Annotated in this window: 40 protein-coding genes and 1 tRNA gene (1 of these 41 running past the window's edge); 26 read left to right on the top strand and 15 right to left on the bottom strand. The window is 32.1% G+C overall.

Annotation, left to right across the window (positions count from 1 at the left end; translation table 11 throughout):
- Positions 1-37 precede the first annotated feature (37 nt).
- The 9 genes from V5J73_RS07020 (at position 38) to V5J73_RS06980 (ending at position 18,999) form a co-directional block, all read left to right on the top strand.
- Positions 38-565, top strand: a complete 528-nt coding sequence (locus V5J73_RS07020) for a GNAT family N-acetyltransferase (RefSeq protein ID WP_338648542.1) — start codon at positions 38-40, stop codon at positions 563-565.
- Complete coding sequence (locus V5J73_RS07015; RefSeq protein WP_338648539.1) at positions 565-1,416, top strand: substrate-binding domain-containing protein; 852 nt, start codon at positions 565-567, stop codon at positions 1,414-1,416. Before V5J73_RS07020 ends, V5J73_RS07015 begins: the two co-directional genes overlap by 1 nt.
- Before the next feature lie 21 nt (positions 1,417-1,437).
- Positions 1,438-2,370, top strand: a complete 933-nt coding sequence (locus V5J73_RS07010) for a transglutaminase (protein WP_338648537.1) — start codon at positions 1,438-1,440, stop codon at positions 2,368-2,370.
- Positions 2,371-2,775: 405 nt separating this feature from the next.
- Positions 2,776-3,669, top strand: coding sequence for a sugar phosphate isomerase/epimerase family protein (locus tag V5J73_RS07005; RefSeq protein ID WP_338648536.1), 894 nt, complete (start codon positions 2,776-2,778; stop codon positions 3,667-3,669).
- Positions 3,670-5,153: 1,484 nt separating this feature from the next.
- Positions 5,154-7,907 carry a hypothetical protein gene (locus V5J73_RS07000; RefSeq protein WP_338648534.1) on the top strand — a complete coding sequence of 918 codons (2,754 nt, stop codon included), beginning with the start codon at positions 5,154-5,156 and terminating at the stop codon, positions 7,905-7,907.
- Positions 7,908-8,592: 685 nt separating this feature from the next.
- On the top strand, positions 8,593-11,883 hold the full coding sequence (locus V5J73_RS06995) for an SMEK domain-containing protein (protein ID WP_338648533.1): 3,291 nt from the start codon (positions 8,593-8,595) through the stop codon (positions 11,881-11,883).
- 227 nt (positions 11,884-12,110) lie between these two features.
- Positions 12,111-12,899: a RusA family crossover junction endodeoxyribonuclease gene (locus V5J73_RS06990; protein ID WP_338648532.1), complete on the top strand. Its 789-nt coding sequence runs from the start codon at positions 12,111-12,113 to the stop codon at positions 12,897-12,899.
- A gap of 161 nt (positions 12,900-13,060) precedes the next feature.
- Positions 13,061-17,812: a hypothetical protein gene (locus tag V5J73_RS06985; RefSeq protein WP_338648529.1), complete on the top strand. Its 4,752-nt coding sequence runs from the start codon at positions 13,061-13,063 to the stop codon at positions 17,810-17,812.
- The gene (locus tag V5J73_RS06980) at positions 17,809-18,999 is read left to right on the top strand and encodes a 5'-methylthioadenosine/S-adenosylhomocysteine nucleosidase family protein (protein WP_338648527.1); all 1,191 of its coding nucleotides are present in this window, start codon (positions 17,809-17,811) and stop codon (positions 18,997-18,999) included. Before V5J73_RS06985 ends, V5J73_RS06980 begins: the two co-directional genes overlap by 4 nt.
- 587 nt (positions 19,000-19,586) lie before the next feature.
- Here V5J73_RS06980 and istB read toward each other — a convergent pair.
- The 8 genes from istB to V5J73_RS06940 form a co-directional block, all read right to left on the bottom strand.
- Positions 19,587-20,351 carry an IS21-like element helper ATPase IstB gene (gene istB, locus V5J73_RS06975; RefSeq protein ID WP_338648526.1) on the bottom strand — a complete coding sequence of 255 codons (765 nt, stop codon included), beginning with the start codon at positions 20,349-20,351 and terminating at the stop codon, positions 19,587-19,589.
- A 17-nt stretch (positions 20,352-20,368) separates the two neighbouring features.
- Positions 20,369-21,916, bottom strand: a complete 1,548-nt coding sequence (gene istA / locus V5J73_RS06970) for an IS21 family transposase (protein ID WP_338648524.1) — start codon at positions 21,914-21,916, stop codon at positions 20,369-20,371.
- A gap of 81 nt (positions 21,917-21,997) precedes the next feature.
- A complete protein-coding gene (locus V5J73_RS06965; RefSeq protein ID WP_338648522.1) occupies positions 21,998-22,291 on the bottom strand; it encodes a hypothetical protein in 294 nt (97 codons plus the stop codon).
- Positions 22,292-22,594: 303 nt separating this feature from the next.
- Positions 22,595-22,726 carry a hypothetical protein gene (locus V5J73_RS06960; protein WP_338648520.1) on the bottom strand — a complete coding sequence of 44 codons (132 nt, stop codon included), beginning with the start codon at positions 22,724-22,726 and terminating at the stop codon, positions 22,595-22,597.
- Positions 22,727-22,777: 51 nt separating this feature from the next.
- Positions 22,778-22,951 (bottom strand): hypothetical protein, encoded by a 174-nt coding sequence (locus V5J73_RS06955; protein ID WP_338648518.1) that lies wholly within the window; start codon positions 22,949-22,951, stop codon positions 22,778-22,780.
- 503 nt (positions 22,952-23,454) lie between these two features.
- On the bottom strand, positions 23,455-24,354 hold the full coding sequence (locus tag V5J73_RS06950) for a thiopeptide-type bacteriocin biosynthesis protein (protein ID WP_338648517.1): 900 nt from the start codon (positions 24,352-24,354) through the stop codon (positions 23,455-23,457).
- The gene (locus V5J73_RS06945) at positions 24,347-26,590 is read right to left on the bottom strand and encodes a lantibiotic dehydratase family protein (protein WP_338648515.1); all 2,244 of its coding nucleotides are present in this window, start codon (positions 26,588-26,590) and stop codon (positions 24,347-24,349) included. The genes V5J73_RS06950 and V5J73_RS06945 overlap by 8 nt, the downstream gene beginning before the upstream one ends.
- Before the next feature lie 183 nt (positions 26,591-26,773).
- Positions 26,774-27,676: an LLM class flavin-dependent oxidoreductase gene (locus V5J73_RS06940; RefSeq protein WP_338648514.1), complete on the bottom strand. Its 903-nt coding sequence runs from the start codon at positions 27,674-27,676 to the stop codon at positions 26,774-26,776.
- 79 nt (positions 27,677-27,755) lie between these two features.
- Between V5J73_RS06940 and V5J73_RS06935 the strand changes: the two genes are divergently transcribed.
- From V5J73_RS06935 to V5J73_RS06905, 7 genes are all read left to right on the top strand, one after another.
- Positions 27,756-29,396 carry a S41 family peptidase gene (locus tag V5J73_RS06935; protein ID WP_338648512.1) on the top strand — a complete coding sequence of 547 codons (1,641 nt, stop codon included), beginning with the start codon at positions 27,756-27,758 and terminating at the stop codon, positions 29,394-29,396.
- 73 nt (positions 29,397-29,469) lie between these two features.
- On the top strand, positions 29,470-29,688 hold the full coding sequence (locus V5J73_RS06930; protein WP_338648510.1) for a class I lanthipeptide: 219 nt from the start codon (positions 29,470-29,472) through the stop codon (positions 29,686-29,688).
- A gap of 61 nt (positions 29,689-29,749) precedes the next feature.
- Positions 29,750-30,961, top strand: a complete 1,212-nt coding sequence (locus V5J73_RS06925; RefSeq protein ID WP_338648508.1) for a lanthionine synthetase LanC family protein — start codon at positions 29,750-29,752, stop codon at positions 30,959-30,961.
- A gap of 36 nt (positions 30,962-30,997) precedes the next feature.
- Complete coding sequence (locus V5J73_RS06920; protein WP_338648507.1) at positions 30,998-32,209, top strand: lanthionine synthetase LanC family protein; 1,212 nt, start codon at positions 30,998-31,000, stop codon at positions 32,207-32,209.
- A 29-nt stretch (positions 32,210-32,238) separates the two neighbouring features.
- Positions 32,239-34,428: a peptidase domain-containing ABC transporter gene (locus V5J73_RS06915; RefSeq protein WP_338648505.1), complete on the top strand. Its 2,190-nt coding sequence runs from the start codon at positions 32,239-32,241 to the stop codon at positions 34,426-34,428.
- A 54-nt stretch (positions 34,429-34,482) separates the two neighbouring features.
- The gene (locus V5J73_RS06910) at positions 34,483-35,775 is read left to right on the top strand and encodes an HlyD family secretion protein (protein WP_338648503.1); all 1,293 of its coding nucleotides are present in this window, start codon (positions 34,483-34,485) and stop codon (positions 35,773-35,775) included.
- A gap of 768 nt (positions 35,776-36,543) precedes the next feature.
- Positions 36,544-38,115, top strand: a complete 1,572-nt coding sequence (locus V5J73_RS06905) for an alpha/beta hydrolase (protein WP_338648499.1) — start codon at positions 36,544-36,546, stop codon at positions 38,113-38,115.
- A 24-nt stretch (positions 38,116-38,139) separates the two neighbouring features.
- On the opposite strand, the gene V5J73_RS06900 is transcribed toward V5J73_RS06905, so the two are convergent.
- From V5J73_RS06900 to V5J73_RS06880, 5 genes are all read right to left on the bottom strand, one after another.
- The gene (locus tag V5J73_RS06900; RefSeq protein WP_338648498.1) at positions 38,140-39,327 is read right to left on the bottom strand and encodes a HEPN-associated N-terminal domain-containing protein; all 1,188 of its coding nucleotides are present in this window, start codon (positions 39,325-39,327) and stop codon (positions 38,140-38,142) included.
- Between the two features lie 38 nt (positions 39,328-39,365).
- The gene (locus tag V5J73_RS06895; RefSeq protein WP_338648497.1) at positions 39,366-40,934 is read right to left on the bottom strand and encodes a UvrD-helicase domain-containing protein; all 1,569 of its coding nucleotides are present in this window, start codon (positions 40,932-40,934) and stop codon (positions 39,366-39,368) included.
- Positions 40,934-42,817, bottom strand: a complete 1,884-nt coding sequence (locus V5J73_RS06890) for an ATP-dependent nuclease (protein WP_338648496.1) — start codon at positions 42,815-42,817, stop codon at positions 40,934-40,936. The genes V5J73_RS06895 and V5J73_RS06890 overlap by 1 nt, the downstream gene beginning before the upstream one ends.
- Positions 42,818-44,043: 1,226 nt before the next feature.
- On the bottom strand, positions 44,044-44,289 hold the full coding sequence (locus V5J73_RS06885; protein WP_338648495.1) for a hypothetical protein: 246 nt from the start codon (positions 44,287-44,289) through the stop codon (positions 44,044-44,046).
- Positions 44,290-44,428: 139 nt separating this feature from the next.
- Positions 44,429-44,836, bottom strand: coding sequence for a helix-turn-helix domain-containing protein (locus V5J73_RS06880; RefSeq protein WP_338648493.1), 408 nt, complete (start codon positions 44,834-44,836; stop codon positions 44,429-44,431).
- Between the two features lie 173 nt (positions 44,837-45,009).
- Between V5J73_RS06880 and V5J73_RS06875 the strand changes: the two genes are divergently transcribed.
- The 4 genes from V5J73_RS06875 to V5J73_RS06860 all read left to right on the top strand — a co-directional run bounded on the left by V5J73_RS06875 (position 45,010) and on the right by V5J73_RS06860 (position 48,884).
- A complete protein-coding gene (locus tag V5J73_RS06875; protein WP_338648492.1) occupies positions 45,010-46,629 on the top strand; it encodes a hypothetical protein in 1,620 nt (539 codons plus the stop codon).
- A gap of 45 nt (positions 46,630-46,674) precedes the next feature.
- Positions 46,675-47,031 (top strand): hypothetical protein, encoded by a 357-nt coding sequence (locus V5J73_RS06870; RefSeq protein ID WP_338648491.1) that lies wholly within the window; start codon positions 46,675-46,677, stop codon positions 47,029-47,031.
- 130 nt (positions 47,032-47,161) lie between these two features.
- Positions 47,162-47,440 (top strand): hypothetical protein, encoded by a 279-nt coding sequence (locus V5J73_RS06865; protein WP_338648490.1) that lies wholly within the window; start codon positions 47,162-47,164, stop codon positions 47,438-47,440.
- Entirely contained in the window at positions 47,328-48,884 is a 1,557-nt protein-coding gene (locus V5J73_RS06860) for a recombinase family protein (RefSeq protein ID WP_338648601.1), read from the top strand. The genes V5J73_RS06865 and V5J73_RS06860 overlap by 113 nt, the downstream gene beginning before the upstream one ends.
- Here the strand turns inward: V5J73_RS06860 and V5J73_RS06855 are convergent.
- Positions 48,841-48,918: transfer RNA gene (locus V5J73_RS06855), tRNA-Val, on the bottom strand. The two genes, V5J73_RS06860 and V5J73_RS06855, sit on opposite strands and share 44 nt — an antisense overlap.
- A gap of 211 nt (positions 48,919-49,129) precedes the next feature.
- On the opposite strand from V5J73_RS06855, the gene V5J73_RS06850 reads away from it, so the two are divergent.
- On the top strand, positions 49,130-50,917 hold the full coding sequence (locus tag V5J73_RS06850; protein ID WP_338648489.1) for an ABC transporter ATP-binding protein: 1,788 nt from the start codon (positions 49,130-49,132) through the stop codon (positions 50,915-50,917).
- A 108-nt stretch (positions 50,918-51,025) separates the two neighbouring features.
- Here the strand turns inward: V5J73_RS06850 and V5J73_RS06845 are convergent, their stop codons facing one another.
- Positions 51,026-52,195: a proline dehydrogenase family protein gene (locus V5J73_RS06845; RefSeq protein ID WP_338648488.1), complete on the bottom strand. Its 1,170-nt coding sequence runs from the start codon at positions 52,193-52,195 to the stop codon at positions 51,026-51,028.
- 92 nt (positions 52,196-52,287) lie between these two features.
- On the opposite strand from V5J73_RS06845, the gene aroB reads away from it, so the two are divergent.
- The 5 genes from aroB to recQ all read left to right on the top strand — a co-directional run.
- Complete coding sequence (gene aroB, locus V5J73_RS06840) at positions 52,288-53,355, top strand: 3-dehydroquinate synthase (protein ID WP_338648486.1); 1,068 nt, start codon at positions 52,288-52,290, stop codon at positions 53,353-53,355.
- Between the two features lie 287 nt (positions 53,356-53,642).
- Positions 53,643-55,046 (top strand): arginine decarboxylase, encoded by a 1,404-nt coding sequence (locus V5J73_RS06835; RefSeq protein ID WP_338648484.1) that lies wholly within the window; start codon positions 53,643-53,645, stop codon positions 55,044-55,046.
- Positions 55,047-55,140: 94 nt separating this feature from the next.
- Positions 55,141-56,112 (top strand): deoxyhypusine synthase family protein, encoded by a 972-nt coding sequence (locus V5J73_RS06830; RefSeq protein ID WP_338648483.1) that lies wholly within the window; start codon positions 55,141-55,143, stop codon positions 56,110-56,112.
- A 7-nt stretch (positions 56,113-56,119) separates the two neighbouring features.
- Positions 56,120-56,524, top strand: a complete 405-nt coding sequence (locus V5J73_RS06825) for a DNA primase (protein ID WP_338648481.1) — start codon at positions 56,120-56,122, stop codon at positions 56,522-56,524.
- Between the two features lie 87 nt (positions 56,525-56,611).
- Positions 56,612-57,671: the 5' portion of a DNA helicase RecQ gene (gene recQ / locus V5J73_RS06820; protein WP_338648480.1), read on the top strand. The gene runs 1,052 nt beyond the window's last position; 1,060 of the gene's 2,112 nt are visible here — the first part of the coding sequence; it begins with the start codon at positions 56,612-56,614; its stop codon lies off the right edge, out of view.

Below are 57,671 nucleotides of genomic sequence, written 5' to 3'. Positions count from 1 at the left end.
CAGGGCTAAATCGGGAACCATTAAATTTTAGTAAAACATGAATCTTATTTTAGAAACCGACCGATTAATTTTAAGAGAAATGCTCGCTTCAGATGCAGAAGCATTATTTGAAATGGACAGTAATCCTAAGGTACATCAATATCTTTGGAACAAACCATTAACGGATATCAGCGAAGTACATTCGTATATAGAATATGTTAGAGCGCAGTATGTTCAAAATAATATTGGGCGATTTGTGGTTGTTTTGAAAGAAACCGAAGAATTAATTGGTTGGGCCGGATTAAAATACAACACCGAAATGGTCAATAATAAAATTCATTTCTACGATATTGGCTATCGATTAAATGAAAAATTCTGGGGAAAAGGATATGCAAGTGAAGCCAGTTTTGCATGGCTGGATTATGGTTTTAATGTATTGAAAATCAAAATCATGGAAGCTGCAGCACACACAGATAATATCGCATCAAACAGAATATTGCAAAAAATTGGACTGAAAATGACCGAACGATATCTTGAAGACGGCGTTTCTTGGAATTGGTACGAATTAAAAAATCCTAACTTATAATGAAAACAATAAAAATAGCTGGAGTTCCAGAACATTTCAATCTTCCTTGGAATTTAGCCATAGAAAACGGAGATTTCGAAAAAGAAAATATCGATTTACAATGGACCGATGTGCCTGAAGGAACTGGGAAAATGTGCCAAATGCTTCGTGATGGTGAAACTGATATTGCGGTAATCCTAACCGAAGGAATCGTAAAAGATATCGTTGCAGGAAATCCAAGCAAAATAGTTCAGGTGTATGTGGAAAGCCCATTAATTTGGGGAATTCACGTAGCGGCAAACTCTAATTATAAGACATTAGCTGATTTAGAAAACAAAAAAGTTGCCATTTCCAGATTGGGTTCTGGTTCTCAATTAATGGCGTATGTCAATGCTGACAATCAAGGATGGAAAACTGATAATCTGGAATTTGAAATTGTAAATACTATCGACGGCGCTGTTGAAGCGTTGACAAATGGAACGGCTGATTATTTCATGTGGGAACGCTTCATGACCAAACCATTAGTCGATAAAGGTATTTTCAGAAGAATTGCTGATTGCCCTACACCTTGGCCTTGTTTTGTAATAGCAGTTCGAGAAGAAGTTTTGGAAATCAATCCAGTTCTTATTTCAAAAATTCTTGCAATCATTAATCAAACTACAGAAGATTTTAAAGATATTCCGAGTATTGATAAAACTTTGGCTTTAAAGTATCATCAAAAAATAGAAGATATTCAAGAATGGCTTTCATTAACACAATGGTCTCAAAAGCCATTATACGCAGAAATGTTAAACAAAGTTCAAAATCAACTTTTTCAACTTAAAATTATCGATAAAAAAGGTACTTTTGAGGATATTGTAAAAACAGTCTAGATTACTGTTTTTATTTTTACTATGATAAAAATAAAAGAAATTAATTTTCAGGGTATAAAACAGCGATTCCAGGTTAAAAAACCTTGGGACGACGTTATTATTTTTGTTCTGAACATATTAATTGCCATTCCGGTTTTTATCATCTTGCATCAAAACTTAATCAACCCAAATTGGCCTCTTAATATTGACAGGGTAGTGCTGTTTTTGGTGATGATTGTAATAATTCAAATCATCCTTCGATTCTTGCGAACGATTATCCTCTTTTGTATTATTCTCTATTTATTGGTTTTAGTGTACGGTTCTACCATTGGAAACTATGGATTTAACAGCGTTTTTGAAGATTATAATTCGATAATGTACACGATGTCTGACAATCCATATCCACAAGATATTATTATTGCAAAGTTGCTTCCGTTTCCCAATAAATCAAAAATTATCAATGCCATAGAATATCAAAATCCTAAAATCCGGAATTTTGCAGTTATGGCTACTACAAAACATTTTAAAGACATAAAAGGCTATTCTGATTACAGAACCATCATACAATGCTTTGCCGTTTTCAAAGAAATAAATAGCCGATGGAACTACGTAAGCGATCCAAAAGCACGAGATTATATTGCTACGGCGACGGAATCGCTGCTTTATTTTTCTGGAGATTGTGATGATCATTCGATACTAATGGCTGCCGCTATTAAGTCTATTGGAGGAACTCCCAGATTGATACATACTACTGGACATATTTATCCAGAAATACTGATAGGCACTCTGACTGATTTAGAAAAAGTTAACTTTCTGATTAAAAATGTTTTATTTGTAAATGAAAGCAAAGAAAACAAACTTCATTATCATGTAGATGAGCGCGGACAAATCTGGATGAATTTGGATTATACGGCCAAATATCCCGGTGGACCTTTCATGTCTGAAGAAATTCTTGGAGCTTTGACATTAGACTAATTGGCTTTGGATAATAATTGCTTTTCAGGCTAATTATCAATACTATCTAAAAAAAGGAAAGATATACAACTAAAAAAAAAATGCTGTTATCTTTGGACTAAACTCAAAATATGTATTTATTTTTTTCTAATTTTCACAAATTATATAAGTTATAGCTAAACAAAAGAAAACACCTAAATTAAATAACTTTAGAGGTTTTTAAATTAGTAAACGATTAGGGATTGTGGTTGAACACCTTTTAGCTGTTTTGAAATCATAGGTTACTATTTATGTGTATTATACTGAAATAGATGTGTTTATAAAAAAATATGTGATTTTATGTGTAATATTGTATTTAGGATATATTACAATAATAGTCAGTAATCAAAAAATGTATTATTCAAAATTCAATTAATCATAAATATAATGAATCGAAGAAAATTTATTGAGAATTCAGGAATGCTAGCAATTGCTACAATTTTACCATTATCTAACTTTTGTTTGATTAACAAACCAAAATATAAGATGGGATATCAACTTTATTCTATAAGAGATGAAATGGCTAAAGATCCTATAAATACTTTAAAATATTTAAAAAATGCAGGTTATGAAGATTTTGAAATATATGGTTTTGATAACGTTAAAGGAATGTATTACGGATATAAATCTACAGAATTTAAGCAAATTTTAGATGATTTGAATCTGTCCGTTAGTAGTGGTCATTATGGTTTTTCATCATACTTAGAAAAATCTGATGACGAATTAAAACGTTTTGTAGATCAGTGTATTATTGGAGCAAAAGCATTAAACAGCAAGTATATTACATGGCCATGGATAGCTCCTGAACAGCGAACTATTGATAATTTTAAATTGATGTCTAAAAAGCTTAATGTCATAGGTGAACAAGTAAATAGCGCAGGTCTTGGATTTGCATATCATAATCATGGTTTTGAGTTCCAAAATCAAAATGGACAAAATGCATTCGACATTATAATTAGTGAAACAGACTCTTCTTTAGTCAAATTACAGATGGATATGTATTGGGTAGTTCATTCATCAAATTATACTCCTAAAGAATTGATTGATGCGCAACCTGGAAGATATGTAATGTGGCACATTAAAGATATCGATAAAATCACAAGAGATTATACAGAACTTGGTAATGGTACCATCAATTATAATGAAATACTTCCTGACCCAATACAATCAGGTCTCGAATTTTATTACATTGAACAAGGAGGGAACTTTGCAATTAACTCTATGCAAAGTGCTGTGGATAGTGCTCAATATTTTAAAAGAAACCTTCAAAAATATCTATGAGAAGAAAAATAAATATTTCCTAAGAAATATGTTTTTACAAATTTTAAGCTTGTCTTTATTGACTTAACGAGCTTCTAATCAAAATTCGCTGAAAACAAAGATACTTTTAAAAGTAAGGTGTTTTTATCCGTTTTTATCGATAAAAAAAACTCCAAAATCAAATGACTTTGGAGTTTTAAATTTTTGTGGTCCTTACGAACCTGTTTACGAACCATTTTGTACAAGACTTGAAGAAGCTTTCTTCTAAAAATATTTAATATTTAAATAGATTAAACTAAAATTGGTTAGAGTCATGTTCCCGCTACTAAAAAATTAGCAAGCCAACTTTCTAAAATAATCTTCCATAAACTGTTTAGAATTTGTTCGAAGCATTAGATATTAGCGAGTAATCTTGAAAAATCTAACGATTTTTTGGAGGATTATTACAAAATTGTTAGTGTAAATGATGATCTTTAAAGTAAATAAATTTTTAAATTCTTTTTCTTTATCGGGCCACCATTTTATTAGTGATTTTCGTGGTCTTCGCAGGACAGTTTTCGAGCCATTTTATGGATGATTTAAAGAAATTGAATATCGCTTTATTTAACAGTCGAATTTAGTTAATTTTAGTTAATTGATTTTTACAGAGAAATATTTAATTTTTTTATTTGAAGATTTAAGATAAAGAGACTCCTATGGCTTTATAATTTTATCAATAAATACAGGACTTGCCATATACTATTTAAGACGGTGTCAACAATAGGATCACTTAACTTTTAGAGCGATAAATCATTGTAATGTAAAGATAATAAATTGCATTTATATTTGAAATAATCTGTTTTATAAGTAGCCTGTTTCCATTATCCATAAACAAATAGTGTTACTGTATATTTCACAATTCCCTAAAGGACTTTAGAGATGCGAGTTAAGGAAGGTATCAAATAGTTTTTTCTACTTTACAATTGTTCTTTAAAATATTAAGAGAGGCAATAAGATTTTTTCTCACTTATCCGCCCTGTATAGACAATTTTAGAACCATTTTTCAAATGATTTAAAAAAATTAGCAATGTCAAATTCAATATAAATTTTAAAACAAACCAGAATTTTAGAATAGGGATACGGAAATTAAGAGAAAATATATTAAATTTCCAATATATACCTCGCCAATATGATCTAACTGTTACTATCTCAATGAAGCTACAAAACGAAATGTTGGATTATTAGTTAAGAAAATAGAACTTGAGACCTCTTTAAATGAAAAAAAAAGTCTTAGGAAACAAAAAAAGAAATTAAAGAAAGGAAATAGATTAGGTTCTGTCGCATCTAAAATAAGTTTTTTACCTTTAACTTTCCAAAATTGACTGGCATACCAAAGGAAGAAAGCTTTATGATGACCTTGGAAAAGACTTTCCGAAGCCATAGGCATTCTAATTAAATAAGCAATTATATAACAATAAAATTCAGCAGCTACAAGGCTACTGATTTAGTTAAATTAATTTATAATCATGCACGCAAGGACAAGAAGTAAGTTATTAGGACTAGGATTTGACACATTACTGATAAATAAAATTGACGTACGACATCTAACTGTTTCCGGCCTTTCTAATCAAAATAAAAAAGCATTATTGGTGGCAGGGTTTACTGATGTCGAGGCTGACCTTATTACTTTAAAGGTGAATCGGGCAATTATTGACCCAGTTGTCATTCAAAGCATAATAGATAAGAGCGGTAGTGCTTGTTGTTTTTGTGAAGATGGAATTGTTGATAAACCATTTCAAATTCACCATATTGAAGAGTATCACGTAAATCAGAACCACAGCGAAGAAAATCTACTATTGGTCTGTCCAACTCATCATGTCCAGATCCACCAACATAAATATAAAAGATCGGATCAAATACACATTAAAAGGAAATGGGAAAATTTATGGCAAGTTGCCAAATTATTTTTGGATAAAGGCCTGAGCTTTCCATTTAAGACAATAGAATTTGTAGACTACACAAGTGAAGGCTCAATAACCGAAATTTTCAACTATGGTGCACCTAGGCCATCTGTATGTGTAGTGCTTTCAAAAGGATCGCTTTCAGAAAACGCTCTCCAAGTACTAAATGCCGAAAACAAACTTGTTATTACAGGTGATTCAGGAAGTGGAAAAACTACTATGGTATTTGGAATTGCAGGTGCGCAGATTGCAAAAAATGTTTATAAATACACAATCGCTGATAATTCGGATACCAAATCAAGTGCGGAAATACTCCAATTTTTATCTTTAGTAAAGAATGTTATTTTAATAGTCGACGATGCAAATGCTAAATTGCATGGAGAGCATATCGAAAGGATTCTAAGCGCTGCCGATGTAAGTAGACAAATTATTGTTGTTAATACAAGAAATGATTTTAAAAACAATAATGATATAGAAGAACATTTCCTTAACTCTGTGAAATACATTTCCTGGAGTGAAATCAAACATTCGGTAAAATCATCATTGCTATCAAATGAAATCGAAATTGTCGATTTTCTGAAAGCAAAGAAATTAGACGATATAAATCATTTTCCATTAGGTTACAGTGAATTAAGCACATCCCTAAATTATTTAATTGACAGTTACTTAAATTCTTCTGAGACCGTCTGGCAATTTATTTTTTTAATAGGCGGGGGACTGGAAAAGGTAGGTGATATCAAGCTTGAACTTCAACAGCGCGATCGATTTGACATCATATTTCTGTATTTATCAATTAAACAGATATCTCAATTTGAAAAAGGATGTTCTGTTGAAGAAATTATGCAGTTGTTTAAAACCAATAGTATACTAAAAGTCAAGTCACAACCGGAAAGGGAGTGGCTTCAAGAGAGATTAGACACATTATGCGCACGTAGGTTTTTAAAGAATGAGCGAGGACGATATAAAACCATTCACAGACAGTTTGCAAGGAAATTTATTGAACATTTTTATAAAATTTCGCCTGTTGAATGTAGCGAGTTGCTTGATGTTGTTTTTAAAAATTATTCCAATGTAAAGGAAATTACAATTTTATGGTCTTGGTTGAGCAACTCCGATGCTTCAAGATATTTAGCCAATTGGTGTAATCCTGCCAATACAGACTGGAATAGCTTGGTAGAAACAACTTGCTATGAAAGTGTAGAAACTTTAGGTTTACTAGCTAGGTTGATGCGGTATACAGCGAACCAGTGTAACGACAAAACTGTAAATTCCGCATTTAAGGACAGAGCAGAAGAAATAGCAATGTTAATCAATACAGAAAAATTGAACTACTTCTATGCTATTTCAGAAATCTTTACAACGCTAAGTAATCACGCGAAAGAAGTAATTGTTCCTATGTGCGACTTATTGGATAAGAAGAGTCTCACTAAACTTATAAAAGAAGCGAGACCTGAAGATTTTAAATATATTTATTCGATTTTTCAGAATATATGGGAAGTCCACCCTGCCTGGATATTCGATGTAACCAAAGGATTAAACGTGAAAGATTTTGAAAAAGCTCTTAATCAAGTTAAAAAAGGAGATGTTGAAAGTATTGATCGAGTAATGCAATTTTTTTCGGCTTTTATTTTTGACTTACACAGAAGCCATATCAAGACGGCCACAACAGCGGTTTGCAATGCGCTTAAAGGTTGTCCTATAAAGGAGATGGATTACCCTGTGTTTCTTGCTGGTTTATTTCCTGTGGCAATGTATGAAAATGATATAGAAAAAATACTTTCCGTCTTAGATAGTGAAAAACTTGCGGATGAACTTGCAAATGCTACTCCAAGATATTGGAAGCCATTATTAAATCTATCGATTTTTTCAATGCAAAAGCACATGAAAAAACTTGAAGAAATCATTGAGAAAGTTGATCTAGAAATTTTAATGGGTAACGTTGAGAAATATTACCAAGACAGCCATTACGAATTCAGAATATTAATTTATTTGTTTTGTAATGGTTCGAAACAAAAGAAAGCTGCTTTCGCATTGAAAATCCACCCTCTTGTAAAAAATATTTATAGTAAAGTGAGCATAGATGGACACAATCACAATGATATTATTGAGGCATTTAATATCCTTTCACCAAGCGATGCAGCAGCAATAGTGCAAGAGTATAGCATTATCTTTAAAAATGAGAAAAAGGAAAGATCTAAAGCTTATAAACTGGATAAAGTTTTAAAACAAGCTGAAGCTTCAGGTTCGGATTATATTTTATTCAAGCGAACAATCGATGTAAAGCAGTTCGATGTTGATAAAATTAAAAATGCAAATTAAAAGTGGGAAAGTGTGGGAACTATACGAATGTTAATTGAAGAACTTGAGAAACTTATAAAATTACCTGTATTTTTCATCAAATTTATCTTGATATCAGTTTTTGCTTCAGTAATTTATGTAGAGATCTTTGGCAAATTTGACTTGCTTGATTTCAAGAGTTAAGAACTGGAGTGATATAAACAATTTTTTCATTACCAGTAAAATAATTGTAGTTGTCTTGTTTTAGATACAGAAATCAATAGTCCAGTGTTTACTGGGGTTTCAGATTTTGAGGTACAAATGAGGTTCTGATCTGAAAAAAATAACACGAAATAAAACAAACAAACTTTTATACCTTTTACGGATACTACTACAATAATTATCAGAAATTTACGGTGATTATAGTAATATAATCCGAATGAAAAGGAATACTAAAATATAATGTCAGGTATTCTTTATTTTAAGCCACAGGTATCCGAAAATTTTCCTAATATTTAGTGAAACTTTCGGATAGCTGTGTTCTGGTCTGATGATTTTGTTTTTGTATTGCCACGGTAAAAAGCTGAACACTTTGGAAAGGATAGCTGCTACACTGCAAGGTAAGATATGAGACAAAGCAGTCAGCAGCAGCTGACGGTAAAATAATATCAGATTGCTGTATCTGCTGAATTGTAAATATGCTATTTTTACATTTAAAATTCTTGAAATGCCAAAACAGCAGGAAGAAATTAGAGAAATTAACAGTTATATAATGGCATGGATCCTGGAGATCGATGTTTCCACCGCACTGAACTATACAGACATCAATAAGGTATCTGAAGGCATCTGTTTGAAACTTCTCAATCTGGTATACGGTTATGAGCTTAAGAATCTGGGCAAGGAGCAAAATAATTTTCCGGCAGTTGATCTAGGTGAGAGCGGTTCATCAAAAATTGCATTTCAAATAACCTCCGATACTACAATAACAAAGATTAGGGAATCACTTGAGAAATTTAAGCAGCATGGTCTTGATAAGCGATTTACAGGCGGTATAAAATTTTTAATTCTTCGTGGCAGAAAAAAAAGAAAGACTGTCATATCAGGGCATGAAGATATTTTTGAAATGGAAAGGGACGTACTTTACCTGTCAGATCTTATAAAGGAAATTGCTTTTGTTTACCTAGAGGACCCAAGTCGTTTTTTTGAAATAAAAGAGTTTCTAAAATTTGAGTTTGGAAAATCTAACGTGAGGGAAACATCAATTATTTTTACTGAAGACCATAATAAAGTTAAAAATTATTTAGAAGTCATTGAGAAATTTTACGCTACAGAAGTAAATAAACTTGTTCATTTTGACCTAGATAAACAGAATTCCCAGATTTGTACCAATGTGCTGTTCGAGGAGCTTTTTGATGAGAAAGGCGCAGTAATTATTGGAGAATCGGGCTGCGGAAAGTCTTTTATGGCAATAGCTTGGGCTATGTCTTTATGTAGTAAAGGAGTGCTGCCGGTAGTACTAAAGTTAAATTATTCAGATTTGAGTCTTTCTTGCTTAATTGAGCAGGAGGTTTGGAAATACGGGTTTGTCTGTGTATTGTCCTTTATAAAAGCCTGCCAGTCGACCAATAAAAAAATCCTTTTGGTACTTGATGGTCTTAATGAATGTCCTTTAGAGGTATCGGAAAGGCTTATATCGGAGCTTAAAGAATTTTCTTCCAAATATAAAATACTTTTCATTGTAACCACCCAGCAGCTCACAGAGAGTCTGGTAGCGCTTGGAAGCGTAACAATAAAAGTTTATAGGCCTGATTCCGAACTGAAGGCTGCCATTGCTAGTAAATATTCAAATTCGGCAAACAAGCTTAAACCCATTTTAGATATGGTATCGACCTCTATGGAAGCCAAAATGGTCGGTGAGATTGGCATATTTGGGGTTGATAGAATCAGCAGATACAGCTTATTTGAATTGTATGTCAGAAGAAAACTCATGGATATGGATAAAGATGGTATTTATTTACTTTCTGCAATTGCCAGAAAAATGTCCCAAGAGATTTCATTCAGCATTTCTTTGAGACAGGTTGACACCATTTTAATGGATAGTAAAATGGAAACGTATGTTCTTGAACGCTGTTTAAGCACCAAAATATTAGTTAAGGATTTTGCTAGGATAAGTTTCGGTCACGAAATGCTTTTGAATTTTTTTACGGCAGAGGGCATCGCAAGATTTAATGAAGACTCTTTTGCCGTAATCGAAGAGTTTAATGCTCCCAAGAATGATGAGAAGAGATTGCTAGTATTAGGATCTATAGAAGACAATGTACTTAAGGAAAAAATACTTGAAAGTATTGGAGATACGGATCTGCTTCTTTTACTGTTGGAGGGCGAAGCAGGCGAGTTCTGTCGGTTCTGGGCAGCTGAAAAACTAAAAGAAATTCTTCTGAAGATGCGTAAGGAAATAGATAGTATAGAATTTGTAATAGAAGCAGAACAGCATCCCCAAGTTATGATCAAAAAAGGTTCCATACCTGAGTGGAGAAACGATGAACTTGCCTTTGTTGAGATAATAATTTATCAAATATTCAGTGGAAAGCTACTGGAGGAAATGTTTTCAATTGCCTGGGAGATGGATACCTGTCTGGAGCGGATATTTACTATAATGAAAAGCGAAGCAAGAGATAAGAAAATTAGTTTGAGAAACGGTTTATTTCAGTCGATTTACAGTCCATTGAATGGAAAATCAATTACTGTATCGGGTATGTCCTATTTTTTTTCATGCCTGGAGTCGGGATTTATGTCATTTAAAAGTGAAAACAAAATTGCCTCTGATGCTATAGCGCAATTGGCCCAACGCAGTAATGTAAAAACAGGACAGTTTTACCTGTTGCTGCATCTATGTCGTTTTAACGAACGGGCACAAGCTTTATTTAACATAATTTCCCATTGCTTATCAAACCAATGGGAGTACTTACCCCGGACACTCAAATTTGAAATTTTGGAAGTTGTTCCGCACTGTCATAGTACTGACCGCCAGCGGGAGGAGCTAATTGAAGCAATTGTGAAAGTTAGATCAAAAGCAACATTAATAGATCCATGGCTGTCTACCAATCTTTTTGAAACACTTACTGCTTTAGGGGCACTTAAATCTGATGCTGAAAGTTATGAGCAAACGGTGTTGTCAGAAATGCATGAAATATTAGCAGATCCGGACTGCGAAAAATCCTGGAAGCAGGCTTCTTTTATGTTTAATGCACAGTTTGACCATCCATATAGTTCCGCCTTTTATAATGTTATTGACAGCCTTGATCAAACTGATCAGAAAGCCTTTTATGCAATGGCAATCAAAAATGAAGAAGAATTTGATCTTTTTTTATCCCTGTTAATTTTATCGGCTGAAAAATTACTTGGTGCGCAGTGCTGTCCTGATCTGCTTAAAATTTTAAATAAACCTATTCTAGAGGCGACAATGTCACAGGAGAGGATGAAAAATCATATTGTAGTGTGCATAATATTAGTAAAGTACAAATATGACTTTGTCAGCTTAATTGAAACCAGAAAAGATGAAGGTGAAAAGCTTTTGGTTTCTCTTGCAGAGGTTTTGTATTGGATCAATCGAAAGGATTTAGAAAAAAAATACATAATGGAGAAATGTGCCCCTGCATTAAGTATACTTTTCGACAGGTCATCACCTTACCTTATAGACAGTATGAAAGTGTTTAATAATGCATTAAGTCAGGTGTCTTTGCGGGAATATTTCAATGAAGATACAATTACGGTAGAATCCGTTTTTGGTGACCGTATTTTGTCAGCCTGCCGCTCCTGTTTAAAATCAAAGGATGTATTGTCAATATTTAAATATGAGCATGATTCTACTAATATTTACAGGTATGCTATTGATCAAATAGGATCATATGGTAATATTAATGACCTTATTGCACTTAAGGTGATGGCTGATGATATTTTACTGGGGAGAAACGCTATAAAGGCTATTAAAAATATCGAGGAGAAATCTGCGCGATAGTTTTTTTTAAACTTATCAGTATTATCTGAATGTGCTAATTCTCCTTACAAAACAAAATTGCATACTTCCATAAAAAAAAAGAAGTTTGCTGAAGTTTTGATGATATATTCTTATCTACCAATATATTTGTTTGCGGCTTACATTCTTTTAACCGATAGCTCACTCCGCTTTTATTAGAAACTTCTATGTGCTAGAAAAATACAGCTGTTAAATAAAAAAATAATCGTATGAAAATTCAAGTTGAAACAGAAAATTGCAATCTTCAGAAATACTATAATATTGAGGAATTTGCAGATAGTCAGATCAAAATAACGCTAAGATTTGATAAAATAATAAGTAGACAATCTAGAAAAACTAGTATAGATAAATTATCTGGGCTAATTCAATCTGAACTTTCGAAATTCAAGTGGATAATTGTTGGCAGCATATTAGTTGATTTAACTTGGTACTTAAATGCGGTTGAGCGCCAGGAAACAGATAAAATTGGAGATATAGATAATATAACGAAACCTATTATTGATTCACTTTCTGGAGAAAACGGTGTTTTCGTTGACGATTCGCAAATAGGGGGGCTTTACTCCTATTGGATTACTAGAAATGACATATATGAAGACAATGTTCTTGTAATTCAAATAAAATTCAATAATGATTACGTTTTATATAAAGAAAACTTAAAGTTTATTCAGTACAGTAACGCTACATGTATGCCTCTTAATATTGACTTAAATAGCAAAAAGGATTTGTTTGTTGCAAAAATTCTAATAGCTTCAAGAAATAAATTAAGGAAAGCCGCGTCCATAATTAAATCAAAAGGGACAAATGTTGACAAGTATTTTGTTTGTTCCGAATATGAATTCCACCGGACACGTCTTTCTGGATTTAATTCAAAATCTATCCTAACAACTGATCAAGTAAATAAGGCAATTAAGAATGTTAATATCAAATTTAGTGACGTGAGGAAAATTCTAATAAATAATAAAGCAAATAAAAGCAATGATATTCAATCAGAAATATGATAATTTTCAAAAGCATGAATTATAATGTTTTTAAGAAAAAGTAGGAAATTTTTTTATTTAAGAGAATGGAATCGCAATAAATCGCATTATATTTGATTTTTTGATTACCAGCTTTTATTAGTTGTATTTCTTAGTTTTTAAAAATGTAATTAACAATTTAAATGGTTTATAAATTCCCCATAAAGTTTACTGAAATACATATAGATGAGTTCATAAACTATATATACCAGTCAATTGATAAAAAAGAAAAAGAGTTTGTCTTTGATCTTAGTCAAGTACAATGGATATCAAATCAAAATCTTCTTCTTTTTACTGCTGTACTAAAATATCTTTACGCGAGTAATCTTTCCTTTAAGGTTAAATTCTTAGAGCCTGGCGTACCAACTGGTGAAGTTAATGATAGGGTTAAAATTCAAATTGTCCAATTGTGGGAAATATGGAAAATATACTCTGTTATTAGTGATGGAAATTTTGGTCCATATTTTGACATAGACTATGGCTCAGTCAAAATTTTTATTTCAGAGCTTAAATCTAAAGGGAAGTATAATGAATCAGATAAAGAAATTTACGATAGATTTGGTATTACTCCTTTCGTTTCTTTAGACAGAATCGAAAATTACAAAGATGAAAAATTACTTGACAATGAAATAGAACCCATATATGCTCTTAATGAGCTTGTAAGAGAAAAATTGATAAGGGCTAATTGCGATCATCCGTTTGTCAATAAAACTTTAAGCAGCATAATAACCAAGGAATTGTATGAGAATTTTCTAGACCATACCAATTTTGCTTTTTTGCAAAATGAAAGAAATTGGGCTTTTATGAGTCTTGCGCTTAAACAAGGAAATTCGAGGCATTCTCAAAGTATTCTTGAAAAGAATTTTTATGAAGAAGAACTTGCTGAAAGTGTGACATTTTTCAAACATAACGGAGCATTTAAAAGTGAACCACTGCTTCAATTTTCTTTTGTAGATTTTGGAGAAGGGATCGCAATGACTTTACTTAATCAATACAGAATAGATAAAAAAATTTCTGCAAATACTCCAGTTGATGATATAGAGCATAATAACGTACTTAAACATGCTTTTGAATATAATAGCTCCAGACTTCCAATTAAGGAGATCGATGATACGTTTTTTATTCCGAGAGGATTATTTGATTTATTAACTATAGTACGTAGGTATAGAGGGTTATTAATATTAAGAAGTAATGAAGGGAAGATTATGTATGATTTTTCGAATACATCGAATCTTCAATCTGCATTCAAAACATTTGGAGATAATTCAAAATACTTTCCTGGAACTTTTATTACGATTTATCTGCCTGCCCTCTTAAACATAGATTTGTTTAATAATTCGGTTATAAAGCCAGAATATAATTTTCAGAATAATAAGATTGATGATACTAGACACATTAATTTATATACAATATTCCAAAATTTAAACTCGCAGAAAGAATTCATCTACACAGAATTAATTGAAAATTTAAGGACAAGGCTGGAGAATAAAACATCAAAATGCTTTTTGAATTACATAAGTTTTCTGGGATGCCGAGATGAAAGACTTATAAAGAAATCTATTTTTTACTTTCTAACAAGTTATGAAGTTAATAATTACAACAATATAGTAGTTTTTCATCCTCCTGAAAAACATATTTTACAGTCAATTAACGAAGAGTTGTGTAATCTTAGTGAACTGATAAAAAATTTCAAAATTCATCCAATACCATTTATTTATTCCTCAAATTCAGAGGAATTGGATGTTTTATGGCTTGGACTTTACAATGAGGATGATAAAAAAAATCTTAATAAATATGTTTATGAAGGACATTTAAGTCCTAAAAGTGATTTTAAGGATTTTAATAACATTTTAGGGCATTTGCAGTTTTATGACGATCACAACAATGTATATTCGCATTTGCCTCATATTAATTTTATAGATAGCTATTATAAAAAGTTCCGCGATATCGATGATGTTTTAGTGGAAGAACTACTTGAAATGAATAAATGCCTGAGGAATGAAGGTTTATATTTATGCAATGGTAATTACTATCAAAATACATTTTTGCAACTCACAGATTTGTTGAATAATGATGAAGACTGCTTCCAATTAACAAAGATGTTGCATGAACGTATAATAATGAGTAATGAAGATGAGTATGCAATAAATTATATAGCTGTCACAGCTGCAAGTCATAAAATTGTTAAGTCAATGATTAAGGAAAGACTCATTATAGAAGAAAACTGTATCTTCTTGGATAATTATTTTTCTTTTGAAAGGGATAAAAAAATTGCAAATTTAAAAGCAGGAGTAAAATACGTCTTAGTAGGTGATGCAATTTCTACCGGAGGGATGACCAAAAGACTTAACAAACTTGTAACAAAGGCCGGATCTGAATTAGTAAATATAGCTGTAATTGCAAATACACTTGATAAAGAATTTGAAAACAGTAAAGATTTTATTAATGAATATGGATCCAAAATTTTAGCTCTATACACTTACCCAATCAAAAAGTATCTAAGGACTGAGATTTCTGACAAGCAGGGGCTAAAGGAAGTAATTCGCATTAATCCCTATACTAACATACCGATAACTTTTTCTGACAATAATACTTTAAAAGAAACAATTATTTATGATACAGAGGAGTTTTCTCAATATCTTGAAGATGATGACATAACGATAAATTTTAAGGTGTTTAATAACCTTATTCATCCCTATTTTTTTAATTTAAAAAACATCTTAAAGAGAGAAAATGCTAATTTAAAGGGAAAATTACCTTCATTGTTTACCAAGATTTTTGACGCAGCCTCATTAACTAGGGTTAATGATTTGAAGATATTTTTTCCTAAAAATTCAGATATATCATTTTTAGATTTTGAGCTTTTAAAATCTAAAATTTTTCAAAATCATTCTATAGAGTTTTTCGAGTTAGAACGCTTCAACACTGAGGAAGGATGGAAGTTTCCTCATACGACCGACTTTTATTCCAGTATTGTAGAAGATAGTAAAATTCTTATTTTAGATGATGGCAGCTGTTCAGGTGATTCTTTATTGCAGATGATTAATGAGCTATCATTTTTCAACCCTTCCAAAATTGATCTTTTATGCCTGATTGGACGAGTGGATGATCACAAGAGAGAGTTCTTTTCGCGAATTAATATGCTAAGCACCAGAACTGGAAATGAAGTAAAAGTTAATATTTACTTTGGGAGTCATTGGCATATATCAACATTTTATCTTAATAATTCACCTTATTCTAAGGAAATTGATTGGCTGACTGAATTACTTAAAATTCAAAATACTCCGCTGAGTTTGAGAAATATTGCCCAGGTAATTCTAAGGGATATTAGTCCACAAAAGGACAGTGTTGATGATTATAAATATCTCGCAAAAAATAAAGTAACAGGTTTTTTGCCTAAAAAAGACATTATCTTAGTTAGAAATGAAATAGGAAAAATAGCGGGCTACCGATTTTATAAAGAGAGCTTTAATTGGTTCAATTCTTTTATCACAAAATATGAAGGTAAAGATAAATCGGAAGACAGGACAAAAGAAATAGAACTTTTATGTATGTGTTTGCTTTATGAGCCGTACTTGTATGATAGAATAGCAAATTTACTGCCCGATATCAAAGAAAAACTGCAAGAATTTGTAGATACGTTAATAATTGGACATCCTGTCAATGGATTAAAAATTGACTTAGACAAACACCTATACTATAACTGGAATGACAATAAGAGAGATATTCTTCATTTATTTTTCATAGTTTATAAAAATGAAAATTTAATTAATAAAATTTCTGAAGAGAACCTTTTAAAACTCTTAGAGTTTGCTAGTGGGGCATTTATTAAATCAAATGGTTTTAATTATATATTATATAAACTACTTGTGTATTTTCCATTAAATAAAAGTGAAGTGTTTCTAAAACCTCACGCATTTGATCTGTCGTTATTTATAATGAAAATGCTGGATTCTGATAAGCTAGATTTAAAATCAAAGTCTGATTTAAGTAGGTTTTGTTCATTTATAAATACATTACCTACAGGCAATGACTTTAAGTCGCAGTTGAATGAAATTAGGAACTTGTACTGGGAGCAGGATCAGCCAAGATTGCATGATGACAGGAACTCCATTAATCATAATATCTCTATGATTATTGTTACGTTGAGGGAAATGAAGAATAGCAGTGAGAAAAAAGAGGTTTTGCCTGAAAATAAAATAGTGATCATTAAAGATCGCTGGGGCACGATTAAGTTTAACTTTCTAGATAAAATAATTACATTTTATAGGTCATTTGATGATTTTTTTAAACCGTATCCTTATTTCTTGATTCTTGATAAAATGGAGAAAAAAAGTAATTCACTACTTCAAATGTATGTTTCAATTGATGAATTTGTTTTTAATATAAGTCAGAGAGGAAATGATCCTAAAAATTATGATATCGCATGTGAATTTTTAGAAGCAATTCAGATTGGCTTCGGAATTGAATCAGAGTTTAGGAAGATTTTTGACACTCCTACTGTAGATTCTGCTAGTTTTACCAGTAAATTTATTGATAAATTGAAACAATTAGAAACAAAAATTGAGGTAGAAAATAAGCTGGGTGATGAATCCTATATTATTAATATCCCAGAGGTCTATGTCGATAAACTAATTGTTGAGGAGATTTATAATAATTTAAAGTATTATAGCAATAAAGCTGTACCAGTTAAAATTTGTATCCATAAAGATAATGAGCATCTTTTTTTTGAGATCGAAAATTATTACATAGAAAGTGTGAAAGAATTTAGCAGTAAGGAGGGATTGAATAGCCTCAATTATTTATCCGATGGATCAATTTTCGACTTTTTATATAGCCATCAAGTAAATACAAATGATAAAATTTTTAATCAAATATTAAAATTTAAAATATGAATGCATCCGAGGTAGTATTATTAGTTTACGACGAGAAAGAACACTATGATAAAAATCTGCAATTTCTTGGAACGTCACAATTTAAAGACATTCAATTAGTAGAAAATCTTCAACAGCTAAATGAAGTGATTTCAAAGCTGGATGACAATACTTATGTTTTTTTGGCTGTACATGCGTTCTTTACCTTAGAACAGAAAGGAATAAGAACATTTTTAACTTCTGGAATTAAGGATAGGTATCCTTTGCTTGATGAAATATACATATCGGAAGGAAACGGTGTGGTCATAAAAAAAGAGCTTTTAGATCATGAAATTTCACTTAATAAAGATATCTGTAGATATCATCAGGTTAAAACTTCTATAGAAAAAGACCAAGTAAAACTCTATACAAAAAAAGAAATCTTGGAAAATAAACCGAAATTAATAAATGATATAAAAGAAGAATTGCATATTAAGTACGTAATTATAACAGCCCTGGAAGAAGATGAAATGGCGCAAGTCCTTCCACTTATTAAAAATGAAGGCAGAATTGAAAATACCGTGCATAATATAGAATATGGCAGTTTTATAGATAAGCCAGAAAAAAAAGTAGCATATGTCTCTCAACTTTCTACAGGAATGGTAGATGCATCCATTCTGGCTACAGAAATGATATTGCGATTTAAGCCTAAATTTTTAATAATGACTGGAGTTATGGGAGGGAAACCAGAAGATACCAATATTGGAGATGTTATTGTATCGACTAAGGTGTTTACTATTGATAAGGGCAAATTAACTGCTTCGGAATTTAAAAGAGAATTGGAAACAAGCAATACTGATAGTGCTACTATTTCTGTATTTAAAAGGAACAAGACCCAAATTGAAAGATTTATACAGGATGAAAATAAGACCAGAAAGGATAAAACTTCAGTACACTTTGAACCGGTAGCCTGTGTTAGACAAGTAATAGATAAAGAAGGTTATTTTGCTGAAGAGATATCAGTTAATGATAGAAAAACAATTGGACTGGAAATGGAAAGCTACGGTATTGCTAGAGCTTGTGAACTTGTTAATGATAAAAAAACAATTCCTTTAATAATTAAATCAGTTATGGATAATACAATGGAGAAGACCGATGATGCCAAAAAATATGCAGCATGGACCAGTGCAATGTTTTTAAAGTATGTAATATTAAATGATTTAATCTAAGAATTTTTGAGCATAAAATTCATTTATGCAGATTAGTGAAAAGTTGGAATTACTTTCGATTTATAAATTAATTCAATTTTTTTAACTATGTAAATGTTGGTAACAACAAAAGTACGCTATTTCAAAATTTTTTCGTTATAACAACATATAACGTTTCTGTCACATCTGACAATAACTTTTATCTTTAGGCCTTTTAAATCATCCTGTCCATGAATATCATAGGTCAATGTTATTCAAAATCTATTGTTCTTCAAGCTGTATATTTCAAACTTAGGTTTACGTTAAATTATCAAGATGTTGAGGAGATAATGAAAATGAGGGGAGTTCAGGTTGACTATGCGACACATAGATTGGAATTCATTTAGATAAAGAAAATTAAATCAAGGCCAATTTATAATTTGTAACGACCATGAGGCTACTCCTTCACTGCAAATTCCAGTGATATTGACCACCCAATTCCAATTTAAAGTGAGCACCTGATTCCAATTCAAAATGAGCACCCAATTCCGGAGCAAAATGAGCACCCCATTTTTCATTAAAAACTACTCTTTTTCATCTGTTAATTAGTATTCAAATATACTTAAATATTACCCTTTGTTTATCCCTCTTTTTTTTCTCATAGATTCTCCATGTAATTCGAGTCGATGAGATTGATGTATCAGCCTATCCAAAATAGCATCAGCTATGGTTTTTTCTCCAATGATGTCAAACCAGCCTTGCACTGGGATTTGTGAGGTGACAATAATAGAACCGTTATTATGGCTGTCTTCAATGATCTCTAAAAGGGTAATTCTGTTACTACTATCCAAAGCTTGGAGTCCAAAATCGTCTAATATAATAACATCTTGCCGTTCAATTTTGGCCAATTCTCGCAGGTAAGAACCATCTGCTTTGGCCATTTTTAATTTAGCAAACAGCTTCGAAGTATTAAAATAACTTACTTTAAAACCTTGGATACAGGCTTGATAACCTAATGCAGTGCCTAAATAACTTTTACCTACACCGGTGCTTCCCGTGATTAAAATGTTTTCATTTTTTTCTACAAATTCACATTCTCCCAGACGCAGTATGGTGTTTCGATCCAGATTACGGGTTTGGTCAAAATTGATATTTTCAATATTTGACTTGTAATGGAATCGGGCGTTGGTGATACTGCGGGCAATACGCCGATTGTGCCTTTCATCCCATTCGGCATCAATGAGCATCGATACAAACTGATCGAGCGTGTAATGGTCTGTTTTTCCGCTTTCAATGGCTGTTTTAAATGCATTGTGCATGCCGTAAAGCTTCATTTGTTTCATTTTTGTTACTGTGGATTGCTTCGCCCGTTCGCTTACGCTCGGGTCATTCATGATTACTGTGTTTTAATTTAATTATAATACTGTTTTCCTCTTATGTTAGCATGAATTGGAAGTTCCTGCTCAGGTTCTTGTTCAAATTCAGTATGATCTAAGTTGTTTTCTAAAATATTTTGGATGGTCTTAAAATTGTAAATTTTAAAACCAAGTGCCCGCTTACAGGTATTTAGTAATCGCTCTTTCCCTACCTTTTTCTCGAAGTTTAATATTCCCAAACAACTTTTATAAGCCTGTTCAGGATGGTTTCTACTTTCAATTATTTGCATAATATATTCTGCTACTGACTCGTCAATACTACTGGCCCAATCAATGAAGCGGGCAGCACTCCACTGAGCTACAAATTGATGCGTGCTAGCCATATGTTCCGGGATTGTGGTATAGATATAAGGTTTGTAATTCCTTGGATGGATGGCTATTCGATTGTATTTGTGATAGATCTCTACCGTTGATTTGGTATACAATAGTTTCGCTTTTTTCTTGACATATTGATACGGAACGCTATAGTAATTTTTGTCCTGACTTAATTGAACATGCCCATTTTGCATTACTGTTGCAAAGGATTTGTATTTGATTTCAAAACGTTCTTGTGGTAATGGACTTAGTTTTTGTTGCTCATCTTCTAAAAATAATTCTATCCGAGAGTACGGACGTCCTGTGAGTTTTCGACTGTTATGAGCATCCAATAAATCCCATATTTGCTGGTTTAATTCTTCCAGAGAAAAGAATTTAGTTTCTTTTAGATTTACATAAATCCTTCGATACAAGATCTTAACAGCTCCTTCAACCAATGATTTGTCTCGGGGTTTATAAGCCCTAGCAGGCAAGATTGTAGTTTGGTAATGTTCGGCTAAATCAGCCAAGGTTTCATTAATGGTGGGTTCAAAACGACTGCTTTTTATCACTGCAGATTTTAAATTATCCGGAACAATTGCCGCAGGAGTACCTTCAAAAAAACGCATAGCATTTTCTACCGATGTAACAAAATCTTCCTTTTGTTGGCTCATGGAAGCTTCGGCATAGGTGTATTGACTGGCTCCTAATATGGCTACAAAAAATTGTACTTCTTTAATTTCTCCCGTGTCTTTATCAATGATGGAGAGTGTTTTTCCAGCATAATCCACATACATTTTATCACCCGCTTTGTGATTCATGTGCATCACTGGATTGACTCGTTTGCTCCATGTTTTATAATGATGTCCAAATTGCGAGCTTCGGTAACCATTAGGATTTACGGCAATATATTGCTCCCACATGTGCTGTATGGTAACGCCAACTTTTTTTAGTTCGCGTTCCATTTTAGGAAAAAAATCATAAAGAATCTGCAGTTTGGGACTGATTGATTCCACGGTAGTGTGTGAGAACAAAAGTTCTAACTCAGCATCAGTTTTTTCACTAATTACTTCAAAACTTAATCCTAGCACTTCAAATAAAGAAATATACTTCTTTACCGTATTTCTAGAAAGAGATAAGTACTTACTTATGAATAACTTACTTTTTCCGTTACAGTAGAACTTAATTGCTTTTCTAATTTTACTCATGTCTGTTATTTTGTTTGCCATAATCCGTCTTTTTTTAACGAATGTATGGTGCTAACAACATGAAAAAGTTAGTAGTTTTTGATGATCAATTGTACCCCAAAATTAGGTGGTCAATTTGAACTGGAAAGTGGTGGTCAGTTTGCTCCGAAACTGGTGGTCAATTTGCACTGGAATAGCATGGTCAATTTGACTGGTTTTTCCAGTACAGTCTTTACATTCGCTATATATGTAATAACTTTTATATTTACTATCTACAATTTCTACTAGATTGTCATATCCATCTTGAGAGCCTGAATTCTGAATTCTTTTTCTAGTAACCGTATATGATAATTCTACAAATATTTTTTCTAGAAAATCAATCGCCAGTATTTCAAAATCTCCACCTTTCTTTGTCATCCGTTTTTATTTCAAATATGAGTTTTTTTTAAAGACATTTTCCTTTGCTAAATAAATACATCCAAAATATGATTTCATTTTAGTATTACTATTAGCTGAATATTTCCCAGAAAACGCCAGTAATTGTTGATATTCTCATAATCAAAGCTATAATTATATTAGCTTTTGACCAACTCGATTCTTTCTGTTCAGTTCCACATTTTTACTGTTTGTTTTTTTATTTTCGATTTTTTGTTTTTTATGAGATTACCGCTAGATAATTGTTTCTTTAGGACCTTTTTTTACTTTAATAACTTATTCTTTTTAATAATCCATAAAATTGTTTCCTGCATTTTCAAACCATTTCAGAAATTCGGGTATATTGTCCTTACCAAAATCAGGAACAGTTTGAAAGTCTCCATCTTCAATAGCAAAGTTCCTATCTTTAATTTGCAAATCAAAATCTTGAGATTCTTTGAACCACTTTTTGAAATACTTCCTTACGGTTTATTCGTTAATTACTTTAAAACTTAATCCTAGCACTTCAAATAAAGAAATATAATTGTTTACCGTATTTCTAGAAAGAGATAAGTATTTACTTATAAATAACTTACTTTTTCCGTTACAGTAGAATTTAATTGCTTTTCTAATTTTACTCATGTCTGTTATTTTGTTTGCCATAATCCGTGTTTTTTTAACGAATGTATGGTGCTAACAACATGAAAAAGTTAGTAGTTTTTAAGGATCAATTGTACCCTAAAATCAGGAGGTCAATTTGACCGGTTTTTCCACTTACGGACACGATTACTGAATTTTAAATATGTTGGCTTCAAAATAGTCAAATACTTTTAATGAGAAGTCTTCAATGTATGAGAGGTTACCTATGATTCTTTTCTATTTTCATAAACTATGATCAGTGTGCGAATATCTTCATCAGTGAATTTTTTGCCACAATCCGGGCTTGTGCATACAAGATTAAGAAAATCAAAACAGTATTAAAAAACAGCCAGAAAATGATCTTCATAATATTTCTCGTAAACATCCTGTTCTATCAATATGTTATTATTGTATTTCTTATGAGCGATAAAATCTGTTTGCGTCATTAAATAAGTATTAAGAGCTAATTTTTAAATTTAAAGAAACCAATCTCTTTTGCGAGATTGGTTTAATTGTAGCGTCGCAGCTTAAATTAATTGACCCTGCCTTTCTCGCGCAATTTTTGACATATAATGTCGATTTAAAAAGTCATAACATACCATCTCATGTAGACGATTTTTTGATTTAAATAATCTATTCATGAACATATGAATATAACTTGCATTCAGATTGTTAAAGTCAACCAAAAGTTCATTATTTAGTTTAAGTTTCAAAATTTCTATAACTGTTTGCTCAATGTTTAGGCTTTTTTTAAGTAAAACATCAAGAAAAGGTGAACTATCTGCTCCATTATCATTAATATTCATAAATTCATCTATTTTATTGCGAAAATCCCTGTATTTGTCGTTTAGTTGTTTTCCTAAAAATTTTGATTCATCATATTCCTTCCGGTAACTATTTTTTAATTGATTAATTAAGTTTTGCTTCTCTTGCAAAGTATAGTTGAAACTCTCCAAATGTGAATCTATCGCTTTTAATGAAAACAACCACCTAAATTCTTCACCATTATCATACTTAGACATTAATTTAAGAAAATCAACTACCATTTTGCTGTCGTAATAAAATAATGTTTCTGATAGGTCAATAGAATTTAATCCATATCGTTCTATTTCTCTTTGATATGTATCTATTTGTATTTTTGAAATTAGATCTTGATTGAAGAAATGTTTTAATTTAGAATGGAATGCATTAATTATTGATCCCACATTGTTTTGATTTGAATAATGCAGCCTAATCCTCAAATGGTGATCGGGATCTCTATATCTTATAAAAAACCATTTTTCAATAATTCCTTCATCTATCAGGTGTTTTACTAATGGTCCAATAATTTCTTTTAAAATAACATCTGAAGACTGTGGTCCCGAATAAATTTTGTAATAAAGCCAGCTATCACCAACAATAAAATTTCTTTGTATTCTCTTATCCATTTGATTTACTTAATTTTTTTTCGTTATAAAATGAAATAATTAATTGATTTGTGAAATAATTATCATTTTGCTTTACTATACCTTTCTCAGAAAATAAAAATTCAGAAATTGAAAAATTATAAAGTTTTTTTACAGAATCTAAAAACATTCTTACAGAATTTAAGTTTTCAAAATTTATTATTAATTCATTATCACTTTGAATCAACATCACAAACCTCGGTATATTAAGTTTATTTCTAAACTCATTAATTGCATTTTCTAATAACTCATCATCATTTTTAAAATCTAGTAATGCTTTTATATCTTTCTTTTTGATATGCCAAATTGCATCTTGAATAATTATATTTTTATACTCAATTCGAGGTATATAATCATAATTATTAATCAATGCTCCTAATTGTAATCCAATTCCTTGTCTTAATCCTTGTGTCTGCATGTCACATAAAAAGTGATATATAGGTAGTGAATTATTGGTATGATTATGTGCATTTGCCATCATTGGTTTTACCTCTTTGTTTAGTTTGTTCGACCTCAAGATTATTTTTCCGCTATTATCAACAGAAACTCTCAAATCGTTAATAGTTAATTGCCTTGCCTCAGGCTTTATTGATCTTGCTAAGTATGGAATTTCATAATCACGTAGCTCAGGCCTAGTTATTACATTACCACTCCTTGATTTTGGAAGATGAATAATTTCAGCAAGTAATTTATTTTCATTATTAATTTTGTTTTCTAAATTAATAATCTGTTTAACATGCTCATCAATTTGAATATTGGAATGTGAAAATCTACCTAGCAGCATAGTTGCAGTTGCTCCCGCCATTCCACTAAACCTAATTTTTTCCTCATTGTCTACGTAAACTATTTCAGCAATACTTGACATTGTATCAGGAAGATCATCCCAAGAAATATTAATATCAGAAAAATCCTCATCAATAAGATTAATAACAGATTTATTTTCGTGGAGTTTTCTTTGAAATATTGAGTTTACAGGACTCCACTTTATATCATAATATTCATTCTCTTTATTCTTATTGACGATTATTAGATCATCTATCAAAGGGTTTAAATCTCCAAACTTATTATTTTGTTTATATCCAACTCCCATTTCAATATCTAAAGCTTTTGACAAGGGCACCTCCCTAGTTTCATATCTTTTAAGAAATGCCTCTTTAAACTCCGTAAGGTGGGTGTCTGATTGAAAAAATGTCATTTTGTTTAATAAATCTGAAACTTCTAGCAAATTGTTAAATAAATTCTTACTAATAGTATTCTTTTTGTTTACTATAGTCGTATCAGTTTGGAATAAAAAGTTCAATTCAAATTTAGTGCCTAATTTTTTCAAATGTTCACTTATTTCTAGATATGCATTTGGATCATTACCAATAGTTGAATCTAGAATTTTTATTTTTTGATTTGCAATGATTAAACAATTATAAATTTCTTGTACAGATTCATTTTTAATTTTTTTTAAAACTGAGCAAATTTGATCTAAAAATTCTGGGCCAGAAACAGAAGGTTCTAATTCGCTGATTAGTAATTGATTTTCTACTAGTGCTTCAATAAATTCTATCGCATCAGATAAAGTAATATCTTCTGCTACTAACTCTTTTGCTAGATCAATTAATAAACAACCTTCCTTTGCTTTATCTAATATTCTATCTAAATATTCCGAACTGTCTACTGCCATCATATCGTGTTTTCGAATACCATTTACGTATGAATATTCTACATATCTTAATTTATCCCCTGCCTCATAAGCACTTGTATTGGGATAAAAGAGAATTTCACTTTTAATTTTTACATTTTTAATCAGATCTTGGGAGAGTGCAACCAAATAATGCATATCCAAACGAGTATGTCGTTTATAATTGACCACATTATCTAATTCAATATGTGTACTTTCATCAAACTCACCAACTGAGCAGCCTGAAAATAACCCAAAAGGAGTACAACGAGAAGACATTCTTGAATAGTATTTTAAGATTGTTGATTTAATTTTACTAGAGGAGTCGCTGTCTTCAATTTCACCCTCTACCCATTTATCCATTTCTTTAAAAAAACTTGGAGACGCTAAAAAAAGAGCCTCCCTGAAAATTTTATTTTGACAGAGAATTTTGAAATTTCGGTCTGATATTGTTTTTTGTGAAGTAAACTTCTTGTATTCACTAAAGGAAAACAAAGGGCTTCTTAATACATAATTATTAAAAATTTTGTAAGGGTTTTTAGCATCCATATTGACGAATTTTAAAAAAGTAAATTTATATTATAGTGGTTAAAAATGATTTAAATACTTATCCTCATTTATTATAAAATTGTTAAATAATCAAATAAATAATGGCTTAAGTCCATGTCTAGCTCTCTGGTAAAAGTTTTTTTATTGTTAATTCTTTTGTAAGTAATCTAATTGGTAAAGTGATTAAGGAGCTTGACGAAGTTTAAAAACTTCACTTAAATTCTCAACATTTTCAATTCTTTGAGTCATTTCATATGATAAGTCCAAAAAGGTAAAATCATCAATATCATACTTATCGCGATATTCCATTATTTTATCTTGAAATAGTTGTGAGGTACCAATAAGATTTGGTTTTATAAATCTAAACCTAGATAAATCATTTATTTTTTCTTTCATTTTTTTTGTTTCTCTACTATTTTGTGTTAAGATACCTGAAAAAGCAAGATTAATAATTGGTAATTTATTGTGTTTTTTATAAAACCTCTCTTTATAAATTTTTAACTCCTCAAGAAGAAAGTCATTATTTGCACCAGAATGAAACATAGATTTTGAGTAATTTAAGCCATACATAATTGATTCTTCATATCGATTAAAGCCCGTAGATAATAACCATAATCTAGGGTTAAGTTTATAATTGGGATTTAAAAGTATACCATCATTATTTTCTGCTTCTTTTGTGTAAAAAGAATCAATTTCCTGTATCAGTTCAAAAAAGTCCTTAGGTTCCTTCAAAGAACTATTTTGACCCAAAAGTGAGTCAATGATTTCTCTACTTGCATAACCTGCAGCAAATCCTAAATCAACCCTGTCTGGGAAAATTGTATTTAATAATTTAAAAGAGGATGCCACTCTAAAAGGAGAATGTAATTTTAACAAGATTCCAGCTGCTCCTACATTTATTCTTTCTGTTAATCCTAGAATAATTGGAATTAAGGGTTCTGGATTGTTCCATAGATTTTTCTGTTCGTAGTGTTCCCCAATCCAGAACCTTTCAAAACCGCATCTATCGGCCATTTCTGCCATAGTGAATAAATCCAATAAGTTATTACTTTGAGCTGAATCAAAAATAAGAGAAGATAATTTCATTTTCTTTAATAAAATTTTTGAGAAGTTTATTCATATATTCGTAAATAATTTCCAATTTATAAATCTAAATCAATTTTTTATGAAATTAAGATATTTATGTGTAATTCTTTTATTTTTTTTCTTTAAAATAAGTTTTGCGCAGAACTTTTATCCAGAAATACAAAAACTTGAAACTACAGCAAAAATATGGGGTTTTTTAAAATATTACCATCCAGAAGTGGCTACTGGAAAATTTAATTGGGATGAAGAATTAATTAAGATCTTACCCAAGATTAAAGCAGCTACTGATACAGAGTCTTTATCACAGATTTACATTGACTGGATTGGTAATTTAGGTGTAGTTAAAAATTGTAAGAATTGCACATATGAAAGATACGATCTTTTTGATAGAAATTTTGATTTATCTTGGATGTCTGATGATAAAAAAATATCTCAAGAATTATATGCGGTTTTGAAAAATATAGAGAAAAATAGGTTTCAAGGGACTAATTTTTACGCTAGTCCTAGTCCAGCAAAAAATATTTTGATAACTAATGAGATTAACTATGAAGAGCTTGATTATCCAAATGAATCGTATCGATTATTAGGATTGTTTAGATATTGGAGTATTATTGAGTATTTTTATCCTTATAAATACTTAATGGATAAGAAATGGAGCGATGTTCTTACGCAAATGATTCCCAAATATATCAATGCGAGTAGTAAGATAAATTATCATATGGCGATCAAAGAATTAGTCGCCAATCTTGATGATTCGCATGCTTGGATCAGTTTAAAGGATTCTAAAAGCACAAAATTTTTTCCTTATAAATTAAAGAATATTGACGATAGTTGTGTTATTTCAGGTTCTTACAATAATAATATTACACAAAATGAAAGTTTAATGTTCGGAGATGTAATTCTTAAGATAAATGGAAAGAGTGTCTATGATGAAGTGCAAAAGAGGATGAAATACACCGCTGCATCAAATTTAAATCGAAAGATTAACTTTATTTATGAGGATATGGTAAATCTTGAATCAAGTTCTGTAAACCTAACCATCAAAAGAGGAGAGGAAATACTTGATAAGGTAGTTAATCTTTATAATTTTAACAATTTCAAGTACTATGACAGTGAAACAAATATAAAATGGAAGCTACTTGAAGAAGGAAATATTGGTTATGTCAATATGAGAATCGTTGATAAAAAGGACGTTTCCGCAATGATGAAAGAGATTGTTAATTGTAGAGGGATCATTTTTGATTTGCGCGGGTATCCCAAGAATACATTTTATCAGATATCGGAGTATATAAACTCTGAAAAAAAAGTCTTTGCCAAAATTGTTAATCCTGATCCATCATATATAGGAAAATTTGTTTGGGGTAATACTCTAACTACTGGACATAAAAATAAAAATTTTTATAAAGGAAAAGTATTAATTTTAGTGGACGAGCAGTCGTTAAGTTTATCTGAATTTGCAATTATGTGTTTTCAAACTGCAGATAACGCAATTACAGTAGGGAGTCAGTCTGCTGGGGCAGATGGAAATGTTAGTTCTTTTAATTATTTAGGTGGTTTTAAGACCGCAATGTCAGGAAAAGGAGTGTATTATCCCGACGAAAGGGAAACTCAGAGATTAGGCGTAAAAATAGATTATATAGTAAAGCCAACTATCTTGGGTTTAAAAGAAGGTAAAGATGAAATTTTAGATAAAGCAATTGACATAATAATAAAAAAATAATTTTTTTTTTTGAAAATTTTTTTTTTATAAAAAATTACTTACTTTAGTGCTTTTAATTTAAAAAATATAAACTATGAAAAAATTACGATTAAACAAAGAAAAAATTGCACAATTAAGCGATCAAGAGGCGTCTAGCATTCAAGGTGGAGGAACAGCAAATAGCACTAATGCGGGATTCACTTGTTGTTGGTGCTCTTCTGAGACAGGTAGCGAAGAGCCAAGATGTGATTCTTATCAATGCTCAACAAGTGAAACAACAAGACAGCAGCTTTGCCCTGTAAACGGACAGTAAAATAATTTATTTAAAATATTCTTAAAGGTGTTGTTCTTGCGACACCTTTTTAATTTAAAAAATGAGTAAAATAATATTTAAAAGAATAATAGAAATTGAGAAAGAATTAGATGAAAATTACAAAACTTATCCAAACATTTCTTTGTTTTCGGGTATTGGTGCTTTGCCAATTTTTTATTTTTTACTTTATAGATTGACAAACAATAGTGATCATTTAGAAAAGCTTCACAACGCTCTTGATGAAATTTTTATCCAACTTAACGAACATGAAATTAATGTTAGTTATTGCACTGGAATTGCTGGAATTTCATATATGTTAAATTTTTTAGTTAATTATGGAGTTCTTGAAAGTGAGCAAATAAATGATAGTTTAGATGTTATGGACGAAGCTATTATAAGCTATTCTTTAAAGCATTTAAACTCTATTGAGGACACAGATTTTCTACATGGAGGCTTAGGAGTAGCACATTATCTCATTGAAAGGATAAAAAACAACTCAGCTTTAATAAATAAAACAGTTTACATATTTGAGAAATTAGCTCATATCGCTCAAGAAGATTTGATAAAATTTGAAGAAGTTTGCTCTGTAAAAGAGTTTTCAGATACAAATCATAAGACAAACTGTGGCTTAGCTCATGGTTACATTGCTTACGTAATTATTTTTTCAAAATTTCTCGAGCAATTTCCTAATAACATGTTGATATTAAGTGTTTTAAATAAAATTATTAATTGTGTATTGTCGTTTGAATCCTTTGACACTGAGACTGTTTCGAGGTTTCCAGGTATTGCTGTTAATAAAAATTTGGCTGATTACAATGTTCCGCTAGCGTGGTGCTATGGAGATCAAAGTATCGCTTACGGATTTTTTAAAGCCTCTCAGGTCCTGCGTAATAAGGAATTATTAACTAAGTCTAAAGAAATAATTTATAAAACTCTAAAAAGAGATTCCCTGCAAAAATCGGTTTCTAATGTTGACCTTTGTGATTCAAGTTTTTGTCATGGGATTACTAGTATCGCTTATCTTCACAAAAAAGGATTTCAAATAACTAATGATCAAAAATGTTTAGATCTTTACGAATATTTCACAAATGAACTTTTGGTAAAAGGAAGTGGTGATTTTGGACTAGAAGGCTACCAAAGTTTTTATAAACTTAAGGGATTTAAAAAGGATTTTACATTTTTAAATGGGTTGATAGGTGTAGGTATTTTTTTTATTGATTATATGCTAGATAATGATGAAATTAAATGGGAAGCTATCCTACTATTAGATTAAACTTACGTCGTAAGTTGCTTAACTAAATTTATTATGATGACAAAATCTAATGTTTTAGAAAAAATATTTTCAATAGAAAAAGTGTTAAGCACGAATTGGAAATCAAATGAGAATTTTTCTCTATTTACAGGAATTGGGGGACTTCCTTTATTTTATGTAATGCTATTTAAGTTAACTAAAGAAAAAAAATATTTAAGAAAAAATCAAGAAATAGTAGAAGAACTTTTTGAAAGATTGAATAATGAAAATTACAATATGACTTATACCTCTGGTATTACTGGATTAGCATATTTGTTTCATTTTTTAAATGATAAAGGTTTCCTTGAGGAAGATATTAGTGAGACATTGTACTTTTTGGATGATGTCATACTAAAATTCACTAAAAAACAGCTTAAATCATATGCAGATATTGATTTTTTGCACGGAGGATTAGGTGCTGCAAATTATCTCTTATTAAGGACGAACTTCAATTCAGCTATAGAGAGTGAGACTATCGTAATTTTTGAAAAAATAGCTAGGTTAGTTGAGGAGGATATTTCTAAAACGATGCTGGTTAAAAATGTGAGTACCTATGATGAGGACAGTCATCGAACTAATTGTGGTCTGGCACATGGCCATATTTCGAATATAATTATTTTCTCAAAATTTCTAAGCAAATATAAGGATAATACATTAATTAAGAGAATACTTGAAAAATCAGTAGAGTGTGTATTGTCATTTAAATCTGTTGACGACACAACTTTAGCAGCTTTTCCATCAATAGCAGTAAGTAAAACAACTGCAAGTTATAGGATTCCTTTGGGCTGGTGCTATGGAGACCAAACTATATCATTGGGCCTGTATCGAGCAGCAAAAGTTTTAAGTAGTGAAAATTTGTATAGAGAAGCTTTAAGTAATGCGAGAAGAACATTAAGAAGAGATGATTTTATAAAAGCGTTTATGTCACCCCTTAGTGATGCTGGCTTTTGCCATGGCGCAAGTAGCCTAGCATATTTACATAAAAAGTGGTTTGAAATAACTAAAGAAAAGGAGTTTGATGTTCTTTACGAGAAATTTATCCAAGAAATAATGCAAAAGGGAAATGATAATTTAGGATTAGCGGGATACCGAAAATTTATAGGACATAATGATTATGAAAATTCAATTGGTTTACTCGACGGAGTTATCGGAATAGGGATTGTTTTGATTGATTATATATTGGAAGATGAGAATTCTCTCAGTTGGGACGAATTTTTTTTATTAAATTAAAGTGGTTTTGAAATTTAAATGATATTTTATTGAAAAATTTTCCTTCATATAGGCAAACAGGAGTCAAAGATTGTGGACCAACTTGTCTTAAAATAATAGCTAAGTATTTTAAAAGAAATATTACAATTGAAGAATTGCGGAAATTAAGTGAAACAACTCGAAGTGGTAGTAGTTTGCTGAATTTAAGTGAAGCAGCCGAAAGCATAGGTTTAAGGACATTAGGAGTTAAAATTGCATTAAACGATATAATAGATGCTTCTTTGCCTTGTATTTTGCACTGGAATAATATTCATTATGTAGTTCTTTACAAAATTCGGAGAAATATGGTTTATATTTCGGACCCTGCTTATGGATTGATTACTTATAGTAAAAATGAGTTTTTAAAGCAGTGGATAGGTCCTAGTGCTAGTGAAGATACGGAGGAGGGGATCGCATTACTTGTTGAACCATCACCAGAATTTTATAATAATAAATACGATACTGATAAAAAAGAATTTGGCTTTTCTTTTTTATCAAATTATATATTTAGATATAAAAAATTTTTGTGGCAGCTAGTTATTGGTATTATCGCTGCGAGCTTACTTCAACTTATTTTTCCTTTTCTAACTCAAAGTATTGTGGATGTTGGTATTAAAAATCAAGATATTCATTTTATATATTTAGTACTTATCGCTCAATTAGCTCTATTTATCGGAAGAACTTCAATAGAGATGATTAGGAGTTGGATATTATTACATTTAAGTGCTCGTATTAACATTTCATTGGTTTCAGATTTTTTTATAAAGCTAATGAACTTACCAATTGCGTTTTTTGATACACGTATGACTGGCGATATTTTGCAGCGGATAAATGACCATAAACGTATAGAGCGTATTTTAACAACTTCATCATTAAATGTATTGTTCTCGATGATCAATCTTATTGTATTCAGTTTTATTTTAGCTTATTACAGTATGCAATTATTTGGTATTTTTTTTATAGGTAGTTCCCTTTATTTTTTATGGATATTTATATTCTTAAAAAAACGCGGAATTTTAGATTATAAACGTTTTTCACAAGTGAGTCAAGAGCAGAGTAAAGTAATCGAGCTTATCAATGGCATGCAGGAAATAAAACTGCATAATGCAGAAAAACAAAAACGTTGGGGTTGGGAGTTTCTGCAAGCTCGTCTATTTAAAATTTCTATTGAGGGTTTAGCGTTAGAGCAATACCAAAGCGTAGGTTCCGGCTTTATAAATGAGGTGAAAAATATTTTTATCACGGTTATGTCTGCAAAACTTGTTATTGATGGTGAAATTACTTTAGGGATGATGTTAGCAATAAGTTATATTGTAGGACAATTGAATTCACCAATTTCACAACTTATCAATTTTGTTAAAGAGGTTCAAGATGCCAAAATATCGTTGGATCGGTTATCCGAAATACATCAAAAAGAAGATGAAGAACAGCAGGATATTGAGAAAGTCACTAACATTCCATTAAACAAAGATATAGTATTAACTGGTGTGTCATTTAGATATGTAGGTTCTGATATGATGGTTTTGAAGGATTTATCTTTAAATATACCTTCCAATAAAGTAACTGCTATCGTAGGTGTAAGTGGAAGTGGTAAGACGACCCTACTAAAATTGCTTCTTAAATTTTATTCAACACATGGTGGAAATATTACAATAGGAAATTACGATTTTAAAAATATTTCGCAGAAGACTTGGCGAAATGAATGTGGAGTGGTTATGCAGGAAGGCTATATATTCAATGATACAATTGCCAACAACATTGCTCTTGGGGATGATAATTTAGACAAATCAAAATTAGCAAATGCAGTAGACGTTGCCAACATAAAAGAGTTTATTGAAACATTGCCATTGTCTTATAATACCAAAATAGGAATAGAAGGTGTAGGATTAAGTTCAGGACAAAAACAAAGACTTTTAATAGCCAGAGCAGTTTATAAAAATCCGAATTTTTTATTTTTTGATGAAGCTACATCTGCTTTGGATGCAAATAATGAAAAAGTTATAATGGAAAAACTAAATACTTTTTTTGAAAATAAAACTGTAGTGGTTATTGCCCATAGGCTGAGCACCGTAAAAAATGCACATCAAATTGTAGTACTAGATAAAGGAAAGATCGTGGAAATAGGGAACCATAATCAATTAGTCAAGCAAAAAGGTAATTACTATGATTTGGTTAAAAATCAATTAGAACTAGGTCAGTAAAGTGTACATAACAAATGCGGACTGTAAAATTAAAACCGAAAAACCTTATTTTAAATGGCAGATAAGCTAACGAATATAGACTTAAGAAGCGAAGAAGTCCAGGATATATTGACCAAAGTACCGCATTGGATGATGTTATGGGGCAATATGATACTTTTGACTGTAATCCTCTTACTATTATTTATTTCATGGTTCGTGAAATATCCAGATATCATTCTATCAGAAGCTGTTATTACCACGGAAATTCCTCCACAAAAAGAGTACGCAAAAAAGACAGGTCGTCTTGATGCTCTTTTGGTTCAAGATAATGAGAAAGTTATTCATGATCAGCCATTAGCCGTTATTGAGAATACTTCCAATTATGAAGATGTGTTTATGCTTAAATCTGTAGTTGAGAAAATTAGAGTTAATAATAAGTACTTCAAATTTCCGATTGATAGCTTACCTATGCTATTTCTTGGTGACATCGAAACCGAATACGCTTTATTTGAAAATAGTTATACTCAATATCAACTCAATAGTAGCTTAGAACCATTTTCTAACGAAGTTATTGCTAATACATTTTCGGTTTCAGAATCAAAAATACGTTTGCAAAGTTTGCAATCACAAAAAGAGATGAACAAAAGGGAACTAGATTTTAAGAATAAAGATTTACAGAGAAACAAAACCCTTTTCGATAAAGGTGTTATTTCAGCACAAGAATATGAAAATAAACAATTCGAATATACACAAGCTGAACGTAATTTTAAAATTTTTGAAATGTCTATCTCCCAATCTTATGAAGGTATAAGTACAGCTAACAAGACATTGAAAGAAACTGAAATAAATCAAATAAAGGAGGATATGGTACTGTTGAAAAATGTTCTTCAATCTTTTAATAAACTTAAAAAAGCTATAAAAGATTGGGAATATCAATATGTGCTAAAATCTAAAATTAATGGAAATGTTACTTTCTTAAGCTACTGGAATACTAATCAAACTGTTAATGCAGGTGATTTAGTATTTACCATAATTCCAGATGAAAATTCATTATTTATAGCGAAATTGAAAACACCTATTAAAAATTCAGGTAAAATTAAAGTAGGTCAACTGGTAAATATAAAATTGGAGAACTATCCTGATACTGAATTTGGAGTTTTAAATGGTACTGTTAAAAATGTTTCACTCGTACCTGACAAAGATGGGTTTTATCTCATAGATGTAAAACTTCCAACAAAATTAATTACTTCATATAAGAAAGAAATTAAATTTAAACAAGAAATGCAGGGAACAGCTGAAATAGTTACTGAAGATTTACGTTTAATAGAACGACTTTTTTATCAATTTAAAGAAATTGTAAAAAGATAATTTTTCTATTACGCTTCAGAAATATTTTTAATGGCAAATAATTGTTCAATTGTAAAGACACAATGTCGAAAATTATAAACTAAAGTGAATTTTTTTCAATAATTATCTACCAGTAGTATTATCGGCTAAGATTTATTAATTCGCTCTTTTTCTATTATCAAGTCAGGAATTAAAAAATATGTATGCTAAAATCCTATATAATTATTTAGCAAGAATTTAGACGTTTACAGGTTGTTCTTTAGGTGATATTGAAAATATTAACACTTTACATTATATAATATTCCTAAATAAATAATGTTTAACAATAATGTCGTAGCTAAAGGGCAGATAATTAGATGTAACTTGAGTTTTAGTCAAATCATGAATAAGACAAGATTTTAAATTGTCATTAATTTTATCTCTAATAGTAGTAAACTGATTGTTAATATTGTCGATATTCTTTCTTATATCTTTTAAATTTGATTCACAAAGTTCTAGAATCACTTTAGCAATAAACTTGAATGGAGTGGTCAATTAGAACGATTTTTCCTCTAGTGTGCCACATTTACCATATCTACAGTATTTCTCTCTAAAAGCCAGATTATTTCTACTTAATTTCATTAACGATATATATAATAAAAAACATCTGAAGAAGGGCCTTGCACAAGATTTTTTCTCAATGTAATTTTTTTCTGTATAGTAACTTTATATGGCAAGGGTTTTAATTGTTAGAGTTTACATTAATTTTTAACTAATTTAGTGACCTTTTAATCTTATCAATCCCCCATTATGAATAAATCATTAGTCCCTGTCGAACGACCTTATGGAAAGTATTACGCCATTCAGCTTATAGAAACCAAATTTAAGCAGACAATAGACCGGGGTGACACTAGCGAAATTATATTTAAATGGGATGAGATCGTAGATAATATCTCACAGCCAAAAAATGATCTGGCCATTCAGGTCGCACAAGCTAACCCAAATTCTAGTAAGCATGAGATAAAAGATTTGGCAAAAGCAATTACGGAAACAAAAAACATTAAACCCATGGACAAGGTTTTCGGAGTACATGACCAAAATATTGAAAGGATAGGATACGTAAGCGTAAAAGAAGTCACTGATCAAACCACCGTAAAAATTTCAATAAAGTGGATAGACGAAAGTGCCTTTAGAGAAATCGATATTCCTGTTTTCCGTGACGATGAGCAAATACAATTATTGGGTAGCCGCGAACTGGGTAAAATAGAAAGACAATTTGGAACAAGTTTACAGAGGATTTATGACCTTATGCCGGTAATACAAGATGAGCAAAATAATTACTTTAAAACAGCTATAAAACTTGAATATACAGAAGGGATACTTCCTAAGCAAGATGAGGGAGGTAAAATCACCCTTTTCTACGGAACAAATAGAAACGAATTAAATAGATCAGGCAACAAACAGACTTATGGATCTGATTTGGTTGAGCTCCAGCTTGGTCTTTGCGAGGTAAATATTCCAAGAGGGCACGTACAGGGCGAACTAGAACGCCCGATGCGTATAATATGGGAATTCCCTGAAGATCAAGACAAACATGTCATAGTACATAAAGTCCAGCCAATGGATAGGTCAACATTTATATCAGAATTTAATACTGCGATAAGTGATGCGCCGGAAAAAAATGCACTGCTGTTTATTCATGGCTATAGAAATTCTTTTGAAGATGCAGCCAGAAGGACAGCTCAACTGGCTTGGGATTTGCCATTTACTGGATTTTCCGGTTTTTTTAGCTGGCCTTCAAGTGCTAAATATGTTGACTATCTTTCTGACGAAGCAAAAGCGAGAAGCAGCGTTCTTGCTCTGGAAGATTTTTTAAGGCAATTAATGCTAAATACACAGTTGGAACATATACACATCATCGCCCACAGTATGGGAACACTTGTCACAACGCTTTCGTTGAATTCTTTAAGGCGTGATTCTTCCATGACACCGCACCTTGAAAAGATTCACCAGCTTATTCTTGGCGCGTCGGATATAGACCAACAAGAGTTTCGCAATACCATCCTACCTGAATTTAAGAATATTGGCATTCGCAGAACAATTTACGCTTCCGATCATGATGGAGCTCTAGGAATTTCAAGTTGGGGAAGGCGAGGACGCCTGCGCCTTGGACAGATTGGGAATGATATATTTGTAGATGAGGGTATTGACACAGTAGAAGCATCAAACATCGATTTGCCGAATTCCCACGGCTATCTATTTGAAAGCAAGCTTTTGCTGAACGATCTGTTTTATCTGATAACAAAAAACCTGAATCCCGCCCAGCGAAGACTTCGAGAAGTTAAAAAAGAACTGCTCCGCTACTGGCTCTTCCTGGAATAACAGGCAGTTCTTCCCATTGCCAGACTATATATACACAATCTTGCTTGTCACCAATGACGCTGTATCCATCTCGAGTACGGTCAGGCTCTCTGCATTTTCAAAAAAAAGCACGCATGCCTTTTTTCCGTTTTTCGAAGATGGATAAATTATACCATCGATTCGCTTTTCCTTTTTCAGTTTATCAGAAAAAGGAAACCTGAAATACTCGGTAATAATTTGCGTCGGCACATACTCTATGTGGACGCGTCCATCCCTTTCGATGGGAGCCACCAGGTCCATAACAAAATCTTTCATAAAGGCAATCCTAAAACGGTCGTTCTGTTTTTTTTGATCAAAAGGACTTGGAAGATCCGGAAGCGCTGATAAATCTATAATATTTAATTCATGTTTCGAAATAAAGGCTGCGGTCGTAAAAAAATCCTTATTAGTATCCTTTAAGTCCAGCGTTTCTGCAATGGCTGTCTCGTGCTCGAATGCACCATAAAACATTGAGATGCCCGAGGGACTCATCCTGTTTGGATTTACAGCATATTCCTCAGGAGGGGACGTCATTCCTTCAGCAGTAGTCACAGAAATGTCACCCTTAACGTGCTGCCTGCAACGATACAATGGTGTGCCCTGAGGAAGTATCTTTAGGAGTCCAAACTTTTTTATACTGTCCCCTATTTCGTCCAGCATATCGTTCGAATTAATACGATAATCGTCAGAATTAAAATCTTTAACCAGTCCGAAGAAATAGCGCGACCTATGTTTTACAACCTTTTTAAAATAATTCCAGCTGTACAGCATAATGTCCGAAGGGCTGTCATGATACTCCATTTCATTGGCCCAGGGCTTATTCAGGTCAAGTGATTCAAACACATCGTCGAAAAGCTTATTATCTGGTATATCAAGTTCGAAATGCTCCTGAAGAATTTCATCGCTGTCATATACATTTCCAAGGTATCCGCCTTCGCTGGATTGATACGACATGAAGTTGGCAGGGTCAGTATATAATCTTACCACCGCTTCCATAATGAATTCCATAAGGTCTTCCAGGGGAACAACAGATGTTGCCCTCTCACAATAGTCGCAATATCCTCGGGAGGCGTTTCTGCGAATAAAATTTCTTATCGCTGGCTCGTCTATATGATTTGCACACACATTTGTATCGGGAACTCTGTTCAGTCCAAGTTCTTCCAGGCGCATTGCCTCTTCCATTACTCCACTCATCGATTTTGTATTTTGGTTTGTTCCTTAAATAATCTTTCTCAATCCAGCAATTTTACATCCAGATCGCGAAGCCTTGATAGTGTAGAAGCCCTTACTTTCTCCAGGCATGCGATGTAAAGCAACTTTTCAGCACGGCTAAAGGCCACGTAGCCTAATCGGGGATAATCTGTCTTTTCATTATCCCTTTTAAGTTCTCTGACAGCGCGATCAGTCTCAATCCACAATAGCAGCTCCTCTTCTGTTTTGGCTATGGCAAGAACAGCTTTGGACTCCAATCCTTTTATAGTATGTATATTACAGACAGTAACTACGTTGCCTGCCTGTTGATTGTTAAAGTCAAATTTTAAATTATCAATTTTTACGGGCAGCCCCTTCACCATATCAAGTTTCAATTCATCCTTAATAAAACTCCCGTATGTGTTTTCATTAGTAATCCTGCCATTATGAATGGCCTTAAAAACAGCAATAGAATGCCTTCTTAAAGTATAGACAGTTGTTTGATAATGGTCACAAAATTCAGTCTGGTTCATGCGTATAGTTGACAGTAATGTGTCCTGTATTGCTTTGATAGGTGATATGCCCGTTTCTTTTTTTGGATTCATAAAATGATTGCTGACCGCTGCAGTTATGCGGTTAATAACATCATTTTTTTTAGCCAGTATACATCGTCCCGACATTGGTATATTCAAATTATCACACCTGTTATAAAAGTCTTCGATAATTGGTTTGACACTTTCCCATTTTTGAGAAAATAAAATATCCTCTCCTACCTCAGCGGCTGCTTTACCCAGATTGCATACTGCTTGTTGTTGAAAAACATTAGATTTAAAAGAACGTCCATTGAATTTATTGAGAAATAGAACTATTTTTTGTGATGACCTAAAATTTTTGTTATTGATTTCTATATCATAGTTACTGCTGGCTGCCGCTTTTAGAATTGGAATATTTTTAAAATCCTTGATGGATGAATCAAAGCTCTGAATATATTGCTCAGGATCACCAACACAGTATATTCTTGTTTTCTGCTCTTTTCTGATATTCTCGACAATAGTAAAAACATCGTTGCCGGAATCCTGAAACTCGTCAACAAATAAAAACTGCAGCCTATTGCTGAATGCCTTTGCTACTGCTTTATTTGCCATGCATCCTTTTGCTATAGTTAAGGTCTGGTCAAAAGTTATATATCCCTTCTTGTTGAGTTTTTCTCGAATGGACTTCTTAAGTACGGCGGCACCTTGTGGCGTCTTAACCCGCTTTTCTTTTTCCTTGAGGCTCTCCACTTTTAAATAAACAGCATCTAAATCACATTGCAAAAATAATTTTTCCCTGCCTACCTGTTCACTACCAAATGAGGCAAAGGGCATAACAATAAACTTGTTTAAAAAGGAATGCATCGTTCCTATAAATAGATTCTCCGGTATACTAATTTTCTTCGAGACCCTTAAATAAATATTATTTGCAGCAGCGTTTGTATAGGTAATCACTGCCATGTAACGTACGGGAGAAAGTTCCGGCAGGGCTGTAATTATTGATGCGACCATGTTATGAGTCTTTCCAGCACCGGGTCCTGCAATAATAAGCTTTGCGTTTAATTTTTCCTTAGCCATTAAGATAAAAAATTAATCCCGTCAGTTATATAAGAGGGAATCTTAAATCCTTCTGTCGCAATTTCTGAATCTGTTAAGCTAAGCATCAAGGAATAGGCAAACTCAGATTTATAGCCCTCTATCAAATTAAAAAATGCCCCAGTATCAATTGGGTCGGCTCCCAATGACTTTACATATGCTTTTCCTGAAATTGGTCTTACTTCTTGTAATACCTTAAGTAATATAGTACGTCCTACTCCTGTTGCATTGACTGTAATGAGATCTTTTTCAAAGGTAGAATCCTCAGTGATTCCAACACGTATTTGAGATACTCCAGCATACTTTGCTGCTAGATTATCAGCTCGGTCCTCTGCCTTAGTATCCGAATCCCTATCGGTTAGTACCAGACATTTCTGGAAAAAGCCATTCTTGATGATTTCAAGAAAATAACTAAAAGCAAGTCCGTTTACATTAATGACACAACAACTTGACTTCTCGGTCGTATGCTTAAGTATTCGTTCGAAAAATACTGGTATCAAAAGTTTTTCAGAGATACCTTCAACAAGTATTATCTTTCGCGAATAAAACATATTGGCATTTACCGCATCCAGATACTTATTTAGATACTTGATCTGTTTTTTTCCCAATGCTGTACTACTGAAGCCATCCAGTACATAATGTGAAGCAATTTGATCACCATTACGGTAAAGTACTACTGTATTCTCAAAATCAATTTTGGTAGTAATGTGTGTAGAATGTGAAGTAATTAACAGCTGGATATCCTTGCGAAATTCTTTTGCGTCGCTATTTTTTATGAGCGACTCAATATTATGGGCAAGGTGATCCTGCAGGTTTGGGTGTAAATGTGATTCTGGTTCTTCAAGACCTACTACTCGAAAATAGGAGCTGTGACCACGCGTTACATCCTCAACGTAGGACAGCACCAAAGAGATAAATAAAAGGTTATTTCTTCCAGTACCATTCCTTTCTATTTTTATAGGATTGTCCCCATAAATAAGACTTATTTTTTTTAAAAGATCAGAAACATCTGGGAGTGTAAAGATTAAGTCTACCAGATTTGAAGTCTCATCGGTAGCCAGTGAAATTTTGTCAAGTTGTACCGAGATACCATTTTTAATTTCCTGTAATGTAGCATTATCATTTATTGCCTGCTGCAATCCTACCAACTGCCCCTTAAGATCCTGGTATTTCTCCTCTTCCTTAGAATTTAATATCCTGAAAAGCAACCTGCTATTGTGGCTGGCAACCAATTCAGTGCAGGCGTCCCGCAAAGCATCAAGAAGCTCAAATTTTATCTGATTTAGGTGGTAAGTATTTGCCCCTGTCGCAGTATTGCCCCCTCCGTATATTGTATAGAAGTATTTTGAGATTGGAAAGTTGACAAGATCTAATTTTGCACTAGGAAGCAGATTATCAAAAAACTCCTGTGAATGCTCGCTAATAAATTTTGAAATAAAATCCCTTTGTCGCTGGAGATCCTGCAGCCTGTCAAATCGCGAACCCGGAGCGAAATTATAAGCAAGTGTCGCCTCGGTAAGACTGCCGTTACTAAACCAGTCACATATTACCGACTCCTGGTCATCGTCCCACCCTTTTAAAGTAGCCTCGATAAATATTTCAGGATATTCGATCTCAGCTATTGGGATGCTAAAATCCAGTATTTGGCTTTTAAACTTTTGTATTACATTATAATTAAAATCTGCAACTTCTAGAATACGCCTTTTGGTATAGGAAACATCCTGTCCGAAAATCAAGCCTATGGAATCCAATAGATTAGATTTGCCAATATTATTCTCCCCTATTATTAATGTCAGGGGTTTTAAATCTATCTTAAAATCATTAAAGGTTCTGTAATTCTTGATTACGAGCTTTGATATGTACATATTAGTGCTATTGTGCATCCTTGGAACTTAAATACTTATTTATCTTTAGACTAAAGTACGTTTCATTGGTGCAGTTAATTTTTCTATAAATTAAAATCTCACTAAATTAAAGCTTTTGTAAGCGATTTTGTATCTATTAATAGTTTTTTATGAACAATTAATGGCTTAAATGTCAATAAAACTATTTTGCTTTTATCACATCTAAAAAATAAATCCTTAGCAATTTTTTGGACAAAATTTACAATACTAGTTTACAAAATAATCTAAACATACTTTTTTCCTGACTTAATCATATGTTTCCTTTTTAACATGTACGCAACTTTAATTAAATATTTCTCAGTTTTGGATATGCAAGGAAAAATGATAGAATAAGTTAAGGTTGTAGTGGGAAGTAAAATGATATTGTAAATTCATCAAAATCTAAATGTAATTATTGCTTTCGTCACATTTTTTTGTATGCAGAATTTTTTTATTGAAAAAAATCTGCAATTGACCAATACGACAACTTTAGTTCTGTTTGAATTTTCTCTTTTCAATATCTTTTGTTTTCATGGTTTTCAGACTCTAAATTTTTCAGTTTCACTGCCCACGAGTTCCGAGTGAAAGGGCAGCAAGATATCGGTTGTGATACAACCGGACATCTTGCCGATTGCAGGAACGTTGCAATCTTTCAGCTTTTCAAAGGATACAGGCTAATTTAAAGCTACTGTTTGACATAAACAATCATGGGTAATTTTTACCTATTAAATGTCTTCGATAAATAGTAGGAAATGTTGTTTTATGATTCAGCCAGACTGCAAAAAATTTTTTCAAAAGAAAAAGAAAAAAAAGAAAGCAATACAAAATTGGATATGCATCAAACGGAGTGCTATAAGTCCCGAAGGGTGGCACTGCGAAGAATGAGCGGTGACATTATGGGCACGCAGTTGATGTATGTCCAATACCTTAGTTGTACTTTTTGTGATTTTTATCGGGAAATTTTTGAGGTCTTTGGGAGGTTGTAAAGCTCTAAGAATACTTATTTCAGAGGTCTTTGAAAGTGTACGCTCCCTTATTCCAATACGGAAGAAAATGTTCCTAAATAATTATTAGATCTTGAATAAGGGAGCGTACTTTTTCAAAAGAATATATTTTAATTAATGTGCAAAATTCTGACTGTTTTCATGAAGGTTTTTGCACATGATTTGAAAAAAATTACTGCAATCAAAAATCATTTATTTGTTTTCTTATAGCAACGAAATGGTGTCGGCAAGATTATGGTCTATAATATAGTTTAAAACAAAATGCTCCGCCTCTTTTTTATTCTCAGGGGAAGTGGAAAATGAGTTAAGATAATATTCTGTATTTTCATCAGCAATATGAATAATTTCAGTGTAACCTTTCGAAATTAAAGTGCCTTTTAATTTCAAAACTTTAAGCTCACTGCTATTATCAATTTCTTTTTTAACTCTTAGCTTAATAGTTTTATCCATCGGTTTATTTTTTGATTTTCATTTTACGCACAATAATAATATGGTGCTTTGATAAAACTTGATTTACTTTCTATTCTACAAACAAAAAAGAGACTTCTGAGGTCTCTTTTTGGAATTAATTATATCTTTTATAAAAGGCTTATTTAGCCTTCAATAATTTTTCCAAATACTCAACCTTATCTTTTTCTGCTTGGACTAAACGTTCGTATAATTCAATAATTTTTTCAACGGTATTAAAAGTTGGTTGATAGTTCATTGAACTAGCTATTAAAGTTGAATTATCGCTACTTGTATTATGATACGTATTTCCGATAATATTAAACACGGCTTCATCACTATAATTTTTAATTGCTTCAGCAGAAACTCCAAGAACTTCAGCAATTGCCTGTAGCTTTTCTTCGTCAATTGTTTCGCTTGCTTCTATATTAGAAACTGACTGCTGGCTTATACCAATTGCAATAGCCAATGCTTCTTGTTTCATTCCTCGAAGCTCTCTGATTCGACTGATATTTCTGCCTATATGTTTCGGTTTTGTTGCTGTGCTCATAGTACAAAGATATTTAAAATTCTTCAATTTTTTTCACATCGGTAAAATACAAGCTTGAATTAGTATGATACAATTTCGATTAGTTCGGTACGGTACAATCTATTGTTTACTTGCAATGTGTTTTAAACAAAAATACAATTTTTCGGATAAGTATTAATTAAAAAAGCAAAATTATGAAAACTTCAAAAAAACTTTCATTTCCAAAACTTGAAAACGAGTATTTAGAAAATATCCTGAGACAATTAGTTAATCAACATACTATCATTCAAATATTTTTTACCAGACAGACCTCTTTCGTGTTTTCATATCTTATTATCCACATCGAAAAAAATATAGATGCACAAGAGCTACAGCAGAACAAATGGGTAAAAAAAGTTAAAAAACGCTATCAGATCGATGTCTATTTCATTTACTCTGAAAGGCTGCATTATAGATTTTCTTTAGGACATCCGTTTATTGAATTTTACTGCCAGCCGTCAGCTATTATCTACCAAAATAAAGAGTTGGAAAATCCGCTTATCATTAGAAGAGATTGGAAGAAATACAAGAAGAGGTTTAATGTTTTTGAAGACCATTTTCATCACGATCACGATCTTCATCTGTCTCAAGTCCAAAACCTGATTTCAGAAGGTTCTTCAAACAGTGTTTTTACATCGTATTCAAGATTGATTGAATATGATCTTGAATATTTGGAAGAACTGTATTCGGGAAATAGATCTGCTTTGCTAACTTTAGATGAAAGAATCAATAATCTGATTGAATACATTCCTGATATTCAAAAATACTTCGTAAGAAACAGCCACAGCAAATATTATCTTATTGATCTGTTTGTTAAAGCAAAAGAAGCTTCCATCAATGATGATGAGGCAATATATAAAAATGAAATGTATGAAGCAGTTGGAATTGCTGAACAAAGCCTCTATCGTCTTATCAAAGAACGGTTTGACCAATTAAAGAAATTAATAAAAAAAGGATTATTTGAAAGACACGATTTTGTATGTCAAATTGAGGACAAACCTAAAGATATAATTCTCGGCATTGCAATAGAAACCATATTAAACTCTGTTGAAGTCGAACAGATCTACTTATATCATCAAGTTACTGACCATGAAAAAACGACTTATTATCTGATGCTTATAGCTATGGGTGCTAGCAATGAAAAATTAAAATTAATCACTCAATCTCTAAAAAGCAAAATAGGAGAAAAATATGATTTCGTTTTGTTAAGCCACAGCCGTTACTGGATACAAACTAGTCTGTATCAGCATCAAAGTTTCTTTTCCAGAATTATACAAGGCAAATACTTGACATATTCATCCAACGAATACCTTCCTGAATTTCATTGGGAGGTGCCTCACAATCCTTATCATGCTGATTTACATTTTTATTATAAGCCGACGAAGGACATTGCCTTGCAATTTTTCACAATAGTTAATGATACAAAAGAAAACTACCAAGGTTTAGATTCCCTTTTCACATTGTTTTTTATGTCCTTTTGTAGAACATATATTTTTATTAAGACTTACTACCTGTCTAATTATTTGTCAAATCAAACATTATGGCAATTATGCATCTATGCCGATCCCGATATAAGAAAATACAATTATTTAATAGAACAGTTCTGGACTGATTTCTTTCCTTATTTGGATAGACATATGATGCTTCATCATAAGTTGTCAAAGCTCAACAAAGATGAGGTTGATCAGATGAACGTTATTGTTGAGAAATTGATGTCTGAACTTCACAATTTGGTTATTGAAGGCAGATTACTATTGCCCTTTGAGCAAGACTGATACATTGTTATTCAATAAAATTAACCGATTTAAAAAATTAAGATCATGGAAAAAGATGAAATTGAAAAGCTAAAGGCTGTTAAAAGATTAACTTCCAATTGTCTCAACACTTTGAAGCCAGCTGAAGATAAAGGCGGGATTTATAACTTAAAAATAAGAGTGTATGATTATTATGAACTCGCTTCGATTATTAGAAATCTACTGAAATTATGTATTGTGGCTCTGGATCAAGATGGAGCTGAAGTTCCCGTTACGATAAAAAATCAGTCAATTGATGTAGGTTTAATACTGGGGATTGCTTTGCAACTATTCCCAAGTGATGAAATTGAGCTGCTAAATGAAATAAGAATATTGTTTCCTGCAGATTCTAGAAATGAAGATGAAAATATTATAGAAGAATAAAAATCCATAGTCATCATAGCTATATTTTACTTATGATCATTACAAATCAAGATCTTATCTTTATAACGATAAATGATTGTTGAACAAAAAAGACCATAACTGGTCTTTTTTTAATGAAGTGAGATGACAAATGGAAAGCAATGAAAGAAATGAAAGAGGGAGACTTACGGATGAACAAGCTTTAAAAATGTTCAAAGAAGAAAATTTAGACCTGACACTTGACCAAGCAAGGATAATCTTGGAATTTATGCGCAAACTAGCGAGTATAACAGTATTTAATTTTTTAAATCAACAAAATGAAACAAATAGCAGACCTTTATGTGAGAGTGAGTACGGACGAGCAAGCCGACAAAGGATATTCACAAAGAAATCAAGAAGAAGTACTAAAAAAATATTGCCAGATAAATAACATTGCAGTGCGGGATGTTATTTATGAAGATCATTCTGCCAAAACATTTCTAAGACCAAAGTGGAAATTATTATTGGTTAACTTAAAAAGATTTAAAAATAAAACGGATTTACTTTTATTTACCAAATGGGATCGATTCAGTAGAAATGCAGGAGACGCTTATCAAATGATTAGCACCTTAAGAAAACTTGGAGTTGAGCCACAAGCCATAGAACAGCCTTTAGATTTATCTGTTCCTGAAAACAAAATGATGCTTGCCTTTTATTTGGCTGTTCCAGAGGTAGAAAATGATAGAAGGGCGTTAAATGTTTTTCATGGTATGCGTAGAGCAAAGAAAGAAGGAAGATATGTCAGTCAAGCTCCAATAGGATATGCAAACAGATCAAAAGAAGACGGCAGTAAATATATTGCAATTAAAGAGCCTGAGGCATCTATAATGCGTTGGGCATTTAATGAAATTGCAAAAGGTATTTTCAGTACTGAGGATATCCATCGACTAGCAAGGAAAAAAGGCATAAAAACAGGAAAGCACAGCTTTTGGCTTGCAGTGAGAAATCCTTTGTACTGCGGAAAAATAAAAGTTTCTCAGTATAAGGATGAAGAGAGCTATTTAGCCAATGGACAGCATGAAGCAATTATCAGCGAGGAATTGTTTTATAAAGTTCAAGATGTAGTGGACGGAAGAAAGAAAGTAATTCGTGCAAAAGTTGAAACTATCTTAGAACTTCCTTTAAGAGGGTTTTTAATATGTCCAGTTTGTGGAAAAGTGTTGTCTGGAAGTAAATCAAAAGGGCGTAATAAATATTACGCCTATTACCATTGTTATAAAGGTTGTACCTATCGCTCAAATGCTGATGATGTAAATCAAATGTTTATAAAGGAACTTTTAAAATATGCTCCAAAACGACAATATAAAAAAGTTTATAGTATCATAATTCTAGAAGCTTATAAAGAACAAACAAAGGAAAGGCAAAATGAAAAGACTCAGCTATTAAAGCAAATAAAGGATTATGAAGGTAGATTAAGTAAGGCTCGAGATTTACTAATGACAAATCAAATTGACTCAGGAGACTACAGAGATATAAAATCTGATTATGGAGAGACATTAGCAAGGCTTCAAGCAAGATATTCAGGAATAGATACTGATCAAGATGATATTGAAAAATTACTTAATCAGGGAATTGAAAATTTGCTTAGGATTCATTCTATCTACGATAATTCTGAATTTGTGGCATGTAGAGATTTGATTGGTTCAATATATCCCGAGAATTTGATATATGATGGAATTGGATTTCGAACCACAAGAATCAATGAAGCAGTTCAGCTAATGTACTTGATTAATGAGCAGTTAGACTCAAATAAAAAAGAGACAAATCAGAATATTTCTGACTTGTCTCTTATGGTGGGCGATGAGGGGTTCGAACCCCCGACCCCCTCGGTGTAAACGAGGTGCTCTGAACCAGCTGAGCTAATCGCCCTATTTTATTAGGCCGCTACCACTTTGTGATTGCGAGTGCAAATATACAGCTAGAAATGGTATTTGCAAGCATATTTATAAAAAAATTGAATAAAAAATTGACCTCTATTTCTTCTTCGCTCAATCATAGCACTTTATGTAGCATATGAAACACTAGTATTTTTTTGTATTGATTCGTTATAGTATTACATTTGTGAAATAAACAAAAGATAATGGCCAGGTTCAAAGAAAACGATTTACCAAAATCAAAAATTACTGCAACTTCACTTCAAAAAGCAACTGTAATATTTCAATACGCAGGAAACCACCGTTGGAAATTTTATATCGGTTTAATCTTTCTATTATTTACCGGAGCAACAGCTTTAGCTTTTCCTAAGCTAATGGGAATGCTTATTGATTGTGTGAAAAACAAAGATAATAATCAAGCTAACATGATTGCTGGAGGGTTAATTATAATTTTATTTCTTCAATCTATATTTTCGTTTTTTAGATTGTATTTATTTGTAAATTTTACTGAAAATACCTTAGCTAATCTTAGATTATCGCTTTACACTAATTTGGTAAAATTACCAATGTCCTTCTTCTCGCAAAAACGTGTTGGTGAATTAAATAGCCGAATCAGTTCTGATATAACTCAGATTCAAGATACATTAACATCTACTATTGCTGAATTTTTAAGACAATTTATTCTAATTATTGGAGGCGTTTTATTGCTAGCAAATGAAAGTATTAAATTGACGTTGTTGATGTTATCCGTAGTTCCGCTTGTTGCTGTTGCGGCTGTTATTTTTGGGCGATTTATTCGAAAATATTCAAAAAATGTTCAAGATAAAGTTGCCGAAAGTCAAGTAATTGTTGAAGAAACGATGCAAGGAATTTCTATCGTTAAGGCTTTCGCCAATGAGTGGTACGAAATTGCCCGCTATAATGGAAAAATAAAGGAAGTGGTTAAAATAGCCATTAAAGGTGGCAAATATCGAGGTTATTTTGCTTCATTCATTATTTTCTGTCTTTTCGGAGCCATTGTTGCCGTAGTTTGGTATGGAGTTCGATTGAGTATTAGCGGAGAAATGAGCGTAGGACAATTGATTTCGTTTGTATTGTATTCTACATTTGTAGGTGCATCTTTTGGAGGAATTGCGGAACTTTATGCCCAAATCCAAAAAGCGATTGGTGCAACGGAACGTGTTTTTGAATTATTAGACGAAAGTCCTGAAAAAATTAATTCAGTTCAAAATGCTACTGAAACCCCAAAAATAAAAGGAAATGTCACTTTCAAAAATGTAGCATTTAGTTATCATTCTAGAAAAGAAATCAAAGTATTGAAAGACGTAAGTTTTACAGCTAATTTTGGTCAAAAAATAGCCATTGTTGGTCCAAGTGGAACTGGTAAATCGACTATTGCTTCACTCCTACTGCGTTTTTATAACATTGATGAAGGAGAAATATTGGTTGACGGAAAAAACATCTATGATTTTGATTTGGAAAACCTTCGTGGAAATATGAGTATTGTGCCGCAAGATGTAATATTATTTGGAGGAACCATCAGAGAGAATATTGCTTACGGAAAACCAAATGCTACCGAAGAAGAAATCCTTACTGCAGCAAAACAAGCCAATGCGTATAATTTTATCGAAAGTTTCCCGGAGAAATTTGAAACTATCGTGGGAGAAAGAGGTATTAAACTTTCAGGAGGTCAGCGTCAACGTATTGCCATTGCAAGAGCGCTACTAAAAAATCCAAGTATTTTGATTCTCGATGAAGCCACTTCATCATTAGACAGTGAAAGTGAAAAACTAGTTCAAGAAGCCTTAGAAATTTTAATGGAAGGAAGAACGAGTATTATTATCGCACATCGCCTTTCGACGATTCGAAATGCAGATCAAATTTTAGTTTTGGATAAAGGAAAAATTACGGAGCAAGGAACGCATCAAGAATTAATAGCTTTAGAAAATGGTATCTATAAAAATTTAAGTAATTTACAATTCAGCAATTCTTAAATTTTATTGTGCATTTTGACATAAAAAAAACTCCATTCAGCTACTTGAATGGAGTTTTTCTTATGGACTTAAATGTCACTGACTACTACAAACTGAACACTAAAAACTTTATTTTCCTTTTCTTCTGTTGCGTTCTGTTTTGATTAATGTCAATTCACGACTAGTTTGCCCAGCTACAGAAGTATTTTCTTCAGCACGACGAATCAAGTACGGCATCACATCTTTTACAGGGCCAAATGGCAAATATTTTGCTACATTATACCCATGAGCAGCAAGATTATAACTGATATTATCGCTCATTCCGTACAATTGACCAAACCAAATCCTATCGTCGTTCGTTTTAATTCCCTTTTCTTGCATCAATTCCATTAGCCTATAGGTGCTTAACTCATTGTGGGTTCCTGCAAAAATAGACATCATCTCTAAATGATCAGTCATATAATGAACTGCCGCATCGTAATTTTCATCTGTAGCTTCTTTTGATGCACAAATTGGTGATGGATATCCTTTTTCTTCAGCACGTGCGATTTCTTTTTCCATGTAAGCACCACGAACTAATTTCATTCCAATGAAGAAACCGTCTTTTTTGGCTTGTTCGTGTAATTTTTTCAAATAATCCAAACGATCCCAACGGTACATTTGCAACGTATTGAAAACAATGGCTTTCTCTTTATTGTATTTGCGCATCATTTCGGTAACTAAATCATCCGCGGCGTCTTGCATCCAGCTTTCTTCACCATCAATCAAAAGGGCAACATTTTTAGAATGAGCATCTTTACATACCAAATCAAAACGGGCCACTACTCTATTCCATTCTGCTTGTTCTTCGGCAGTTAACGTTTGTTTTTCTCCTAATTTCTCATACAATTCAAAACGACCAAAACCGGTTGGTTTAAAAACTGCAAAAGGAATTGCTTGACGCTCTCTAGCAAATTCAATGGTTTTTAAAGTCATTTCTAGTGCAGCATCAAACTGTTCTTCTTCTTCTTTTCCTTCTACAGAATAATCTAAAACAGATGAAACTCCTTTGGTATACATCTTATCAACCACAGAAAGACAGTCCACCTCATTTACACCACCACAAAAATGGTCAAAAACCGTAGCACGTATCAAACCTTCCACCGGAAGATTCGCTTTTAGGGCAAAATTAGTAACCGCAGTTCCTATTCGAACTAGAGGTTGATTATCAATCATTTTGAAAAGGAAATAAGCTCTATCAAGTTCCGTATCACTTTTTAATGAAAAGGCAACTTGCGTATTATTGAATATTTTTTCCATTATTTGTTAAATTTTTGTACAAATATAGACAGAGTTTTGAATATTATTTAGCAAAAATTGCCTTATTTTGCGGTTCCAATTAATCCATACAGATGCAATCCATTCAAGCCAACAGTTATCCAATTCATTTCAACGAAAAAGGATATGAAGCCTTAAATCTTCATTTGACAGAAAATAAGTACTCCAAACTTTTTATTATTGTAGACAGTAATACAAATGAATTTTGTATACCAAAATTTCTCCCTTTTTTAGAAACAGATCTTAATATTGAAATTATTGAATTTGATGCTGGTGAAGAAAATAAAAATATTGAGACTTGCGTCCAAATCTGGAATGTACTCACGGAACTTGGTGCTGACAGAAAAAGTCTTGTAATTAATCTGGGTGGCGGTGTTGTTACTGATTTAGGCGGGTTTGTAGCTTCCACATTCAAGCGTGGAGTTGATTTTATTCACATTCCTACTACGCTACTGTCGATGGTTGATGCTTCAGTAGGTGGCAAAAATGGTGTTGATTTAGGAAATTTAAAAAACCAAATTGGTGTTATTAATGTTCCAATAATGGTGCTTATCGATACCCAATATCTTGAAACGGTACCTCAAAATGAAATGCGTTCCGGTCTTGCCGAAATGTTGAAACACGGTTTAATATATGATAAGGAATATTGGGAACAATTCTTGGATTTAAAATCTATAGATTTTGCTGATTTTGATGCGTTAATTTACCGTTCTGTTGAAATAAAAAATGAAATTGTAATTCAAGATCCTACCGAAAAAAATATCCGAAAAGCATTGAATTTTGGTCATACTTTAGGTCATGCTATTGAAAGTTATTTTCTAGAAAATGAAAACAAAACTACTTTGCTGCACGGAGAAGCAATTGCTGTTGGGATGATATTAGAAAGTTACATTTCATTACATAAAAATCTAATCACTCCAAACGAGTATTCTGAGATAAAATCCTGCATCAAGTCTATATATGACGACATCATTTTTGACGAAAATGACATTGAACCAATCATGGAATTACTAATTCATGACAAAAAAAATGAGTATGGCAACATTCAGTTTGCATTAATTGAAAGTATAGGAAAAATAAAAATCAATCAATCGGTTGAAAATGAATTAATTATTAAGTCTTTTCAGGATTATAAATCTTAATTATTTTTTATAAAAAGCATTGCATTGCGTATATAATATTTTTTACATTTGCACCGATGAAAAAAAGTCAAAACAAAAGAAATTATAGTTCTAATAAAACCCGAAACAATATGTCTTTTCTAAGAATATTGAAGCGGTTTTATTCTATCAAAGGAAACTTTAGTTTTGATGTTTTCCAATACATGAAAGCAGACCACGAGAAGCTTCAGATCGTATATGCAAATATTCGGGTTTGAATTATAGGTTACTTTATTTTACAATATTCTAATCTATAATTATTACATCTAATGAATACAAAATATTCTGATTTAATCAATCAAACCTATTACTTTCCTCAAGAAGAATTTACTTTAAACAAAGATAATCTTCAGTTTCACAATATCGATTTGATGAAATTAGTAGAGAAATATGGTACTCCGTTAAAATTTACTTATTTGCCTCAAATTTCCAATAACATCAACAAAGCCAAAAGCTGGTTTCGTAAATCAATGGAAAAAAACAAGTATGAGGCAAAATATTACTATTGCTATTGTACAAAAAGTTCTCATTTTGAATACATCATGAACGAGGCTTTTAAGAATAACATCCATATTGAGACATCATCTGCTTTTGACATTAATATCGTTGAAAATTTATTAGCAAACGGTAAAATAAATAAAAGCACGTATGTAATTTGTAATGGTTTCAAAAGAGACCAATATATAGAGAACATAGCCCGACTTATTAATACGGGTCATAAAAATACAATTCCAATTATTGATAATTATGAAGAACTTGATTTACTTCAAGGTCAGATAAAAAATAAATTCAAAATAGGAATTAGAATTGCTGCAGAAGAAGAGCCTAAATTTGAGTTTTACACCTCCAGATTGGGAATTGGATACAAAAATATTGTTCCGTTTTACAAAAAAGAAATTAAAGAAAATAAGAAATTGGAACTGAAAATGTTGCACTTTTTTATCAATACTGGTATCAATGACAATGCATACTACTGGAATGAATTAGTAAAATGTATTAAAGTGTATGTGGCATTAAAAAAAGAATGCCCTACTCTTGACGGATTAAATATTGGCGGTGGTTTTCCAATAAAAAACTCATTGGCATTCGAATACGATTATCAATACATGATTGATGAAATCATCAATCAGATCAAAATAGCTTGTGATGAAGCCGAAGTTGATGTTCCTAATATCTTTACTGAATTTGGCTCATTTACAGTAGGTGAAAGTGGCGGTGCTATTTACCAGATTTTATATCAAAAACAACAAAATGACAGGGAAAAATGGAACATGATTGATTCTTCATTCATTACTACTTTACCTGATACTTGGGCAATTAACAAGCGTTTTATCATGCTGGCTGTTAATCGTTGGAACGATACATACGAGCGGGTTTTATTAGGTGGAATGACCTGTGATAGCGATGATTATTACAATTCTGAGCAAAACATGAATGCTATCTATTTGCCAAAATACAACAAAGAAAAACCATTGTATATTGGATTCTTTAATACCGGAGCCTATCAAGAAACCATTGGAGGTTACGGTGGTTTGCACCACTGCTTAATCCCGCAACCCAAACACATCTTAATTGATCGTGATGAAAACGGAATATTAGCAACTGAAGTTTTCTCGGAACAGCAAACTTCGGATGATGTCTTGAAAATATTAGGTTACGATAAGAAAAAATAAATTCACAATAATTCAATTAGTCAATTTAAAAATTCGTTAAATTTGAAATACCATTTTTAACACAGTGATTTTTAAGTATTTAAATTTAAAAAAAATGAGTAAAGGACCAATCAGTCAGTTTATTGAAAAGCATTATTTGCATTTCAATTCTGCATCTTTAGTTGACGCAGCTAAGGCTTACGAACAACAATTAGCCAATGGTGCAAAAATGATGGTGAGCATGGCTGGAGCTATGAGTACAGCAGAGATTGGAAAGATTTTTTCCGAGATAATCCGTCAAGACAAAGTTCAAATTATTTCTTGTACTGGTGCAAATCTTGAAGAGGATATCATGAATTTAGTAGCTCATTCTCATTATGAAAGAGTACCTAATTACCGTGATTTGACTCCGCAAGACGAATGGGATTTATTAGAAAGAGGGTTAAATCGTGTTACAGACACATGTATACCTGAGCATGAGGCATTTCGTCGTTTGCAAAAGCATATTTACAAAATTTGGAAGGATGCTGATGACAAAGGAGAAAGATATTTTCCCCATGAGTTTATGTACAAAATGTTACTTTCAGGTGTTCTTGAAGAATATTATGAAATTGATTTAAAAGACAGTTGGATGTATGCAGCTGCTGAGAAAAATTTACCTATTATTGTACCGGGATGGGAAGATAGTACCATGGGAAATATATTTGCATCGTATGTAATTAAAGGAGATTTAAAAGCTTCTACAATGAAATCCGGTATCGAATACATGGTTTTCTTATCAGATTGGTATCCAAAAAACAGCTCAAACGGTATTGGTTTCTTCCAAATTGGTGGAGGTATTGCTGGAGATTTTCCAATATGCGTAGTGCCAATGTTGTACCAAGATATGGAAATGCATGACATTCCTTTCTGGAGTTATTTCTGTCAGATTTCAGATTCAACAACCAGTTATGGTTCGTATTCTGGAGCGGTACCAAATGAAAAAATTACTTGGGGTAAATTAGATATTAAAACTCCTAAGTTTATTATTGAATCAGATGCTACCATTGTAGCACCTTTAATTTTTGCTTATTTATTAGATTTATAGAATATTTATGAAAAGAGTAATTGTCGACTACGCAAAACTTACCAATGAAATTTTAAACCTATTGGTGGATAAATTTCCAGATGGTTATGATGATTCAAACATTATTAGTTTTAGAAACGCTAAAAATGAATTGGTTGAAGCCGTTGAAGTACGAACTGAAGACACCATTTATTTAGTAAAAGTAAGCACTAAACTTGCTGATAGAATTGAAAATTATGATGAAGATGATGAAATCCTTATCGATGAAGTAGTTGAACCTATTAAAGGACTAGATTTAGACGATGATATTGATGATGACGACGAAGATGACGCTATCGACAAACCCGATTCTGATTCAGGTGATGATGAAGATGACGAAGAGGCTGATGAAAAAGATTTTTCAGACGAGGATGAAGACGAAGATGAGGATTAAATAATCCCGTTTAAATATATTTATAAAAAGGAACTCACATACGAGTTCCTTTTTTTTATAACTTTAGACTTCTAAATATACGCCAAAATGACTCAAGAAATTTTATACGCCAAACTAAAGGAGAACTTTGGTTTTGAAAAATTCAGACCCAATCAGGAAGAAATAATAAACTGTATCCTTTCCGGGCAAGATACATTAGCAATCATGCCAACTGGTGGAGGAAAATCAGTTTGTTTTCAATTACCGGCACTTATATTTCCGGGCATTACAATTGTTATTTCTCCATTAATTGCTTTGATGAAAGACCAAGTTGATGGTCTAAAAGCAAATGGAATTGAAGCCTGTTATATCAACAGCAGTCAAACTGAAGACGAACGTCAGTTTTATATCGAAAGCTTAAAATCAAACGTAATTAAGTTGGTTTACATCGCTCCAGAAAGCTTGTCTTTTCTGGACAATATTTTTAATAGTTTAACTATAAGTCTTATTGCTATTGATGAGGCACATTGCATTTCATCTTGGGGACATGACTTCCGACCCGCCTATACAAATCTTGGCTACCTAAAAAACCGCTTCCCTTCTACTCCAATCTTAGCTTTAACTGCAACTGCTGATAAAGCTACGCGTAAGGATATTAGCCAACAATTAAATCTAAAAAATCCTAAACTATTTATAGCTTCCTTTGATCGAAAAAATTTGAGTCTAGAAGTGCGTCCCGCTTTAGACAGGGTCAAGCAAATTATAGATTTCATCCAAGAAAAACCAAATGAATCTGGAATTGTATATTGCCTAAGCAGAAAAACAACTGAAGAACTGGCCCAGAAATTGCAAAAAATAGGCATTAGCGCCAAAGCGTACCACGCTGGTTTAGACACAAAAATTAGGTCTAAAACACAAGATGAATTCATCAACGATGATTGCAAAGTGGTTTGTGCAACCATAGCATTTGGGATGGGAATTGATAAATCGAATGTGCGTTGGGTGATTCATTATAATTTACCCAAAAACATTGAAGGGTATTATCAAGAAATTGGTCGTGCCGGCAGAGATGGACTACCATCAGAAACCGTATTGTTCGAAAGTTATGGCGATGTCATTCAATTGCAAAAATTTGCCTCGGAAGGTTTAAATGCCGAAGTACAACTAG

The sequence above is a fragment of the Flavobacterium sp. KS-LB2 genome, assembly GCF_036895565.1.
Taxonomy (GTDB): domain Bacteria; phylum Bacteroidota; class Bacteroidia; order Flavobacteriales; family Flavobacteriaceae; genus Flavobacterium.
This window is presented reverse-complemented; position numbering and strand designations above follow the sequence as displayed.

Excerpts from the sequence above, each read along its gene's own strand:
- V5J73_RS07020 (WP_338648542.1), top strand. The coding sequence starts at position 38 with ATGAATCTTATTTTAGAAACCGACCGATTAATTTTAAGAGAAATGCTC.
- V5J73_RS07015 (WP_338648539.1), top strand. The coding sequence starts at position 565 with ATGAAAACAATAAAAATAGCTGGAGTTCCAGAACATTTCAATCTTCCT.
- V5J73_RS07010 (WP_338648537.1), top strand. The coding sequence starts at position 1,438 with ATGATAAAAATAAAAGAAATTAATTTTCAGGGTATAAAACAGCGATTC.
- V5J73_RS07005 (WP_338648536.1), top strand. The coding sequence starts at position 2,776 with ATGAATCGAAGAAAATTTATTGAGAATTCAGGAATGCTAGCAATTGCT.
- V5J73_RS07000 (WP_338648534.1), top strand. The coding sequence starts at position 5,154 with ATGCACGCAAGGACAAGAAGTAAGTTATTAGGACTAGGATTTGACACA.
- V5J73_RS06995 (WP_338648533.1), top strand. The coding sequence starts at position 8,593 with ATGCCAAAACAGCAGGAAGAAATTAGAGAAATTAACAGTTATATAATG.
- V5J73_RS06990 (WP_338648532.1), top strand. The coding sequence starts at position 12,111 with ATGAAAATTCAAGTTGAAACAGAAAATTGCAATCTTCAGAAATACTAT.
- V5J73_RS06985 (WP_338648529.1), top strand. The coding sequence starts at position 13,061 with ATGGTTTATAAATTCCCCATAAAGTTTACTGAAATACATATAGATGAG.
- V5J73_RS06980 (WP_338648527.1), top strand. The coding sequence starts at position 17,809 with ATGAATGCATCCGAGGTAGTATTATTAGTTTACGACGAGAAAGAACAC.
- istB (WP_338648526.1), bottom strand. The coding sequence starts at position 20,351 with ATGAATGACCCGAGCGTAAGCGAACGGGCGAAGCAATCCACAGTAACA.
- istA (WP_338648524.1), bottom strand. The coding sequence starts at position 21,916 with ATGGCAAACAAAATAACAGACATGAGTAAAATTAGAAAAGCAATTAAG.
- V5J73_RS06965 (WP_338648522.1), bottom strand. The coding sequence starts at position 22,291 with ATGACAAAGAAAGGTGGAGATTTTGAAATACTGGCGATTGATTTTCTA.
- V5J73_RS06955 (WP_338648518.1), bottom strand. The coding sequence starts at position 22,951 with ATGGCAAACAAAATAACAGACATGAGTAAAATTAGAAAAGCAATTAAA.
- V5J73_RS06950 (WP_338648517.1), bottom strand. The coding sequence starts at position 24,354 with ATGGATAAGAGAATACAAAGAAATTTTATTGTTGGTGATAGCTGGCTT.
- V5J73_RS06945 (WP_338648515.1), bottom strand. The coding sequence starts at position 26,590 with ATGGATGCTAAAAACCCTTACAAAATTTTTAATAATTATGTATTAAGA.
- V5J73_RS06940 (WP_338648514.1), bottom strand. The coding sequence starts at position 27,676 with ATGAAATTATCTTCTCTTATTTTTGATTCAGCTCAAAGTAATAACTTA.
- V5J73_RS06935 (WP_338648512.1), top strand. The coding sequence starts at position 27,756 with ATGAAATTAAGATATTTATGTGTAATTCTTTTATTTTTTTTCTTTAAA.
- V5J73_RS06930 (WP_338648510.1), top strand. The coding sequence starts at position 29,470 with ATGAAAAAATTACGATTAAACAAAGAAAAAATTGCACAATTAAGCGAT.
- V5J73_RS06925 (WP_338648508.1), top strand. The coding sequence starts at position 29,750 with ATGAGTAAAATAATATTTAAAAGAATAATAGAAATTGAGAAAGAATTA.
- V5J73_RS06920 (WP_338648507.1), top strand. The coding sequence starts at position 30,998 with ATGACAAAATCTAATGTTTTAGAAAAAATATTTTCAATAGAAAAAGTG.
- V5J73_RS06910 (WP_338648503.1), top strand. The coding sequence starts at position 34,483 with ATGGCAGATAAGCTAACGAATATAGACTTAAGAAGCGAAGAAGTCCAG.
- V5J73_RS06905 (WP_338648499.1), top strand. The coding sequence starts at position 36,544 with ATGAATAAATCATTAGTCCCTGTCGAACGACCTTATGGAAAGTATTAC.
- V5J73_RS06900 (WP_338648498.1), bottom strand. The coding sequence starts at position 39,327 with ATGAGTGGAGTAATGGAAGAGGCAATGCGCCTGGAAGAACTTGGACTG.
- V5J73_RS06895 (WP_338648497.1), bottom strand. The coding sequence starts at position 40,934 with ATGGCTAAGGAAAAATTAAACGCAAAGCTTATTATTGCAGGACCCGGT.
- V5J73_RS06890 (WP_338648496.1), bottom strand. The coding sequence starts at position 42,817 with ATGTACATATCAAAGCTCGTAATCAAGAATTACAGAACCTTTAATGAT.
- V5J73_RS06885 (WP_338648495.1), bottom strand. The coding sequence starts at position 44,289 with ATGGATAAAACTATTAAGCTAAGAGTTAAAAAAGAAATTGATAATAGC.
- V5J73_RS06880 (WP_338648493.1), bottom strand. The coding sequence starts at position 44,836 with ATGAGCACAGCAACAAAACCGAAACATATAGGCAGAAATATCAGTCGA.
- V5J73_RS06875 (WP_338648492.1), top strand. The coding sequence starts at position 45,010 with ATGAAAACTTCAAAAAAACTTTCATTTCCAAAACTTGAAAACGAGTAT.
- V5J73_RS06870 (WP_338648491.1), top strand. The coding sequence starts at position 46,675 with ATGGAAAAAGATGAAATTGAAAAGCTAAAGGCTGTTAAAAGATTAACT.
- V5J73_RS06865 (WP_338648490.1), top strand. The coding sequence starts at position 47,162 with ATGGAAAGCAATGAAAGAAATGAAAGAGGGAGACTTACGGATGAACAA.
- V5J73_RS06860 (WP_338648601.1), top strand. The coding sequence starts at position 47,328 with ATGAAACAAATAGCAGACCTTTATGTGAGAGTGAGTACGGACGAGCAA.
- V5J73_RS06850 (WP_338648489.1), top strand. The coding sequence starts at position 49,130 with ATGGCCAGGTTCAAAGAAAACGATTTACCAAAATCAAAAATTACTGCA.
- V5J73_RS06845 (WP_338648488.1), bottom strand. The coding sequence starts at position 52,195 with ATGGAAAAAATATTCAATAATACGCAAGTTGCCTTTTCATTAAAAAGT.
- aroB (WP_338648486.1), top strand. The coding sequence starts at position 52,288 with ATGCAATCCATTCAAGCCAACAGTTATCCAATTCATTTCAACGAAAAA.
- V5J73_RS06835 (WP_338648484.1), top strand. The coding sequence starts at position 53,643 with ATGAATACAAAATATTCTGATTTAATCAATCAAACCTATTACTTTCCT.
- V5J73_RS06830 (WP_338648483.1), top strand. The coding sequence starts at position 55,141 with ATGAGTAAAGGACCAATCAGTCAGTTTATTGAAAAGCATTATTTGCAT.
- V5J73_RS06825 (WP_338648481.1), top strand. The coding sequence starts at position 56,120 with ATGAAAAGAGTAATTGTCGACTACGCAAAACTTACCAATGAAATTTTA.